The organism is Pseudomonas sp. HN11, assembly GCF_021390155.1.
GTDB lineage: Bacteria > Pseudomonadota > Gammaproteobacteria > Pseudomonadales > Pseudomonadaceae > Aquipseudomonas.
In genome coordinates this window covers 755,001-812,214 of the sequence record NZ_CP089985.1, presented here as the reverse complement: position 1 = coordinate 812,214, position 57,214 = coordinate 755,001, and the positions used below count along the sequence as shown (strand labels likewise).

56 protein-coding genes, 2 tRNA genes, 2 rRNA genes and 1 pseudogene (2 of these 61 only partly in view) are annotated in these 57,214 nt (G+C 58.7%); 35 read left to right on the top strand and 26 right to left on the bottom strand.

Going from position 1 to position 57,214, the window contains the following annotated elements; translation table 11 throughout:
• The 3 genes in view from prmC to hemA are tightly spaced (each overlapping or abutting the next) and all read right to left on the bottom strand, a layout consistent with a single transcriptional unit that may run on beyond the window.
• Window positions 1–738, bottom strand: the 5' portion of a protein-coding gene (gene prmC, locus LVW35_RS03605) for a peptide chain release factor N(5)-glutamine methyltransferase (RefSeq protein ID WP_233893767.1). The gene continues 93 nt to the left of window position 1, outside the view; the window shows 738 of its 831 coding nt (coding positions 1–738); it begins with the start codon at window positions 736–738; the stop codon falls past the left edge of the window.
• The gene (gene prfA, locus LVW35_RS03600; RefSeq protein WP_233893766.1) at window positions 739–1,821 is read right to left on the bottom strand and encodes a peptide chain release factor 1; all 1,083 of its coding nucleotides are present in this window, start codon (window positions 1,819–1,821) and stop codon (window positions 739–741) included.
• Window positions 1,818–3,107, bottom strand: a complete 1,290-nt coding sequence (gene hemA, locus LVW35_RS03595) for a glutamyl-tRNA reductase (protein WP_057725883.1) — start codon at window positions 3,105–3,107, stop codon at window positions 1,818–1,820. Before hemA ends, prfA begins: the two co-directional genes overlap by 4 nt.
• Window positions 3,108–3,289: 182 nt before the next feature.
• Between hemA and LVW35_RS03590 the strand changes: the two genes are divergently transcribed.
• From LVW35_RS03590 to LVW35_RS03505, 18 genes are all read left to right on the top strand, one after another.
• Entirely contained in the window at window positions 3,290–5,014 is a 1,725-nt protein-coding gene (locus LVW35_RS03590) for a tetratricopeptide repeat protein (protein ID WP_233893765.1), read from the top strand.
• A 4-nt stretch (window positions 5,015–5,018) separates the two neighbouring features.
• Complete coding sequence (gene lolB, locus LVW35_RS03585) at window positions 5,019–5,636, top strand: lipoprotein insertase outer membrane protein LolB (protein ID WP_233893764.1); 618 nt, start codon at window positions 5,019–5,021, stop codon at window positions 5,634–5,636.
• A 49-nt stretch (window positions 5,637–5,685) separates the two neighbouring features.
• A complete protein-coding gene (gene ispE, locus LVW35_RS03580) occupies window positions 5,686–6,489 on the top strand; it encodes a 4-(cytidine 5'-diphospho)-2-C-methyl-D-erythritol kinase (protein ID WP_442799661.1) in 804 nt (267 codons plus the stop codon).
• A gap of 36 nt (window positions 6,490–6,525) precedes the next feature.
• Window positions 6,526–6,600 (top strand) — tRNA-Gln (locus LVW35_RS03575).
• Between the two features lie 45 nt (window positions 6,601–6,645).
• Window positions 6,646–7,587 carry a ribose-phosphate pyrophosphokinase gene (locus tag LVW35_RS03570; RefSeq protein WP_003171603.1) on the top strand — a complete coding sequence of 314 codons (942 nt, stop codon included), beginning with the start codon at window positions 6,646–6,648 and terminating at the stop codon, window positions 7,585–7,587.
• 137 nt (window positions 7,588–7,724) lie between these two features.
• Entirely contained in the window at window positions 7,725–8,321 is a 597-nt protein-coding gene (locus LVW35_RS03565) for a 50S ribosomal protein L25/general stress protein Ctc (protein WP_233893761.1), read from the top strand.
• A gap of 167 nt (window positions 8,322–8,488) precedes the next feature.
• Window positions 8,489–9,073, top strand: coding sequence for an aminoacyl-tRNA hydrolase (gene pth, locus LVW35_RS03560; protein ID WP_233893760.1), 585 nt, complete (start codon window positions 8,489–8,491; stop codon window positions 9,071–9,073).
• Window positions 9,074–9,094: 21 nt separating this feature from the next.
• Entirely contained in the window at window positions 9,095–10,195 is a 1,101-nt protein-coding gene (ychF, locus tag LVW35_RS03555) for a redox-regulated ATPase YchF (protein WP_233893759.1), read from the top strand.
• Window positions 10,196–10,506: 311 nt separating this feature from the next.
• Window positions 10,507–11,430: a sigma 54-interacting transcriptional regulator gene (locus tag LVW35_RS03550; RefSeq protein ID WP_233893758.1), complete on the top strand. Its 924-nt coding sequence runs from the start codon at window positions 10,507–10,509 to the stop codon at window positions 11,428–11,430.
• Window positions 11,431–11,978: 548 nt separating this feature from the next.
• Window positions 11,979–12,350 (top strand): type III secretion protein, encoded by a 372-nt coding sequence (locus LVW35_RS03545; RefSeq protein WP_233893757.1) that lies wholly within the window; start codon window positions 11,979–11,981, stop codon window positions 12,348–12,350.
• A 2-nt stretch (window positions 12,351–12,352) separates the two neighbouring features.
• Window positions 12,353–13,153, top strand: coding sequence for a type III secretion system inner membrane ring lipoprotein SctJ (sctJ, locus tag LVW35_RS03540; protein ID WP_233893755.1), 801 nt, complete (start codon window positions 12,353–12,355; stop codon window positions 13,151–13,153).
• Between the two features lie 13 nt (window positions 13,154–13,166).
• Window positions 13,167–13,748, top strand: coding sequence for a type III secretion protein (locus LVW35_RS03535; protein ID WP_233893753.1), 582 nt, complete (start codon window positions 13,167–13,169; stop codon window positions 13,746–13,748).
• Window positions 13,726–14,319, top strand: coding sequence for a type III secretion system stator protein SctL (gene sctL, locus LVW35_RS03530; protein WP_233893751.1), 594 nt, complete (start codon window positions 13,726–13,728; stop codon window positions 14,317–14,319). Before LVW35_RS03535 ends, sctL begins: the two co-directional genes overlap by 23 nt.
• 88 nt (window positions 14,320–14,407) lie before the next feature.
• A complete protein-coding gene (locus LVW35_RS03525) occupies window positions 14,408–14,623 on the top strand; it encodes a type III secretion protein (RefSeq protein ID WP_233893750.1) in 216 nt (71 codons plus the stop codon).
• A complete protein-coding gene (locus LVW35_RS03520; RefSeq protein WP_233893749.1) occupies window positions 14,624–15,016 on the top strand; it encodes a type III secretion protein in 393 nt (130 codons plus the stop codon).
• A gap of 14 nt (window positions 15,017–15,030) precedes the next feature.
• Entirely contained in the window at window positions 15,031–17,172 is a 2,142-nt protein-coding gene (gene sctC, locus LVW35_RS03515) for a type III secretion system outer membrane ring subunit SctC (RefSeq protein WP_233893748.1), read from the top strand.
• Window positions 17,169–17,372: an HrpT family type III secretion system protein gene (gene hrpT, locus LVW35_RS03510; protein ID WP_233893747.1), complete on the top strand. Its 204-nt coding sequence runs from the start codon at window positions 17,169–17,171 to the stop codon at window positions 17,370–17,372. Before sctC ends, hrpT begins: the two co-directional genes overlap by 4 nt.
• Complete coding sequence (locus LVW35_RS03505; protein WP_233893746.1) at window positions 17,369–17,734, top strand: transcriptional regulator; 366 nt, start codon at window positions 17,369–17,371, stop codon at window positions 17,732–17,734. The genes hrpT and LVW35_RS03505 overlap by 4 nt, the downstream gene beginning before the upstream one ends.
• Here LVW35_RS03505 and sctU read toward each other — a convergent pair whose 3' ends face one another.
• The 11 genes from sctU to LVW35_RS03450 are packed head-to-tail and all read right to left on the bottom strand — an operon-like array spanning window position 17,735 to window position 27,875.
• Complete coding sequence (sctU, locus tag LVW35_RS03500; RefSeq protein WP_233893745.1) at window positions 17,735–18,832, bottom strand: type III secretion system export apparatus subunit SctU; 1,098 nt, start codon at window positions 18,830–18,832, stop codon at window positions 17,735–17,737. It lies immediately after the preceding gene.
• Window positions 18,829–19,617, bottom strand: coding sequence for a type III secretion system export apparatus subunit SctT (gene sctT / locus LVW35_RS03495; protein ID WP_233893744.1), 789 nt, complete (start codon window positions 19,615–19,617; stop codon window positions 18,829–18,831). The genes sctU and sctT overlap by 4 nt, the downstream gene beginning before the upstream one ends.
• A gap of 10 nt (window positions 19,618–19,627) precedes the next feature.
• Window positions 19,628–19,891 (bottom strand): type III secretion system export apparatus subunit SctS, encoded by a 264-nt coding sequence (sctS, locus tag LVW35_RS03490; RefSeq protein ID WP_014716816.1) that lies wholly within the window; start codon window positions 19,889–19,891, stop codon window positions 19,628–19,630.
• Between the two features lie 7 nt (window positions 19,892–19,898).
• Window positions 19,899–20,552, bottom strand: a complete 654-nt coding sequence (gene sctR / locus LVW35_RS03485; RefSeq protein ID WP_233893742.1) for a type III secretion system export apparatus subunit SctR — start codon at window positions 20,550–20,552, stop codon at window positions 19,899–19,901.
• Window positions 20,549–21,559: a FliM/FliN family flagellar motor switch protein gene (locus LVW35_RS03480; RefSeq protein ID WP_233893741.1), complete on the bottom strand. Its 1,011-nt coding sequence runs from the start codon at window positions 21,557–21,559 to the stop codon at window positions 20,549–20,551. The genes sctR and LVW35_RS03480 overlap by 4 nt, the downstream gene beginning before the upstream one ends.
• Window positions 21,556–22,014 carry a type III secretion system HrpP C-terminal domain-containing protein gene (locus tag LVW35_RS03475; protein WP_233893740.1) on the bottom strand — a complete coding sequence of 153 codons (459 nt, stop codon included), beginning with the start codon at window positions 22,012–22,014 and terminating at the stop codon, window positions 21,556–21,558. The genes LVW35_RS03480 and LVW35_RS03475 overlap by 4 nt, the downstream gene beginning before the upstream one ends.
• Window positions 22,011–22,439 (bottom strand): type III secretion system stalk subunit SctO, encoded by a 429-nt coding sequence (gene sctO, locus LVW35_RS03470; protein ID WP_233893739.1) that lies wholly within the window; start codon window positions 22,437–22,439, stop codon window positions 22,011–22,013. The genes LVW35_RS03475 and sctO overlap by 4 nt, the downstream gene beginning before the upstream one ends.
• A complete protein-coding gene (locus LVW35_RS03465) occupies window positions 22,426–23,784 on the bottom strand; it encodes a FliI/YscN family ATPase (RefSeq protein WP_326489600.1) in 1,359 nt (452 codons plus the stop codon). Before LVW35_RS03465 ends, sctO begins: the two co-directional genes overlap by 14 nt.
• Window positions 23,781–24,680 carry an FHA domain-containing protein gene (locus LVW35_RS03460; protein WP_233896386.1) on the bottom strand — a complete coding sequence of 300 codons (900 nt, stop codon included), beginning with the start codon at window positions 24,678–24,680 and terminating at the stop codon, window positions 23,781–23,783. The genes LVW35_RS03465 and LVW35_RS03460 overlap by 4 nt, the downstream gene beginning before the upstream one ends.
• Window positions 24,681–24,717: 37 nt before the next feature.
• On the bottom strand, window positions 24,718–26,811 hold the full coding sequence (sctV, locus tag LVW35_RS03455; protein WP_233893738.1) for a type III secretion system export apparatus subunit SctV: 2,094 nt from the start codon (window positions 26,809–26,811) through the stop codon (window positions 24,718–24,720).
• Window positions 26,808–27,875, bottom strand: a complete 1,068-nt coding sequence (locus LVW35_RS03450; RefSeq protein ID WP_233893737.1) for a TyeA family type III secretion system gatekeeper subunit — start codon at window positions 27,873–27,875, stop codon at window positions 26,808–26,810. Before LVW35_RS03450 ends, sctV begins: the two co-directional genes overlap by 4 nt.
• Window positions 27,876–28,138: 263 nt before the next feature.
• Here LVW35_RS03450 and LVW35_RS03445 point away from each other — a divergent pair, with 263 nt between their 5' ends.
• From LVW35_RS03445 to LVW35_RS03425, 5 genes are all read left to right on the top strand, one after another.
• Window positions 28,139–28,690 (top strand): RNA polymerase sigma factor, encoded by a 552-nt coding sequence (locus LVW35_RS03445; RefSeq protein WP_233893736.1) that lies wholly within the window; start codon window positions 28,139–28,141, stop codon window positions 28,688–28,690.
• A gap of 237 nt (window positions 28,691–28,927) precedes the next feature.
• A tRNA-Met gene (locus LVW35_RS03440) sits at window positions 28,928–29,004 on the top strand.
• Window positions 29,005–29,130: 126 nt separating this feature from the next.
• Window positions 29,131–29,910 carry a PhzF family phenazine biosynthesis protein gene (locus LVW35_RS03435; RefSeq protein WP_233893735.1) on the top strand — a complete coding sequence of 260 codons (780 nt, stop codon included), beginning with the start codon at window positions 29,131–29,133 and terminating at the stop codon, window positions 29,908–29,910.
• 36 nt (window positions 29,911–29,946) lie between these two features.
• Window positions 29,947–31,776 (top strand): gamma-glutamyltransferase, encoded by a 1,830-nt coding sequence (gene ggt / locus LVW35_RS03430; protein ID WP_233893734.1) that lies wholly within the window; start codon window positions 29,947–29,949, stop codon window positions 31,774–31,776.
• A 27-nt stretch (window positions 31,777–31,803) separates the two neighbouring features.
• Window positions 31,804–32,520 carry a polyphenol oxidase family protein gene (locus tag LVW35_RS03425; RefSeq protein ID WP_233893733.1) on the top strand — a complete coding sequence of 239 codons (717 nt, stop codon included), beginning with the start codon at window positions 31,804–31,806 and terminating at the stop codon, window positions 32,518–32,520.
• Window positions 32,521–32,558: 38 nt separating this feature from the next.
• On the opposite strand, the gene ddlA is transcribed toward LVW35_RS03425, so the two are convergent.
• Window positions 32,559–33,653 carry a D-alanine--D-alanine ligase gene (ddlA, locus tag LVW35_RS03420; protein WP_233893732.1) on the bottom strand — a complete coding sequence of 365 codons (1,095 nt, stop codon included), beginning with the start codon at window positions 33,651–33,653 and terminating at the stop codon, window positions 32,559–32,561.
• A 44-nt stretch (window positions 33,654–33,697) separates the two neighbouring features.
• Entirely contained in the window at window positions 33,698–34,036 is a 339-nt protein-coding gene (locus LVW35_RS03415) for a LysE family translocator (protein WP_233893731.1), read from the bottom strand.
• A 142-nt stretch (window positions 34,037–34,178) separates the two neighbouring features.
• Between LVW35_RS03415 and LVW35_RS03410 the strand changes: the two genes are divergently transcribed.
• Window positions 34,179–34,988: an AraC family transcriptional regulator gene (locus LVW35_RS03410; RefSeq protein ID WP_233893729.1), complete on the top strand. Its 810-nt coding sequence runs from the start codon at window positions 34,179–34,181 to the stop codon at window positions 34,986–34,988.
• A 29-nt stretch (window positions 34,989–35,017) separates the two neighbouring features.
• On the opposite strand, the pseudogene LVW35_RS03405 reads toward LVW35_RS03410, so the two are convergent.
• A pseudogene (locus LVW35_RS03405) lies at window positions 35,018–35,143 on the bottom strand (methyl-accepting chemotaxis protein); the annotation flags it as partial.
• 191 nt (window positions 35,144–35,334) lie between these two features.
• Between LVW35_RS03405 and LVW35_RS03400 the strand changes: the two are divergent.
• Entirely contained in the window at window positions 35,335–36,705 is a 1,371-nt protein-coding gene (locus tag LVW35_RS03400) for a GntT/GntP/DsdX family permease (RefSeq protein ID WP_233893728.1), read from the top strand.
• Between the two features lie 3 nt (window positions 36,706–36,708).
• On the opposite strand, the gene LVW35_RS03395 is transcribed toward LVW35_RS03400, so the two are convergent.
• Window positions 36,709–37,998: an MFS transporter gene (locus LVW35_RS03395; RefSeq protein WP_233893727.1), complete on the bottom strand. Its 1,290-nt coding sequence runs from the start codon at window positions 37,996–37,998 to the stop codon at window positions 36,709–36,711.
• Between the two features lie 184 nt (window positions 37,999–38,182).
• Between LVW35_RS03395 and LVW35_RS03390 the strand changes: the two genes are divergently transcribed.
• The 5 genes from LVW35_RS03390 to LVW35_RS03370 all read left to right on the top strand — a co-directional run bounded on the left by LVW35_RS03390 (window position 38,183) and on the right by LVW35_RS03370 (window position 43,807).
• Complete coding sequence (locus LVW35_RS03390; protein WP_233893726.1) at window positions 38,183–39,601, top strand: short-chain fatty acid transporter; 1,419 nt, start codon at window positions 38,183–38,185, stop codon at window positions 39,599–39,601.
• A 126-nt stretch (window positions 39,602–39,727) separates the two neighbouring features.
• Window positions 39,728–40,048: a hypothetical protein gene (locus LVW35_RS03385; RefSeq protein ID WP_233893725.1), complete on the top strand. Its 321-nt coding sequence runs from the start codon at window positions 39,728–39,730 to the stop codon at window positions 40,046–40,048.
• A gap of 94 nt (window positions 40,049–40,142) precedes the next feature.
• Window positions 40,143–41,843, top strand: a complete 1,701-nt coding sequence (gene acpA / locus LVW35_RS03380; RefSeq protein WP_233893724.1) for an acid phosphatase — start codon at window positions 40,143–40,145, stop codon at window positions 41,841–41,843.
• A 122-nt stretch (window positions 41,844–41,965) separates the two neighbouring features.
• Window positions 41,966–43,135, top strand: a complete 1,170-nt coding sequence (locus tag LVW35_RS03375) for a hypothetical protein (RefSeq protein ID WP_233893723.1) — start codon at window positions 41,966–41,968, stop codon at window positions 43,133–43,135.
• A 147-nt stretch (window positions 43,136–43,282) separates the two neighbouring features.
• Window positions 43,283–43,807: an SET domain-containing protein-lysine N-methyltransferase gene (locus LVW35_RS03370; RefSeq protein WP_233893722.1), complete on the top strand. Its 525-nt coding sequence runs from the start codon at window positions 43,283–43,285 to the stop codon at window positions 43,805–43,807.
• Here LVW35_RS03370 and can read toward each other — a convergent pair.
• On the bottom strand, window positions 43,804–44,448 hold the full coding sequence (gene can / locus LVW35_RS03365) for a carbonate dehydratase (protein ID WP_003188288.1): 645 nt from the start codon (window positions 44,446–44,448) through the stop codon (window positions 43,804–43,806). The two genes, LVW35_RS03370 and can, sit on opposite strands and share 4 nt — an antisense overlap.
• Window positions 44,449–44,587: 139 nt before the next feature.
• Here can and LVW35_RS03360 point away from each other — a divergent pair, with 139 nt between their 5' ends.
• The gene (locus LVW35_RS03360) at window positions 44,588–44,992 is read left to right on the top strand and encodes a serine kinase/phosphatase (RefSeq protein ID WP_233893721.1); all 405 of its coding nucleotides are present in this window, start codon (window positions 44,588–44,590) and stop codon (window positions 44,990–44,992) included.
• A gap of 94 nt (window positions 44,993–45,086) precedes the next feature.
• On the opposite strand, the gene rimI is transcribed toward LVW35_RS03360, so the two are convergent.
• Together rimI and LVW35_RS03350 are read right to left on the bottom strand one after the other, a co-directional pair.
• Window positions 45,087–45,539 (bottom strand): ribosomal protein S18-alanine N-acetyltransferase, encoded by a 453-nt coding sequence (rimI, locus tag LVW35_RS03355; protein ID WP_233893719.1) that lies wholly within the window; start codon window positions 45,537–45,539, stop codon window positions 45,087–45,089.
• The gene (locus LVW35_RS03350) at window positions 45,532–46,278 is read right to left on the bottom strand and encodes an energy transducer TonB (RefSeq protein WP_233896385.1); all 747 of its coding nucleotides are present in this window, start codon (window positions 46,276–46,278) and stop codon (window positions 45,532–45,534) included. The genes rimI and LVW35_RS03350 overlap by 8 nt, the downstream gene beginning before the upstream one ends.
• 187 nt (window positions 46,279–46,465) lie before the next feature.
• Here LVW35_RS03350 and mksB point away from each other — a divergent pair, with 187 nt between their 5' ends.
• The 4 genes from mksB to LVW35_RS03330 all read left to right on the top strand — a co-directional run bounded on the left by mksB (window position 46,466) and on the right by LVW35_RS03330 (window position 52,614).
• On the top strand, window positions 46,466–47,743 hold the full coding sequence (gene mksB, locus LVW35_RS03345) for an Mks condensin complex protein MksB (RefSeq protein WP_233893718.1): 1,278 nt from the start codon (window positions 46,466–46,468) through the stop codon (window positions 47,741–47,743).
• Window positions 47,733–48,440: an Mks condensin complex protein MksE gene (gene mksE, locus LVW35_RS03340; RefSeq protein WP_016974932.1), complete on the top strand. Its 708-nt coding sequence runs from the start codon at window positions 47,733–47,735 to the stop codon at window positions 48,438–48,440. Before mksB ends, mksE begins: the two co-directional genes overlap by 11 nt.
• Window positions 48,437–51,277: an Mks condensin complex protein MksF gene (gene mksF / locus LVW35_RS03335; RefSeq protein ID WP_233893717.1), complete on the top strand. Its 2,841-nt coding sequence runs from the start codon at window positions 48,437–48,439 to the stop codon at window positions 51,275–51,277. Before mksE ends, mksF begins: the two co-directional genes overlap by 4 nt.
• 114 nt (window positions 51,278–51,391) lie before the next feature.
• Window positions 51,392–52,614 (top strand): IS3 family transposase gene (locus LVW35_RS03330; RefSeq protein ID WP_233892000.1). Its coding sequence is split into 2 segments (ribosomal slippage): window positions 51,392–51,743 and window positions 51,743–52,614, totalling 1,224 coding nucleotides; the frame shifts between segments, so codons are not numbered across the junction.
• A 146-nt stretch (window positions 52,615–52,760) separates the two neighbouring features.
• On the opposite strand, the gene LVW35_RS03325 is transcribed toward LVW35_RS03330, so the two are convergent.
• From LVW35_RS03325 to LVW35_RS03305, 5 genes are all read right to left on the bottom strand, one after another.
• Window positions 52,761–55,064, bottom strand: a complete 2,304-nt coding sequence (locus LVW35_RS03325; protein WP_233893716.1) for a PqiB family protein — start codon at window positions 55,062–55,064, stop codon at window positions 52,761–52,763.
• Entirely contained in the window at window positions 55,057–55,680 is a 624-nt protein-coding gene (locus LVW35_RS03320) for a paraquat-inducible protein A (RefSeq protein WP_233893715.1), read from the bottom strand. The genes LVW35_RS03325 and LVW35_RS03320 overlap by 8 nt, the downstream gene beginning before the upstream one ends.
• Entirely contained in the window at window positions 55,667–56,326 is a 660-nt protein-coding gene (locus tag LVW35_RS03315; RefSeq protein ID WP_233893714.1) for a paraquat-inducible protein A, read from the bottom strand. Before LVW35_RS03315 ends, LVW35_RS03320 begins: the two co-directional genes overlap by 14 nt.
• Window positions 56,327–56,482: 156 nt before the next feature.
• Window positions 56,483–56,598: ribosomal RNA gene (gene rrf / locus LVW35_RS03310) — 5S ribosomal RNA — on the bottom strand.
• Window positions 56,599–56,755: 157 nt separating this feature from the next.
• Window positions 56,756–57,214, bottom strand: a 23S ribosomal RNA gene (locus LVW35_RS03305); it runs 2,433 nt beyond the window's last position.

Genomic DNA, 57,214 nt, shown 5'->3' with positions numbered 1-57,214 from the left:
GCGCACGGCCGGCGCCTGATCGTAACCGTGCTCCAGCAGCAATCGCCCACCGGCATTCAGGTGAGCGGGGGCGTGTTTGATGATCAGGCGCAAGTCGTCCAAACCATCATGGCCAGCCACCAGTGCGCTGGCCGGCTCAAAGCGCACATCGCCCGCCACCAGGTGCGGATCATTAGCGGCGATGTAAGGCGGGTTGCTAATGATCAGGTCATAGGTATGACCTTGCAGCGCGCTGAACCAATGGCTGTTGAGCACTGTGGCGTTAGTGAGGTGCAGCCGTTGACGATTGCGTTCCGCCAGGGCGACGGCCTCCAGCACACGGTCGACAGCGGTAACCTGCCAAACCGGACGTTCGCTGGCCAGGGCCAAGGCGATGGCGCCGCTGCCGGTGCCCAGGTCGAGAACCTTGGCAGGCGTGGCCGGTAACAATTCCAGGGCGGCTTCCACCAGCAATTCGGTGTCCGGGCGCGGGATCAGCGTATGGGGCGCGACCTCCAGGTCCAGCTTCCAGAAGCCTTGCTGGCCCAGGATATAGGCCACCGGCTCACCACCACGACGGCGTTGCAGGTAACCGGCAAAGGTCAGTGCCTCTTGGCTGCTGACGATTTTCTCGGGCCAGGTATGCAGGTAGCTACGGGATTTGCCCAGGGCAGCCGCCAGCAGCAATTCGGCATCCAGCCGCGCAGTGGGCGAGTCCGGCAGGTCGGCGGCGCGCAGCAGGCTGGCGATGATGGTCATTTATTCACCTATCGCCGCGAGTTGATCCGCCTGGTATTCGGCGAGCAACGGCTCGATCACGGCGTCTACGCCGCCGGCGAGAATCTCGTCCAGGGAGTAAAGCGTGAGGTTGACCCGGTGGTCGGTGACACGGCCCTGGGCAAAGTTGTAGGTACGAATGCGCTCGGAACGGTCACCCGAACCCACCAGCAACTTGCGCTCGCTGGCAATCGCGTTGGCGGCGGCGCTGGTCTGCTGGTCGTTGAGCTTGGCCGACAACCAGGACATCGCCCGCGCCCGGTTCTTGTGCTGGGAACGCTCTTCCTGACACTCCACTACGATGCCCGAGGGCAAGTGAGTGATGCGGATGGCGGAGTCGGTCTTGTTGACGTGCTGACCACCCGCGCCCGACGAACGGTAGGTGTCGATGCGCAAGTCCGCCGGGTTGATCTCGATGGCTTCCTGCTCGTCCGGCTCGGGCAGCACCGCGACAGTGCACGCCGAAGTGTGGATACGGCCCTGGGATTCGGTCGCCGGCACGCGTTGTACACGGTGCGCGCCGGACTCGAACTTGAGCTTGCCGTAGACATTGTCGCCTTCGACCCGCGCGATGACTTCTTTATAGCCGCCGTGCTCGCCTTCGTTCTCGGAAAGGATCTCTACGCGCCAGCCGCGACGCTCGGCGTAACGCGAATACATGCGGAACAGGTCGCCGGAGAAGATCGCCGCCTCGTCGCCACCAGTACCAGCACGGATTTCGAGGAAGACGTTGCGCCCGTCATTCGGGTCCTTGGGCAACAGCATGCGTTGCAGATCGCCTTCCAGTGCCGCCAGCTTTTCCTTGGCCTCGCGGACTTCTTCCACGGCCATTTCGCGCATGTCCGGGTCGCTGTCCTTAAGCAGTGCCTGGGCGCCCTCAAGGTCGGCCTGCACTTTCAGCAGGTTCTTGTAGGTCGCTACCACAGGTTCAACCTCGGCGTACTCCTTGGAATACGCGCGGAACTTGGTTTGATCGGAGATGACTTCGCCATCGCCGAGCAATGCGGTCAGTTCTTCAAAACGGTCCTGGAGCACGTCCAGTTTATTGAGCAGTGACGCTTTCATTGCGGTTTTTTATCCGAAGAGCTGTCTGACGCGCCCTCACCGAGGGCAAAGAGTTCCTGGGCCATGGCCAGCGCATCGAGGCGGCCTTCGGCGGTAAGCTTTTTTAATTGTACGCTGGGCGCGTGGAGCAGCTTGTTGGTGAGACCGCGCGCCAATTGCATCAGCACTTCTTCGGCGCTGCTGCCGTTGGCCAGCAAGCGTTGGGCCTTGATCAGCTCCTCGTCGCGCAGCCGTTCGCCCTGCTGACGATACGCCTTGAGCACATCCACCGCCGCCAATTCGCGCAGGCGCACCATGAAATCTTCGGCGCCGGTGCTGACCATCTCTTCAGCGGCCTGGGCGGCGCCCTGGCGGCTCTTGAGGTTTTCAGCGACCACTTCGTGCAGATCGTCGACGCTATAGAGATAAACGTCGTCCAACTCGCCGACTTCGGGTTCGATATCCCGGGGAACGGCAATATCCACCATAAAGATCGGTTTGTGCTTGCGTAGCTTCAACGCACTCTCGACCGCGCCCTTGCCCAAGATCGGCAACTGGCTGGCGGTTGAGCTGATGACGATATCGCTGCGCACCAGCTCGGCCGGGATATCCGACAACAACACGGCATGCGCACCGAACTGCTCGGCGAGGATACTCGCGCGCTCCAGCGTACGGTTGGCGACCACAATGCGCTTCACGCCCAAGTCATGCAGGTGACGGGCGACCAGGGTAATGGTCTCACCGGCGCCGATCAGCAGGGCCTGGCTACGTTGCAAGTCGCTGAAAATCTGTTTGGCCAGGCTGACCGCGGCAAATGCCACGGACACCGGGTTTTCGCCAATGGCGGTATCGGTGCGCACTTGCTTGGCGGAATTGAACGTGGCCTGGAACAGCCGGCCCAGCAGCGGGCCAACGGTGCCGGCCTCACGCGCCACGGCGTAGGCGGACTTCATCTGGCCGAGGATCTGCGGCTCGCCCAACACCAGCGAATCGAGCCCGGCGGCCACACGCATCATGTGACGAACTGCCGCATCCTCTTCATGCACATAAGCGCTCGCGCGCAGGTCGTCGAGGTCCAAATGGTGGTAATCGGCCAGCCAGCGCAGCACGACATCCGCTGAAAGATGTTCCTGCTCTATATAAAGCTCGCTGCGATTGCAGGTCGAAAGGATCGCAGCTTCGCGACTGTCGGTGAGCCGGCAGAGCTGCTGCAAGGCCTCAACCAACTGCTCTGGCGTAAACGCCACGCGCTCGCGCACGTCTACGGAGGCAGTCTTGTGGTTAATACCGAGTGCGAGGAAGGCCATTCAATATCGCTGATGATGTCGGGAAGCCGACAATTGTCCTACTTCGAAAGATTCAGAACAACCACCGTAAGCTATTGTCCTAATGCCTTGTGTCTATAAAGGCCCCCATTGAGACTCGGTTATGTTTGGCCGAAGGCTTGTGTCATGATGATCCGACCGCAGGTTAGTCGTCCTCTTCCTATATGAATAGATCTTCCGCGTTGCTCCTTGCTTTTGTCTTCCTCAGCGGCTGCCAGGCTATGGCACCCGTGTCGCCGGACGGTACGCCGCCGGTAGAAGACAGCACCCCCGCCCCTGAAAAGCCCAAGGTTTATTCATCGTTCACTGAAGAAACGGTGTTCAGCCTGCTGAGCGCGGAGCTTGCCGGCCAGCGCAATCGTTTCGATATTGCGCTGGATAACTACGTGACCCAGGCCATCAACACCCAGGACCCGGGGATTTCCGAGCGCGCATTCCGCATTGCCGAGTACCTTGGCGCCGACCAGGCTGCGCTGGACACGTCGCTGATATGGGCGAAAAACGCGCCGGACGACCTGGAAGCGCAGCGGGCGGCAGCGGTTCAGTTGGCACGTGCCGGGCGCTATGACGACTCCATGGTCTTTATGGAGAAAGTCCTGCAGGGCAAGGGTGACACCCATTTCGATTTCCTCGCGCTGTCGGCGGCCGACACAGACCAGGACACGCGCAATGGTCTGATGAAGAGCTTCGACCGCCTGCTACAAAAACACCCGAAGAACAGCCAGCTGATTTTCGGCAAAGCCTTGCTGCTGCAACAGGATGACGAAGCCGACGCGGCGCTGAAGCTGCTGGAGCAGAATCCGCCGGAAGAAGGCGAAATCGCGCCGATCCTGTTGCGTGCGCGCCTCTTGCAGAACCTCAATCGCGGCAAGGAAGCGATTCCGCTGCTGGAAAAAAGCATCAAGAAGTATCCGGAAGACAAGCGCCTGCGCCTGACCTACGCGCGCATGCTGGTAGAGCAGGACCGCATGGAAGACGCCAAAGTGCAGTTCGCCAGCCTGGTCCAGCAATACCCGGACGATGACGAATTGCGCTATTCCCTGGCATTAGTGTGCCTGGAAGCCAAGGCCTGGGACGAGGCCAAGGGTTATCTGGAAGAGCTGATCCAGCGCGAGAGCCATGTGGATTCGGCGCACCTGAACCTCGGCCGTATCGCCGAGGAACGCAACGATCCACAAGCCGCTCTGCTCGAATACGCCCAGGTCGGCCCCGGCAATGACTACCTGCCGGCTCAGTTGCGCCAGGCCGATATCCTGATGAGCAACGGCCGTACCGACGAGGCGGAAAAACGTCTGGCCGCTGCGCGCGACGCCGAGCCGGACTATGCGATCCAGTTGTACCTGATCCAGGCCGAGACTTTGTCGGCCAACAATCAGGGGGAACGCGCCTGGAAACTGCTGCAACAGGCCCTGTTGCAATTCCCGGACGATTTGAACCTGCTGTACACCCGGGCCATGCAGGCGGAAAAACGCAATGACCTGGCGCAGATGGAGAAAGACCTGCGCCTGATCATCAAGCGCGACCCGGACAATGCCATGGCCCTCAACGCCCTGGGCTACACCTTGTCCGACCGTACCACGCGTTACGCCGAAGCCAAGGTGCTGATCGAACAAGCGCATATGCTCAATCCGGAAGATCCGGCCGTACTCGACAGCCTGGGCTGGGTGAATTACCGCCTGGGCAACCTCGACGAAGCCGAGCGTTTGTTGCGCCAGGCACTGGAGCGCTTCCCCGACCAAGAAGTCGCCGCTCACCTCGGCGAAGTGCTGTGGGCCAATGGCAAACAGCGCGAAGCACGCCAGATCTGGGAAAAATTCCTCAAGGAACAACCCGAAAGCCCCATCCTGCGCGGCACCATCAAGCGCCTGACCGGATCCGAGACCCTTTAAGCTTATGTTCTTGCGCCACATTATCGTTTTCAGCTTCATCGCCCTGCTCGCCGGTTGCGCGGGTTTCGGCGCCCGTGAATCCGTTGAAGGCCAGGGCAACCCGGCGCAATGGAAGCAGCACAAGGATCAGCTCAGCAGCATCGACGGTTGGCAGATCGAAGGCAAAGTCGGGGTTCGCGCGCCGAAGGATTCCGGCAGCGGCACCTTGTTCTGGCTGCAACGCCAGGATTACTACGATATTCGCCTGTCCGGCCCGCTGGGTCGTGGCGCGGCACGCCTGACCGGTCGACCGGGGCAAGTCAGCCTCGAAGTGGCCAATCAGGGACGCTATGAAGCGACCTCGCCGGAGGCGCTGCTGGAAGAGCAGATTGGCTGGAAGCTGCCGGTGTCTCACTTGGTCTGGTGGGTACGCGGCCTGCCCGCGCCTGACAGCAAAAGTCGTCTGAGCCTCAATGGCGACAGCCGCCTGGCTACGCTGGAACAGGATGGCTGGCAGGTGGAGTATTTGAGCTATGTGGAGCAAGGCGGTTATTCGCTGCCTGAACGCATCAAGCTGCACGGTCCCGACCTTGACGTCACACTGGTGATCAAGGACTGGCAACCGCGCAAGCTGGGGCAATAACGTGACGGTACAAACATTGACCCTGCCCTCCCCGGCCAAACTCAATCTGATGCTGCACATTCTGGGTCGGCGTGAAGACGGTTACCACGAACTGCAGACGCTGTTTCAATTTCTCGACTACGGCGACGAACTGACCTTCAGCGTGCGCGACGATGGCGTGATCAAGCTGCATACCGAATTCGAAGGCGTCCCTCACGACAGCAACCTGATCGTGAAGGCGGCAAAAAAACTTCAGGCGCAATCCGGTTGCCGACTCGGCATCGATATCTGGATCGATAAAATCTTGCCCATGGGCGGTGGAATCGGTGGCGGCAGCTCGAATGCGGCGACCACCTTGCTTGGCCTGAACCACTTGTGGCAACTGGGCTGGGACGATGATCGCCTGGCTGCACTGGGCCTGACGCTAGGCGCCGACGTCCCGGTTTTCGTGCGTGGGCACGCGGCTTTCGCCGAGGGCGTGGGGGAGAAACTCAGCCCGGAATACCCGGAGGAGCCGTGGTATGTCGTGCTTGTGCCGCAAGTATCTGTAAGTACAGCAGAAATTTTTTCAGATCCGTTGTTGACACGTAACTCTTCTCCCATTAAAGTGCGCCCCGTTCCCAAGGGAAACAGTCGAAATGACTGCTTACCGGTTGTAGCAAGGCGTTATCCAGAGGTACGTAACGCTTTGAATTTGTTAGGTAAATTTACCGAAGCAAAATTAACCGGAACTGGAAGTTGTGTGTTTGGGGGCTTCCCAAGCAAAGCTGAAGCTGATAAAGTCTCGGCCCTTCTTACAGAGACCCTTACAGGGTTTGTAGCAAAGGGAAGCAACGTTTCGATGTTGCATCGCAAGCTGCAAAGTCTGCTCTAAAGGAATCGAGTGTCAGGCACTCGTTGCAACAGATACAGGGGCGTCGCCAAGCGGTAAGGCAGCAGGTTTTGATCCTGCCATGCGTTGGTTCGAATCCAGCCGCCCCTGCCATTTTCCATACTCATCCAGGTTACCCTCAGCCTCTAGGTACTGCGCGTGTCCAAGATGATGGTCTTTACGGGGAATGCTAACCCCGATCTGGCTCGGCGTGTTGTACGTCAGCTGCATATCCCTCTCGGTGACATCTCTGTCGGTAAATTCTCCGACGGCGAAATTACTGCCGAGATCAATGAAAACGTTCGCGGTAAAGACGTCTTCATTATTCAGCCGACTTGCGCTCCGACCAACGATAACCTGATGGAACTCGTCGTGATGGCTGATGCCTTCCGCCGCTCCTCAGCGACTCGAATCACAGCTGTAATCCCTTACTTTGGTTATGCCCGTCAGGATCGCCGTCCGCGTTCCGCACGCGTGGCCATCAGCGCGAAAGTCGTTGCTGACATGCTGACCGTGGTAGGTATCGACCGTGTTCTCACGGTTGACCTGCACGCCGACCAAATCCAGGGATTCTTCGATATTCCGGTAGATAACATCTACGGCTCCCCGGTCTTGGTGGATGACATTGAAGACCAGCGCTTTGAAAACCTGATGATCGTGTCCCCGGACATTGGTGGCGTCGTGCGTGCACGGGCCGTTGCCAAATCCCTGGGCGTGGACCTCGGGATCATCGACAAACGCCGTGAGAAAGCCAATCACTCTGAAGTGATGCATATCATCGGTGATGTCGAAGGGCGTACCTGTATTCTGGTTGATGACATGGTCGACACCGCCGGCACCCTGTGCCACGCGGCCAAAGCCTTGAAAGAGCACGGTGCGGCTAAAGTCTTCGCCTACTGCACACACCCTGTGCTGTCGGGCCGAGCGATCGAGAACATCGAGAATTCCGTGCTGGACGAACTGGTGGTGACTAACACCATCCCGTTGTCCGCCGCCGCTCAAGCCTGTGCGCGTATCCGTCAACTGGATATCGCACCGGTTGTTGCCGAGGCGGTCCGCCGTATCAGCAATGAAGAATCGATCAGCGCGATGTTCCGCTAAGGGTCAAACCTTCGGCACATCCCACTGACGAAAAGCGCCCCGCCCCGACATTCTGTTGGGGCGGGGCTTTTTTGCCCATGTCGAGGCCGGCGCTGGTCGCAAACGCCGCTCGATGATGGCTATTTTGGAGATACAACATGAACGACTTTACTCTGAACGCCCAAGCGCGCACTGACCTGGGGAAAGGTGCGAGCCGCCGCCTGCGTCACGCCGCCAACATCCCAGCCGTTGTATACGGTGGTAACAAGCCTGCTGAATCCGTGACCATCCTGGCCAAGGAAATCGCCAAGCTGTTCGAAAACGAAGCTGCCTACAGCCACGTTATCGAACTGAACGTCGACGGCACCAAGCAGAACGTCATCGTTAAAGCGATGCAGCGTCACCCGTCCAAGCAGTTCATCATGCACGCCGACTTCGTTCGCGTTGTAGCTGGCCAGAAACTGACCGCCATCGTGCCTGTGCACTTTGTTGGTGAAGAAGCTCCGGTCAAGAAAGGCGGCGAGATCTCGCACGTCCTGAACGAAATCGAAGTGACCTGCCTGCCGAAAGACCTGCCTGAGTTCATCGAAGTCGACCTGTCGGCTCTGGAAGTCGGCGCGATCGTTCACCTGTCCGACCTCAAAGCCCCTAAAGGCGTTGAGTTTGTCGCACTGGCTCACGGTGATGACAAAGCAGTTGCCAACGTTCACGCTCCACGCGTTGCTCCAGAAGCTGAAGAAGGCGCTGCAGAGTAATTCACTCTGTAATGCCGGAGCTTGAGGAAACATCGCGGACCGGAACGTAGCGAGAAAGCGGGCGATAACGCGGCGTTTACTCTTGAGTAAATGATGTAGTGTTGTCCACTTTCGCCGCACTCAGGTCTGGCGATGTTATCCACAACTCCAAAGGAAGGGCCCCTGTCGTGACTGCCATTAAACTGATCGTTGGCCTGGGAAATCCAGGCGCCGAATACGAACAGACCCGGCATAACGCGGGGGCCCTTTTTGTTGAGCGCATCGCCCACGCCCAAGGTGTTGCCCTTGCGGCCGATCGCAAATATTTTGGCCTGACCGGGCGCTTCTCGCACCAGGGTCAGGATGTTCGTCTGCTGATACCCACCACCTACATGAACCGCAGCGGCCAGGCTGTCGCGGCGCTTGCGGGTTTCTTCCGGATCAAACCCGAGGAAATCCTGGTGGCCCATGACGAACTGGACCTGCCACCCGGCGTTGCCAAACTCAAGCTGGGCGGCGGGCACGGTGGGCACAACGGCCTGCGCGACATCATTGCGCAGATGGGCAATCAGAATAATTTCTACCGCCTGCGGCTTGGCATTGGCCACCCAGGCGTTGCCAGTATGGTTTCAAATTTCGTCCTGGGTCGTGCGCCACGCGCCGAACAGGAAAAACTCGATGCCAGCATCGACTTTGCCCTCGGCGTGCTGCCGGATATCTTCGCCGGTGAATGGAACCGCGCGATGAAAAACCTGCACAGCCAGAAGGCCTGACTCTTACCGAGGGGAAACACCATGGGATTCAATTGCGGCATCGTCGGCCTGCCCAACGTCGGCAAATCCACCCTGTTCAACGCCCTGACCAAGTCCGGTATTGCAGCGGAGAACTTCCCCTTCTGCACCATCGAGCCCAACAGCGGCATCGTGCCGATGCCGGATCCGCGTCTGGAAGCTCTGGCAGCCATCGTCAATCCAAAGCGCATCCTGCCGACCACCATGGAATTCGTCGACATCGCCGGTCTGGTAGCCGGCGCCTCGAAAGGTGAAGGCCTGGGCAACAAATTCCTGGCCAACATCCGCGAGACCGATGCCATCGCCCACGTGGTTCGCTGCTTTGAAGACGAGAACGTGATTCACGTCTCCAACAGCGTTGACCCGAAGCGTGACATTGAGATCATCGACCTGGAACTGATCTTCGCCGACCTCGACAGCTGCGAGAAACAACTGCAGAAAGTCGCGCGAAACGCCAAGGGGGGTGACAAGGACGCCGTGGTCCAGAAAGGCCTGCTGGAGCAGTTGATCGCTCACTTCACCGAAGGCAAGCCGGCACGCAGCCTGATGAAGAACATGGGCACCGACGAGAAGGCTGTGATCAAAGGCTTTCACCTGCTGACCACCAAGCCGGTGATGTACATCGCCAACGTCGCTGAAGACGGCTTCGAGAACAACCCACTGCTGGACGTGGTCAAGGCCATCGCCGACGAAGAAGGCGCGATCGTAGTGCCGGTGTGCAACAAGATCGAAGCGGAAATCGCCGAACTGGATGACGGCGAAGAAAAAGACATGTTCCTCGAGGCTCTGGGCCTGGAAGAGCCTGGCCTGAACCGCGTGATCCGTGCCGGCTACGAGATGCTCAACCTGCAGACCTACTTCACCGCCGGTGTCGAAGAAGTCCGCGCCTGGACCGTCAAGGTCGGTGCTACCGCACCACAGGCTGCAGGTGTAATCCACACCGACTTCGAAAAAGGCTTCATCCGCGCCGAAGTGATCGCCTACAACGACTTCATTCAGTTCAAGGGCGAGGCAGGCGCCAAAGAAGCGGGTAAATGGCGTTTGGAAGGTAAGGAATACGTTGTCAAAGATGGCGATGTGATGCACTTCCGCTTTAACGTGTAAGTACCATCCACGGTAATTTTTACGAACAAATAAAAGCCGATGCATTGCATCGGTTTTTTTGTGCCCCACACTTCAATAAAAACTTAAGACTTACATCCAAACACTCACCCCCCATCAGAAATTTCCTATTTACATAACGCCACATTAATTCAACAAAAACACGAGCATGTTCAATTTTAACTTACAGGCTTTTTCCTACATGACCTCGTCATATAAACACCTCTACACTGCGCGACAAATTTTATATCCTGCGTTCTACTGAGCTGCCCCCTTCCAACAGTGAAGTAATAGCAAACATGGAGTATCAATCGATGTCGGCCTACTTCCACACGGACAACAAAACAGACGTTTCACTTATCGTGGGGCAGGACATTGAAACCACGCTTCACACCACTGCCGCTCTTAACGTGGACATCCTGTTACTGGGAGAAACCGGCACCGGCAAAGATACGTTGGCACAACGGATTCATGGTTTATCGGGCCGACAAGGTAATTTTGTTGCCGTAAACTGTGCGGCGATCCCGGAAAGCCTCGCGGAAAGTCAGCTGTTCGGTGTCAACAGCGGCGCCTATACCGGGGCAATGCAATCAAGGGCTGGATTCGTCGAGGCTGCTCACCTGGGTACGCTGTACCTTGATGAGATCGACAGTATGCCCTTGAGCCTGCAAGCCAAGCTGCTGCGCGTGCTGGAGTGTCGTGGAGTGGAGCGCCTTGGCTCGACTCGGTTCATTTCCGTGGACATGCGCGTTATTGCGTCGGCCCAACAGTCTCTGCATATCATGGTCGAACAGGGCGCCTTCAGGCGTGATCTGTACTTTCGTCTGAATGTGGTCCATATCGAACTCCCCGCCCTGCGAGATCGGCGCGAACGTATCATCCCGTTGTTTCTGGAAATGGTTCAGGAAGAAGCGGAGCAGTTCAAATGCAGTGCCCCATCGCCTCCTGACAGCCTGCTGCATCAACTGCTCTGTCACTCTTGGTTGGGTAATGTGCGCGAACTACGTTCGACGGCGAAACGGTTCGTCTTGGGCCTCCCGCCGCTCTCAACTCCCGTATGCAGGCAGCAACCACCGCAGACGGACCTGAAGACCCGCCTTCGACAAATTGAAAAAGCATTGATTGAAGAATCGATGTACCGCCACGACCACTGTGTGGATACCGTGTCAATTGAGCTGGGGGTTGCTAAGCGCACACTGTATTACAGGATGAAACAATTAGACATATCACTGGCATAAGCTCAATCGGTCTTCTAACAGTTAGCAAGATGGCCATAAAGAACCGTATCCACGAGGGCATATTTTAGCAGCCACTCAAGAAAACATTTAGCAATATTTTGAGTTAGAAACATCTGGAACGCATTACCTGTGCAGACCACACAGTGGTAGCCAGAAGCAAATCTCTGGTCACACTTCTGCATTACCATGATTTTAATGATGGCGAACAAAGAACCCCAAAAAACTATAGAAGGATTTGTATATGATTGACGCACCAAGTGGTCTTAACTCTCTGTTTCAATCGCCTTCGCAACCTGGGAGCCTAGCGGGTGCCCAAAGCGAAGCCCTGGGTATCATCGGTGAACAGGTGGGTAATTCAATAGAAACTGCCAAGATGTATAATAAAGTTTCCTATATTAAACAATGCATCCAGGCGAGCAGAGCTAACTAATTACGAGGTGATCGATTACCTTTCAGGCTTTCCAGCCCGAAAGGTAATCATCCAACCAGCCCGACAGGCCATTTTAGTGCTCCAGAGCCGCTGTCCACCCTGAATGAGTAGACACTCCATGCCAATAGTAGACGACCTTTTTTTACAAAAAAGCAGCAATACCGAACACGACCGCACGCCATCGGAACAATCGACAGGCGGTACGGACGCCAGTTTTTTCACGTCACTGTTCGAAGGCCCCCATCCCACAGGCACAGTCTTTGCCAAGCCTGAAGTCTCACTTCTTTTGACAAAGGCATCAAAGCACCTGAGCAACTCAAGAAATGGCTTCGCAAAAATAATCCGCTCAACTAAAAAAGGGATCGATGTTGAGATCATCGGAAACTTCCCACGAGAGTTACATAATGCACAACTTACAACACAACTGATGGTGAAAACTCTTGCCAAGACAATCCAGTGCATTGACAAGCTCTGCAACATGCAGTCTTGAGCATGAATAACTCTCTGCTTGTCGCTTTAGTTTTGAGTATGACTTTTATATTGAGCGGATGTGGTGACCGGGTAGAACTGCATCGCCAACTGTCCGAACAAGAAGCCAATGAGGTCGTAGCCGAATTGGCAGATAAACATATTCGCGCACAAAAGGTACCGGCCAAAGACGGGGTCGTCGTAACGGTTAATACAAGCGACATCGGGCGCGCCGTACGTACCTTGGAAGCCGCCGGCCTTCCCCGACTCGCCCGGACCACTATGGGGGATACCTTTCGCAAGGAAGGGGTAATTTCCACTCCCCTGGAAGAACGTGCCCGCTACATCTATGCCTTATCTCAAGAGCTTGAAACCACGTTGTCCAAGATCGACGGCGTCATTGTCGCACGTGTGCATGTGGTGTTGCCTGAACGCATAGCGCCAGGAGAGCCGGTCCAACCCGCATCTGCTTCCGTATTCATCAAGCATGATCCACGCCTGGATCCCGACAACATCCGCGCACGGGTCCGCAGAATGGTGGCGAGCAGTATCCCGGGGATGACCACCGCAGTGGACAACCCGCAAAAACTCACCGTGGTGTTTGTACCGGCCTCCACTTATCAGGAACAACAACGCCTGGTGTATTTCGGCCCCTTCCTGGTGCCCGGCGACGATCTCGGATTCTGGCGAGCCAGCATAATGATCTTGCTGCTCGGTCTGGCTTCGACGGTGGCAGCCATGATCTTCCTGCAAGCGCGGCGCAAGCGTCCCCATCAGGAGCCCGCACCTACAGGAAACGCAACGGGGTCAACGCATGGCACCTAGACCTGATCATCTGATGCGTGAGCAACTGGCCTGGGCTCAATGGTGGGCTTTTCCCTGGAAGCAGGCCCACGAAGACTGGAGAGGCGACAAGTATCGTGCGATTGAAAGGCTTTTTTATAGCGGTCGGTCAGCACCAGACGACCTTACGGGTTTTGTCGCCTGCTTGCCGGCTGCACCTCATGCCACTGTGCTTCGGTTGGCCCTGGCCTCCACGGACCAACTCAACCTGGTGTTGGCATTGGCTAACCACACGTTCAATCCCCAAGCAGCATCACCCTTGAGTGAAGATCATCATAAGTGGTGTATGCGCCTCTCCATGGCGCTGCACCCTTCCATGCTGCCCCCACACTCCGATCCGCTGCGACTACTTCATAGCTGGGTTGAGCCTGCTACCTGGCAGCGCCTTCGATTGCGTTTCCCCCGCACACGTGTGAGCGAGGCTGAAACAGCAGACGCCCCACTCGAAAACGCGAGCAGCCGATTGAACACTCTCTGGCAGGCCGTCGTTTGGCGCGTCGCAAGCATGGCGAGCGACAACATGCCCCGGCCTCGCAAGGATGAGGAAAGCAGCGATGTTATGCCGACATACTATTGAGTTACGCAAGGATGCATCCGGCACGCGAACCAACCTTATCCCGCGCGAAGAGCTAGCCAATTGGGAACAGGCCAACCATCTCTTGAGCCATGCCAAAGCCCAGGCCGACGAATTGATACGTATGGCCGAAAAAAAATGCGAGTCCATGCTTGAACAAGCCTCATTGGAAATCTGGCAACGCGCCGACGCTCAACTCAAGCAATGGGAACGCGACCGTCAATCGATGTGCGACGACCTTGAACACTACGCGACCTCCATCACCAACCAGGCTATTCGCAGTCTGCTCGACGAGACAACTGCCCCGCAACGGCTCGCAGCGCTGTTGAAACAATTGCTGGATAGCCAAGTTCAGGAAGTCAGTGCGACATTGCTCTGTCATCCCCATGATCTTGAGGAGATAAGGCAGGGCCTTGCCCGTCACAAGAGCAGATTCTGGAAGTTAAACGCCGACGACACGATTAATCCTCAAACACTCGTATTGAAAACAGATGAGGGGGACTTCCGTATCAGCTGGAATGCCATGCTCGACACTTTTTTCAACCAGGGCAAAGAGTACTCGATCGAGATCTAATCCTACGAGCACAGAGACTTTATTTATATTCACCACTTAGAACTGACTGTTTAAATTCGCCCTTCAACATAACTATCAGAGAGAAATCATGGATTTTTTCAAAGAGATGACTGATTCGACTGCCAGAAATAAAAGATCTGCATACAAAGAGTACGAGTCCGGTTTCTTGGAAAGCCTGGCGGCCCAAGACGGCGAGTGGTTTATCAACATGTTAATGCGCAGAGACGTCACCCATGCGCTTTTCAATGAGCACGGTAAAACGATCAAGCAGATGCTCACAACAACCTTTGACAGTTTTCAGTAAATGAAATCGCTCGTGGGTGACTGGTTGAGCGGCAGGGAGGAAAAAATCGTCATATTTGAAGGCGACGACGAAGTCGCCTTGCGACGTCAGGGCGACGCCGTTTTATTGGGTGTTCAACTGACCTCAGCGGTGCCAGATAACTCAGCCTTGCAAGGCTGGCTGCGCCTGGGCGCGGCCAGCTTGAATCATTTTCAGGGGGCATTGGCTCAAAAAGCTGACACAGGTGCGCTATGGCTGATTCAAAGTCTGCGCACCGACCGTGGCGAAACCTACGTACTGAGTTGCCTCGAGACCCTGCTGAACCAACGCGACACATGGCGCGCCATCGTTGCGCGTCTTGCTCGTCCAGCCCAAAACCTCAAACCCACCCCGCTACGTTCACGCTCGTACTAATCAGAGAACTGTCTATGCCTAACAAGACCCATAAGGGCAGCCGCTTGTGCCTTGACTCGCCTGATGCTTCATTCAAAAGAGCCCATTGGCGGAATGTGTTCCTGTTTTCCTGGCTGCTGGTTTCAACCCAAAGCGCATTGGCGGCAATTCCCGCCGAATGGAAGAACACCGCCTACGCTTATGAAGCCGAGCATAAGCCAGTTCGAGACGTGCTCGACGACTTCGCCCAAACCTTCGGTACCCAACTGCAAATCGAGGGCCTGCTGGAGGGCACCGTCAACGGCAAGATACGCGCCAATACCCCACAATCCTTGCTCGACCGGCTGGGCGTAGAACATCGCTTCCAATGGTATCTGTACAACAACACGCTCTACATCAGCAGCCTGGACCAGCAGGAGTCCGCGCGCCTGGAGGTTTCCTCTGAGTCCATTGCCGACCTCAAGCAGGCGCTCACTGATATTGGCCTGCTCGATAGTCGCTTCGGTTGGGGTGAGTTGGCCGAGGATGGCGTCGTGCTGGTCTCCGGACCTCGGCGCTATATCGAACAGATCAAGCAGTTCAGCAGCCAACGCCGCACCGTGGATGAGAAGCAGAGCGTACTGAGTTTCCCGCTGAAGTTCGCCAATGCGGCGGATCGCCACGTGGATTATCGTGGACAGAAGCTCACCATTCCGGGCGTTTCCAGCATCGTGCGAGGGTTACTGGAGCCACGTTCCGATCCGATCTCCTCGACGCTGGGCCAGCGCCCGTCCTCACAGCCGGCCCCTCTCTTGCCGAACGTTCCTCGCTTGAGCAACCCCTTGCTGGGGCAGATGCTCGGTTCAAACAGCAACATCATGCCGTTGGACAGCGGCGCCACACTCACTCCGCGTGCGCCGACGCCCACCAGCCGGATTCGCGTCGAAGCCGACATTCGCAATAACGCGGTGCTGATCTATGACCTGCCAGAGCGCCAGGCCATGTACCGGGAGTTGATCGCTCAACTCGATGTGGCACGCAAACTGGTGGAAATCGATACGATCATTCTTGATATCGAGCGCACGCAATTGCGTGAGTTCGGAGTGAACTGGGGGTTTCAGAACAGCCGCTTCCGTGGCGGCGCAAATTTGGCGCCGGGCACATCGCAGCAGTTGTCGATTGAAAATCGCGACCGTTTCTATGCCGACGTACGCGCACTGGAAGCCAAGGGGCTGGCGACCATGGTTTCCAACCCGTCCGTGCTCACCCTGGAAAACCAGCCGGCGGTGATCGACTTCAATCGCACTCAATACCTGACCCCCGGGCGTGAGAACGCAACCATCTTGCCGGTCACCGTGGGCACCAGCGTTCAGGTCGTGCCGCGCGTCATCACTAGTCGGGGAAGCCATCAGATCCATTTGGTCGTGGATATAGAGGACGGCAGGTTCGACGAATCCAACCCCAACCGTAGCCTCAAAGAGCTTGATGTTCGCCGCGGTAACGTCAGCACCCAGGCCGTCATGGCTGAGAAGCGTTCGATGGTGGTGGGTGGGTTCCACGTCACGGAAAGTACCGACAAGCAAAACAAGGTGCCGCTGCTGGGCGATATCCCGCTGCTGGGCAAGGCGTTGTTCTCTTCCAGCGAAAGGCAGAACAATCGGCGTGAACGCTTGTTTATCATCACGCCGCGCGTCATCGGCGACCAGGCCGATCCGTCTCGCTATTTGCCCCAGGCAGATCAGGCCCAATTGCAGGCGGCGCTGACTCCGCTGGCCAGGCGTAACGCCCCTCACCAGCCTGTGATCAAGCGTAGCGACGTGATCAGTACCCTGGCGCACCTGGTGACTGGGCAAGTGCCCAAGGCCTTCAAGTTGGCGCCAATACCTGTGGGGTTGAACACGCTGTGCAGCACCCGCGACCTGCTCGCACTGAGTACCGAGCGCAGCCAATGGTATGCAGGCCCTGAGTACAACGTTGCAGTCGTGGTGCTACGCAACCAGTTCAACCGCAATGTGCGCATCGATGAGAAAGAATGCAGCAACTCGCAAACGCTTGCCGTCACCGTGTGGCCACACGCCTGGTTGAAACCGGGAGAGGAAGCCGAGGTATTTATTGCCATGCGTCCGGTGGTGAAGGATGAACATCTCAGCGTACCGCGCCCCACCTTGATTACGCCATTACGTAAGGTCCGCCCATGAAACATCAATTGTTGTACTCAACTCTGATCGGTGCGGCGCTGCTTGTCAGCGCTTGCACCCCCACGTGCAAAGGCGACTCCTGCTCACGCCCGCAATCTACCGCACAAAAGATGGTGATCTGGTGGCCATCTCACATGCGCGTCGAGCCCGGCCCTTCCGGAGAGCGAGCCGATTACCAGACGATATCGCTGGAACGATGAGCATCAAGGAAATACCCGACGAACCATGCCAGGTATTTCTGGAGAACCTGGTGAGCGGCGCTGCCACTCACCACGTTCTCACTTGCGGCATCGAGGTGCGCGCGCTCCACGCGGGTAATCACCCTGGACTGGCCCTGCATATCACTCGCGAAACGTTGCAAGCCGGGCAACTACAACGCGTATTGCAGCGCCGCTTTGAGCAGGCACAGGTGTTTGATGGCTGCTTTATCTATCTCGATACCCAGGGTGCCTTGGTGATCTGGCACGCACTGCCCCCCTCTCACGGCAATCCGGGCAGGATCCTCAGCAGGATGCTCTCACTGGCCAATCTCAGCGCGCTGGACCCAGGTTCCAGCCGCTGATCAGCGCTGATCAAGCTCAGGCAGTTCCAGCGTTTCGCGCTTGGCTTCGTCATCCATCTCACGCAAGGTGCGGTAGATCAGCGCTACGGCCTGCAAGGTCTCGCGAGGAATGCTTGCACCCAGCTGTTTGGTATAGATCGTGCGGGCCAGCCACACACATTGAATCACCGGGACCTCGGCGACCTTTGCTCGCGCGATCAGGTTTCGCGCTTCGTCGTCCGTGCCCTTGCTGATCAGCAGGGGTAAAGGCGTCTTGCCTGGGCGGTAGTACAGCGCGACTGCAAAGTGCGTCGGGTTGACCACCAACATGTCGGCTTCTTCCAGCTTGGGCAGCTTGACCTTCGGCTCCTCTTGCGCCAATTCCTGCGCCAACTGGCGGCGCTGGCCTTTCACATGGGGGTCGCCCTCCATGTCCTTGTACTCTTTGACGACCTCAACCTGTGTCATGCGCATACGCTTGGCGAAGAAGTGCTTTTGCAAGGTCAGATCGATCAGTGCCAACACCAGCAACAGCCCCAGGCAGGCATGCAGCAAGTGACGGAACAACGCGATCAGCGCCAGCAGATAACTCTGCAGGTCGCTGCTGGCAAGGTTTATCAACGCCCCCAGAGCGGGCCAGACCACCACGTACACAATCAGGCCCAGTAGGAACGCCTTGGCGATGCTCATCAGCAGGTTCATTAACGACTGGGCAGAGAACATCTGCTTGATCTGGCTGATAGGGTTGAGGCGATTGAAATCCATCTTCAGCGTGTCCGGTGCGAACAGCAGGCCGAACTGCATCCAACTGGCAATCAGCTTCGCGGCAATCGCAAGCCCGGCCATCAACAGAGAGAACGAGAAAAACATCACCAGGCCCTCCGCCAGCACTTCTTCCAGCACCCGCGCAAACGGCTGGCCCAAGCGTGACATCGGCAACACCAGCAATTGCTGAAAGCGCTGCAAGCTGGTTTCGGCAGTGAACAAGGCGACCTCACTGATAGCCGTCAGCGCCAGCAGCTTGCTCACATCCTGGCTTTGCGCGACCTGACCTTTCTTACGTTGGTCACGCAGTTTCTTGGCGGACGCCGGGTGCTTTTTTTCTCCCGAATCACTCACGGCATCGAGACCTTGAGCAAAAGTCCCAGGTAGTGCTTGAGGTCACCCAACTGGCTCATACGCCCGATAATAAGATCCTGCAACAGTGCAAAGTACAGCAACAAAATACCGATTCCCGCCAGGCACTTGACCGGCGGCGCCACGGTACTCACTTGCAATTGCTGGCTGTAGACCCCCAGCAACGCGATACCGAACTCCAACAGCAATAGCACGGCAATAAAGGGCGCGGCATAAAGCATCATGTGCATGAATGTGTCACTGAGCAGCCCGACAAATACGCTCATGCCATTAGCTGCTGGAAGCGGAAACCACACGGTGGGTGGCCAGATCAGGTAACTGTCCCAGATCACCTGGGTGAGCGCGCCCAACCCCAGGATGGCCATCAGCAAGTAAATCGCCAGTTGCTTGAACATGTGCCCGATCGGCGTCGCGTCCGGCCCCAGTGACGGGTTAAGTTGGCCACCGGCCAAGGCTCCACGCTGGTTGTCCAGCAGCGCCCCCACCGACTCGAACATCCAGAACGGCATGGCCAACAACACCCCCAGCAGCAACCCCAATGCTAACTCCTTGAGCATCAGCGCACCGAGCATCAATGCTGAATAGTCCTGCCCCGCCAAAGCAGCATGAATACCCGGAGCGGGCAACAACGCCATGACCATCACGATGGTGTGCCGGGGCAGGCCGCGCACCTGTTGAAAACAAAACGCCGCCACCAGGATGCCACAGGGATAGATACGCGCCATGCCGATCATCAGGCTGGGGAGATACTCAAGATAAAGCAGCACAGGCAACGCCTTAGTTCAGGGCCGAACGGCCGATCATTTCAAACGTCAGGTTGATCAGCTGGATCAACTCCACGCCAATCCAGCGGCCCGTCAGGATCAATGTGACACCCACCGCTACTAGTTTGATACCAAAGGGTAATGTCTGGTCCTGGATCTGCATCAGCGCTTGTACCAAAGAGGTCAGCACCCCCACCACCACCGCCACGATCAGCGGCGGTGCCGACAGCACAACTACCAGCAACATGCCCTGCTTGAACAGCACGATAGGTTCCATACGCCACTCAGAGATAGGAAAGGAACAGGCTGTCGAGCAACCGCGACCAGCCAGACACCAGCACGAACAGCAGCAGCTTGAGCGGTAGGGAAATGGTCATCGGCGAGACCATCTGCATACCCAGCGCCAGCAACAGGTTGGAAACAATAAGGTCGATCACAATGAAAGGGATGTAGATCAAGAAACCGATCTCGAACCCCGCCTGCAATTGCGAAAGCACAAACGCCGGGATCAGCAGGATAAGATCTTCACGCTGTACCTCCTGAGCCATTTTCGCAGGCCACAGACGTGCGGTGTTGTCCAGCAGATGGGTCAGCACATCCGGGTCCACATTACGCAGCATGAATGCACGCAAGGGGTTGATGGCCTCATTGCCGGTATTCAGAAACGTTTGCACGTTGCTCATGTCCAGAGGCGAAGCCTTGATATTCTCGGCGATTTCATACCCCACCGGCGCCATGATGAACAAGGAGGCCGCCAGAGCGATTCCGTTGATGGCCATGCTCGGAGGTACCTGCTGTACGCCGATGGCATTGCGGGTAATCATCAGCACAATCACGATTTTCAAGTAGGCTGTGCAGACCACCAACAGCATGGGCATCAACGACAGCGCGCCCAGAAATATCGCCAGGACTATCGGGTCCAGCCCTTGAAGTATCATCGACCGAACACCACTCGGGACAACTGCAACCCCAGGCGCCCGTCAACTTCCACCAACTGCCCCTGGCCGATGGGCCGATCGCCATAAAACAGACCCGCCATGCCTGGGGTAAAACCGGTAATGCCCAGTACCGAGCCGGGCACGAGGTTACGCAACTCCCCCAGGGTCAGGTTCAGTGTTCCGCAGCGTACGCTCAGCGTCATGCTCAATTCATCGAACGGCTCGTGACCGAATACGTCCATTACGGGTTCATCGTCTTCATGCCCCGAGTGATGAGGTACAGCTAAATCTTCGTCCACAGACATGTCCTCGATAGAAGTAAGAGTGAAACGTAACCACCCAGTGTCATCGTCAATGTCGCCATGCAGGCGCTCTCTGCCGACCGACACATAGCCGCTGCCCCGGGCCTGGAAAAAGGTCTGTTCAAGCACCAGCACATCACCAGCTCGCAGACTGCCGGCCTGTACAATCGGTAACCGCAACCGCCCAAGGGTCACGGCAATTGCCAGTTGAAACGACAACGGCAGCGGCGCAGCCGTGGCCCGCCAAGCCCCCGCCTCGTACAACGCCAAAAAGCTTTCGGTGCTCAACCACACATATCCCTCAACCCACGATGCCCCCAGGGTCACGGTGAGGCGACAGCCAAAGCCCTTTGGTCGCCCGGTGTGTAGCAATCGCACATAGCCCAACAGCGCTCGCACTTCGGAGCTCAGGTAATACTGGAACAACGTCCAGAACCAGGAGTCCGGTTCGTTGTCGGCTCCAAGGGTCACCGGACATTCGCCCAGCAGGCTAAGCAACGGCCCCGCCTTGGCGAGCGCCAGCACGCCGCACTGCGTGTCGAAACACACCACGTCACCGCCAACTGGCGGACGTCCAGGCTCAAGCCGCAACTCACCGGCCTGACCCGCAACATGGAACGGCAGGTACAGGCCGCGGCCCAGCTGGCGGCGTGCGGCAACCTCGTCGTTCTTGATCGAAGGTAATGTCAATAGCGGTACGATCATGGGTTGCCGACGCTTGGCAGAAGCAGGCTGACCGGCAGCCCCAGCGCTTGCGTAAAACGGTCCTCACACTGTTGCCGTACGCCACTGAGCCAGCGGGCCGTGGCGTCATGTTCCGCTTCCAGTTCAATGGCCCAACCGCTCTGCTCTCGGCGCACGCTGGCGTTGATCCGTCCCAGGCGTGGCAAGTACAACACTGCCTGCAACGGCCACTGAGAGCCGGCCAGCACACGAGGGGTGATCTGTTCGGCCAGCGCCTCGATCATGGCGATACCGGTCGCTGTTTTTTTCCCCGGCAAGGAGGCCCCCGTCCCGACGCCGTCGCCATCATTGGCAAACAACTGCGCAAACAGTCGTCCTTGCTCCCAGGGCACTACGCCTGCAGCTCCTGGTTCACGCTCCTCCCGTGGCTCACGCAGGCGTGGACGCTCAGTGGGTTTATTTACAACTTTGGTCATATCGGCTCCTGTGCCAGCAACAGTGACAACTCCTGCAGCTTTTCCACCTGTCGCAGGCATTCGGTGGCGTGCCTCTGGGCACTACCAACGTGGTTTTCCTTTTCTTGCCGTTGGTTGCGCAGCGCCTCAAGCTGGCCCTCTTCGCGCTGGGTGCTGGCGGATAAACTGCGCTCCTGTGCACTCCAGGATTTCAAGCCTTTCAAGGTCAATACCTGGCCCTGATGCTGACTGAGCAACTGAGCACATTGCCGGGCTTCCTCCTGCCGAGTGTGTTCAAGCGCAGCCTGGGCCTGCTGGATATGCGCAAGCAGGGCCTGCTGCGCACGCTTGGCCTCACGCAGGGCACGCTCGGCCCGATCAGCCCTGTGCCTGCGCAGGCGTCGCAGCATCTGCACTTCACCGAGCAGCACATCAGAATGGGACATGGGTGGTCAGCTCCTTGAGTTGCTCCAGCGTGACGGCCATCGGGGTAGGCTCACGCAAATCCTGGCGCAGGAACCCATCCACCGCTTGGCGACTGTTCACGGCCAGGTCCGTCAACTCATCGCTGCCAGGCTGGTACTCGCCCAGTTTGAGCATCAACTCGATCTGCTGGTACGCCGATAACAACCGTCGCAACGCCGTGCCCGCTTGAATATCCTCAGGCGCCGCGACGTTGCTCAATATTCGTGAAAGGCTCGCCAACACATCCACCGCCGGATAGTGCCCACGCTCAGCCAATTTGCGCGACAGCACGATATGGCCGTCGAGCAATGAACGTACTTCATCGGCCACGGGGTCGTTCATGGAGTCCTGCTCAATCAGCACTGTGTAGATCGCTGTGATCACCCCGTCACGGGTCAACCCGGCGCGCTCCACCAAGCGCGGCAGCAAGCTGTACACCGAAGGCGGCAGGCCTCCGCGCCCCAGGGGTTCGCCGGCAGCCAGGCCGATTTCACGCTGGGCCCTGGCGAAACGGGTCAGGGAATCAATCAGCAGCAACACCCGTTGGCCCTTGCGCCGAAAACCTTCAGCCAGTGCTGTGGCGGTAAAGGCGGCGCGGGCACGTTCCATGCTGGAGCGATCAGATGTGGCACACACCAGTACCGCTTTAGAGCGCAGTTGCTCATCAAGCTCATGGTCGAGAAACTCACGCAGCTCGCGCCCCCGCTCACCGATCAAACCGAACACGATGACATCGCACTCGACATTACGGGCGATCTCGGCCAACAAGGTGGTTTTGCCACAACCGGCCCCGGCGAACAGACCGACGCGCTGGCCTTCACCGAGCGTCATCAATCCGTCGATGGACCGTACCCCGGTGGCCAGCGCACGGTTGATACGCGGCCGCTCGGTGGGCAAGGGCGCTTCACATAACACCGGGCTGGTATCCGGCAGTTCGGATTCGACAAATGCGCTGGCACCCTGGCCCGTAATCGGCCTCCCGAAACCATCCAGAACCTGACCCAAGAGCGCGTCGCTGACCTGCACCCTATGCGACACGCCCAGGCGCTCAACCGGCGCACCCACGCGCACGCCTTCCAGGTTCCCAAGGGCACTGAGCACCGCGTCCTGCTGATCAAAACCGATGATTTCAGCGAGCATGCAGTCACCCGGACCTTTTTCCACCTGGCACAAGTCACCGATACGCGCCTGAGGCAGCCGGCACTGCAGCAGCATGCCGTTGACGCGCTGGATTCGCCCGCGCATGGCCACCGGCGCAAAGCTGCCAAGCGCCTGGGCCTGGCGTTGCTGCCAGGCGTCCAGACGCGCTTGCACGGATGAACTCACCAGCGCACCTCATAACGCCGTGTGCCATCAAAAACCACTTTGCTGTTGTCGATCAGCACCAGGCGCAACCCGTCCACCTGATCCCCCAAAAAGAGTCGGCTACCCTCTTCCAGAACCACATGACCGTTAGGTCCGCCGACAATCTGCACGATCCTGAACGGCAAGGCGTCATCTCGCACACGTACACGACTGATCACCGGCACCATACTTTCGAATTGCTCACCAAAGCGGCTGAGCATCCGCGACACCAGCTCCACGTCGTCCTGGGAAACATCGCCGTTGAGCACGACTTGACCGTTGATGACTTGCAAGTCGATCCGTTGGCTCAGCTCACGCTCGCCGAGCATTTTCAACAACTGCTGACGCACATCAAACGGTGAGGCCAATTCGTGTTTGCCAATCACCGGTGGCATCAGGGAAGCCTGCGCGTCATGTTCCCCTGTCGAAACCATGCCCACCACTGCGATGACTACCGCCACCACCAGCATCAGGCTGATCAACCGCTTCTGCTGCGAGTGTGAGATGGACGATAACCGCAGTGTCTGCACAGGTCGTTCCGGTGATGGGAATGCTGCAGATACCGGGGCCTCAGGCTCAGGCCATGGATGATCTGCCAAGGTGACGCACAATCTCACGCTGCCCACCAGAAAGGTCGTGTTCAACGCCAGGCTCGGGATCTGCGCCAGGGCCTGGCCATCAGCCCCGTACACCAGCTGCGCCTGGGCCTGCACCGACCAATTAGCGTCGGAAAATTGCAGCAGGGCATGATGCTCGGCGACCCCAGGATCGCTCAGCACCAGGTCAGCGTCCGCCTGGGCACCGATGCTCCATCGTTCGCCGAACAACGGCAACGCAGCGCCCTGGCGCAGCCCATCAAGCACGCGTAACTCATACATCATCGAGCCCTCCTTCGTACTGTCCATAGCTGCGAAATCATGCCGCTGCGCCACGCATCAATGCTTCCTGACCGAGGTCAATGCGCCCCAATACCTTGACCTTGGACGTGCTTCCCAACTCAGCGAAAGACAGCACTGGTACATGGTTGAATTCTTCGAGCAATAAAGTCCGCAAGGGGCTGCGCAAGTCCTGCGCCACCAACATCACGCTTTTGCTCTTGGCCCTCAAGGTAAAGGCCTGATTGAGCAGGCTGATAAACGCCGCGCTGTGTTCCTGGTCCAACGCGAAGAACACCCCGGTCTGGGTCTGGCGCAGGGCTTCGCGCAGGATGTTTTCGCTTTGCGCAGACAACAGCCAGGCATGCAGGCCGTCGGCCTCGCTGTACTGGTGATAGATCTGCGCCTTGAGAGCAATGCGTGCATAGTCGGCCAGGGCTTCCGGCTCACGCTCATGCTGTCCGTACTCGATCAGCGATTCGACAATCAGGCGCACCGCCCGCAGGGGGACACCTTCACTGGCCAGGCGTTGCAACACCGCAGAAAAACGCGACAGCGGCATGATGCGCTGCAGTTCCTGCACCAGTTCCGGCTGATTATGCTCAAGCCAACTCAGGATCGACTTGCTCTCCTGAATGCCCAGGAACTGTGGCCCGCTGAGCATCATCGCCTTCCTCATACGCTCCAGGATAAGGCTCGTGGCGGTGAAGCGCTCCAGTTGCGGATCATCAAGCAGCGGATCGTCAGGGGCCAACCAGAGCCAATCCTGTTCATCGCGCTCAACCAACCCGGCGATGGCGTGCTCAGGTTCAACCTCAAACGCCATGCGCTCAACGGCCACATAGTTGACCACTGACGCCCTCACCATGGGGACTTCATGCACACAAAAGCGCATCTCATCGGGGGCCAGGGAGTCATCGAGCTCGACTTCGAACGGCGGCAATGTCAGGCCAATATTGGCGACCAGCGAATTTCGCGCCTGGCGAATCCCGTGAATCAGATTCGTCACTTCAGGCGTACCACGCAGAACAGGGGAAAACTGCAACAGGTAAGGGCGCGACGGGTCAAAGCCGCGCAAGTCCTCTTTACCGTTCTCTTCAGGGCGAACGACTTCGGCGGCCTCCCTGGAAGGCTCTGCCTGGTGTTGACGCTGCCGCACCAGGTAGTAACCCACGCTGCCGGTGATCAGCGCGATCAGGATAAATACCAGGGTAGGCATACCAGGGACAGCGGCAAACGCAAGCATTCCCACCGAGGCAATCACCCAGCTCTTGGGCTCGCTGGTCATTTGCCGGGCAATTTCGACGCCCATGTTACTGACGCCTTTGCGTCCATCCGGCGCAACACGGGTGATGATCATGCCCGCAGTCAAAGAGATCAGCAGCGCCGGAATCTGTGCAATCAGGCCATCGCCGATCGTCAGTACCGAATACAACGCCATCGAATCGCCCGCGCTCAAGCCGTGCTGGAACATTCCTGTGGAGAAGCCGCCCAACAGGTTGACCACGACGATGATCAAGCCGGCGATGGCGTCGCCCTTGACGAACTTCATGGCCCCATCCATGGCCCCGAACAGTTGGCTCTCACGCGACAACTGCTCACGTTTGTCCCTCGCTTGCATGCCGTCAATCAGCCCCGCACGCAGATCACTATCGATAGACATCTGTTTGCCCGGCATCGCATCCAGGCTGAACCGCGCCGCCACCTCGGCGACCCGCTCCGAGCCCTTGGTGATCACCAGGAAGTTGACCAGGGTCAGGATCAGAAAGATCACCATCCCTACCGCCAGGTTTCCCCCCACCACAAAATTGCCGAAAGCCTCGACGATGTCACCGGCGTCCTGTTCCAGCAGGATCAAGCGCGTGGTCGCAATCGACAGCGCCAAACGAAACATGGTGGTCAGCAACAGGATCGATGGGAACGACGAAAACGCCAGAGGGCCTGGTAGATAAAGCGCCAGTACGATCAACAGGCAAGATATGCAGATATTGAGAGCAATGAGGATATCTACCAGCCAGGTCGGCAGTGGCACGATAAAGATAAAGACAATGGCCATGACCACTACGGCGCCCAGCACTTCGGCGCGCTGTGCCACTTTGAGCAGCAAGCCGTTGATGGTCGACAGCAGGATCACGTCATAGCCCCGGCCAACTCAGGAAAACGTTGGGTACCACCGTCGATCCGGTTCAGCTCGTCCATCACCACTACAAAGCTGAACAAGGTTTCCTCACGGGCTCTATTGTCAGCCCATAAGGCCAACGGTAACTGCCGGATAAGAGGGTAAAGCGCGTTGAGAGCTGCCAGTTGCCTGGAGGGCGAACCACTCCCCATCTCATTCCCCAACCGCAGGATTTCCTCGGCGTCGATACCGCTGTCGGCGTATCCGAGCAGGCGCTGCAGCAAGGAAACGGCGTCCTGATCGATGCCCAGTCGCAGGTTGAACGCCATGCAATCGGCCAACACCGTACCTAACTGCCCACAACTTCGCAGGCCCAGCAGCAAAGAGCGCAACAGTGGGGTGGGCATCGATGACACCCGGGCCGCGATATCGTCTGCCAAGGCTTTACGCATCACATTGAGCCCTTCATAGAAGCGCTCGCCGCCGTATACGCCCAGCAGGGCCTGCATCATGGTCGCCAGCGATTGGCGCGTGACCACGCTGGCATAGTAGAGCGCACGGAGCGCCTGGCGTTCCTGCGGGTCCGCGCCAGCTGCTTGCAATGCTACGGCAATGTTCAGGCCAGCCTGGATTTCTCTTTTGAAACGCGCCTCGAATTTGGCAATGGCTGCGCGGGCCAAGGCAGCCTCGGATTTACGCAGTTCAGCGTCCGCCTGGCTTGCCATGTGCTTGAGGACCACGAACGCACGCGCCGGGTCGCCGCCTGTGAGGTCAAGCAATTTATCGACGCTGGCGTTTCGCAGTAACTGCATCCTGATGCGGCGAGAAACCGAGGCCATGCTCGCCTGGGCCGGATGACCCAACTGTTCATAAAGCTGCACCAGTTGTTCCGCAGCAGGCACGTGCAAGCCCATCTGCCGCTGGGCCAGCGGGAGTTTATTGAGCTCTACTTCCTGATTGAACAGTTGGGCCAGTTTTTCATCAACACCCTTCGCAGGCGCAGGCTCGGCAGTATTGCTGATAACAGGTTGATCCAGGCGTTGGACCGTTGGCACATCGTTGTGCGATTCGACTTTCATGGACAGGCCAGTTCAGGAAGAGTGTGTCTCTGTGTGGCAAAGACTACCCAAACGGTTCCATTGAAATTCGAGACGACGCCACTTTTGAAAATACTTGCACGGGCTTCTAATCCTCATGTGCAAAAGCCTGCGTAGAAAAGCATCAATTCAAGATATTTATATATATAAATTAAGCAGTTACATGATTTTTTCCATTTGGCACAAGCAGTGCAATCGGGTTCCTGTCGATACGTTTCGACTGCGTCTACCTTAAGGAAAAAATCATGAATATTCCTATTGAAGCCTTAGTTCACCTTGGTGGCAATTCGCCTCAATTCATGCTTCACCTGACAGACGATCAACAGAAAAAACTTCGTCGCTTTATTCATAAACGCGTGCTTAACCCGGAAGATGCGGATGATCTTTTGCAACTGACCTACCTGGAAGCCTGGCGTAATCGCGAACGTTTCAGCGGCACCGCAACGCTCAGCACCTGGATGTGCGGCATTGCGCAGAACCTGATCCGCAATCACTTTCGGCGCCTGTATGCCAAACCCGCACATTGCGAATTCGATGAGTCGCTGTGGCATGGGCAGGAAGAAACCCACAGTCTGGATTGGGAGTTTGAGATCAACCGGCGCCTGGAAAATACCCTGAGCGCTATCGATCACTTGCCGACCGAAATGCGCAAGACGCTGTACGCCTCACTGGAAACCGACGGTAGCTATCAGGACACCGCCGACGTACTGGACATCCCTATCGGCACCGTGCGCTCGCGCCTTTCACGGGCACGCGAACAGCTTAAGCGCGTGACCCACCCTCCTCAGCATCGGTAAGCTGAATTAGCCGGGCAAGCGTTGGGCGACAGGGATATCTGCCCAACACTGTCAGACTTGGCCTGAAAGACGCCAATACTCTGCATCTGCCCACCGCTACAGAGCGCATCCGCGAGCGCCCCTTCCTGCCGCCTGTCACCCAAAGCAGCGTTTTCGGTTAAACGGTTGAAAGCGTAGAAAAAACTCAACAAAAAGACTTGACGCATTGCCGTTCCGAGCGAATAATGCGCGCCACTTGGCTACATAGCTCAGTTGGTTAGAGCATAGCATTCATAATGCTGGGGTCCGGGGTTCAAGTCCCTGTGTAGCCACCAAGTATTAAAAACGGCTTACCGAGAGGTAGGCCGTTTTTTTATGCGCTTAAAAACTCCCCAACTGTATTTTGACGCCCCTCACCCCCACTGTTAGTGTCCAGCCTCCCTAAAATGCGGAGTGCCCCGATGAAACTGGACATCTACCAAGTCGACGCTTTCAGCCAACACCCCTTCGGCGGCAACCCAGCGGCGGTGTGCCCGCTCATCGAATGGTTGCCCGACGAGCAACTGCAGAGTATCGCGGCTGAAAACAACCTCTCGGAAACCGCGTTTTTTGTACCCCGTGGCGAGTTCTACGAGCTGCGCTGGCTCACCCCCGAAGTTGAGGTGGACCTGTGCGGCCATGCCACGTTGGCGGCGGCCTGGGTATTGATTCATATGCTGGCCGATGCGCCACAAGTGCTGCGCGTTGCCACGCGTAGCGGCGAGTTGCGGGTGACGCGCAATGGCGATGAGTTGGCGATGGATTTCCCGGCCAAACAGCCCCAACGCTGCGAGCCATCGGCTGGAATGTTGAGCGCACTGGGCATTGAAACTGCTGAGGTGTTTGGCACCGATGACTACATCGTGCTGGTGGAAAATGAAGCGCAGGTGGCGGCACTGACACCGGATTTCGCACGGCTCAAGGGCCTGCCCAAACGTGGGATTGCAGTCACTGCCAAAAGCACACAGTTTGATTTTGTCTCACGCTGGTTCGGCCCGAATGTGGGGGTCAATGAAGACCCGGTCACCGGCTCGGCGCACACCTCGCTGGCACCGTTCTGGGCCGAGCGCCTGGGCAAGTTGCAACTGACCGCCGAGCAAGGCGGCCAGCGCAAGGGCCAGTTGCGCTGTGAACTCAAGGGCGACCGCGTGATTATCTCCGGCAAGGCGGTGCTGTACATGCAAGGCACGATTTATCTGTAAAACGCAATTCCCGAAGGACAACAGATCATTCTCAAAATGAACGGAGTTCAGCGCGTGTTTTTGACTTCCCGCCGTCAGTTGACGGCCATCACAGCAGCCCTGGCCCTTGCGGCCTGCCACACGTCTGTCACCGAACAACCACCGGCACCGGAGCTGGGTTCGGGCTATCGCACTGACCTGAGTACCCGCCACGCCGAGCGCCATATGGCCGCCGCCGCCAATCCGCTGGCTGCCGAAGCCGGACGCGAGATGTTGCGCCAAGGCGGCTCGGCCATCGACGCGGCGATTGCGATGCAAGCGGTGCTGACTCTGGTGGAGCCACAGTCTTCCGGCATTGGTGGCGGTGCGTTCATCATGCTGTGGGATGGCAAAAACGTGCAGGCCTACGATGGCCGCGAGACTGCACCGGCGGGGGCGACCGAGCGCTTGTTCCTGAAGGCCGACGGCACGCCTATGGCGTTCACCGATGCGCAGATGGGTGGGCGCTCCGTGGGCACGCCCGGCGTATTGCGCGCCTTGGAGATGGCGCACAAGAAGAGCGGCCATCTGCAATGGGCCAAGCTGTTCGAGCCGGCGATCCGCCTGTCGGAGCAGGGCTTTGCCATTTCACCGCGCTTGCACAGCTTGATCGCGGCGGATCGCTTTATCGCGCAATCGCCCGAGATGGCGGCGTACTTCCTGAATGCCGATGGCTCGCCCAAAGCCACCGGCACGCTGTTGAAAAACCCGGCGCTGGCTGCGGTGTTCAAACGCATCGCCAAGGAAGGGCCGGATGCGTTGTACCACGGGTCGATTGCCGATGAGATCGCACGCAAGGTGCAGGGCAATCACAATGCCGGCAGCTTGTCCGCAGCCGACCTCAAGGGCTACAGCGCCAAGGAACGCGCTCCCCTGTGCACCGACTACAAACAATGGAAAATCTGCGGGATGCCGCCGCCCTCCTCTGGCGGGATTGCCGTGGCGCAGATCCTTGGCACCTTGCAGGCGCTCCAGACCCGCGACCCGCGCCTGGCGATCACGCCGATGACCCCGAACAAGAGTACTTCGCCGGCCGGGCTTGAACCGACGCCCGAGGCCGTACACCTGATCGCCGAAGCCGGGCGCCTGGCCTTTGCCGATCGCGCCCTGTATGTGGCCGATGCAGACTTCACCCCCGTGCCGGTTGCCGGCCTTGTCGCACCCAACTACCTGGCCCAGCGCGCCACGCTGATCGGCGAGCGCAGCATGGGGATCGCCAAGCCTGGCCAGCCGACGGGCGTTCAAGTGGCGTATGCACCGGATCGCTCGCCGCTGCGCATCTCCACCTCGCAAGTGGTGGCGGTGGACGACCAGGGTGGCGCGGTGTCGATGACCACCACAGTGGAAGCAGCGTTCGGCTCCCACGTGATGGTCCAGGGCTTTTTGCTCAACAACCAGATGACCGACTTCTCGTTCATCCCCGAAGAAAACGGTCAGCCTGTGGCCAACCGCGTACAACCCGGCAAGCGCCCGCGTTCGGCCATGGCTCCGACCCTGGTGTTCGACCGCAACAGTGGTGAATTGCTGGCCACCGTGGGCTCCCCGGGCGGCTCGCAGATCATCGAATACGTGAGCAAATCCCTGGTGGCCATGCTCGACTGGAAGCTCGACCCGCAAGCGGCCATCAGCCTGCCGAATTTCGGCAGCCGCAATGGCGCCACTGAGTTGGAAACCGGCCTGTTCAGCCCTGCACTCAAACAAGCGCTCAAGGACAAGGGCCATGCCCTGAGCGAGATCGATATGACCAGCGGTGTGCAGGCCATCGTCCGCACACGGGATGCCCAGGGCAAGGTGACACTGAGCGGCGGTGCTGACCCACGGCGTGAAGGTGAGGCGCTGGGTGATTAAGGTGTTTTGATCAAAGGAGAATGCACGGTGCACAAAGCCCATAACCTCAATGCCCTCCCCGGCGTCGATCACGGTTTTTGCTCGATTGATGATCCGCTGCGACCCGAGGACGTATTCATTTGCAAACAAGTGCACAGCGCGGCGATGATCGAGTGGCAGCCGGGTCAGTTGGCCAATACGATTGAGGCCGATGGGGTGTTCACCCGGAGCGGGCAACCGATTGCGGTCATCACGGCAGATTGCTTGCCCATTCTGATCGCAGGCGGTGAGTGGGTAGCGGCCATTCATGGCGGCTGGAAGGGTTTGCAGCGAGGCATCATCGGCAATGCCGTGCAGCGCTTCATAGATGAAGGCATTACCTTGGACCAAATGCGGGTGGCGATCGGGCCGTCGATCAAACCGTGCTGCTATGAGGTGAGCGCAGCGTTTATTGCCGAGATCCAGGCCGATCAAGGCCACCTGTGGCAGCACGGCCTGACGCCCTGGAACGTTGAGCAACCGGCGCCTCTACAGCCCCCGCACATTCCAGCGCCCCACGCCAGGCAAACGGGAAGTGCCTGGTTTGATTTGAGCAGGTATGGGCTGCTGTTGTTGCACGCGGCGGGGGTCAAGCGCGAGCATATCGAGGTGAGTGACGTGTGCACCTACTGCACCTCGCCGATGTTTGCCAGCTATCGCAGGAGGACGCATCACCCGGCGGAGAACAGGACGTTGATCTATTCGTGGATTGCTCGTACGACCTGATGAACAGGCCGTACTTTTGTAGAGAGGGCCACCAGCAATCACCGACTGACCTTCAACCCCTTGCGCCCCGCATGTCGCTCCAGCGCCAACTCAATCAACCGGCTCACCAGCTCGCTGTAGCTCATGCCGGCCGCCTGCCACAGCTTGGGGTACATGCTGATGCGGGTAAAACCGGGCAGTGAGTTGATCTCGTTGATCAGGACTTCGCCGTCCGGCGTCAGGAACACATCCACCCGCGCCAGCCCTGCGCAGCCCAACACCTCAAACGCTTCGATGGCCAGGCGGCGAATGCGCTCGCTGGCTTCCTGGCTGATGTCCGCCGGCACCACCACTTGGGCGGCCTGGGCGTCGATGTATTTGCTATCGTAGGAATAGAAACCGCTGCTCACCACGATCTCGCCACAACCGCTGGCGATGGGGTTTTCGTTGCCCAGCACGGCACATTCTATTTCACGGCCCTTTACCGCGGACTCCACCAACACCTTTTCATCAAAGCCCAGGGCCAGCTCGACAGCTGCGTGATACTCGGCCTCATCACCGACTTTGCTCACCCCCACCGAGGAGCCTTGGTTGGCGGGTTTGACGAACATCGGCAGGCCGAGCTTGCTCACTGTCGTGTCGAAAGATATACGCGCGGCGTTGGCACGGGTCAGGGTAATGAACGGGGTCACAGCAATACCGGCGTCACGCAGCAGGCGCTTGCTGATGTCTTTGTCCATGCACACCGCCGAGCCAAGCACGTCGGAGCCAACGAAGGGCAAGTCGGCCATACGCAGCAAACCTTGCAGGCAACCGTCTTCGCCGAGGGTGCCGTGGACGATGGGGAAAATCACATCGACGTGCTCCAGCAGCCCAGAGCCCGAAGTTTCCACCAATTGCTGGCTGGCCTTGCCGGGCACCACGGCCAATTCGCGGTTGGACTGGTTGAGGGCGATCAGCGCCGGGTTTTCCTGGTTTGTGAGGAAGTTCGAAGTGTCGTTGAGGTGCCAGTGACCGGCCTTGTCGATACCGATCAGCACGGGCTCAAAGCGCGAACGGTCGAGGGCGTCGACGATGTTGCGCGCCGATTGCAGCGAGACCTCATGCTCAGCCGAACGGCCTCCAAAAATAATCCCTACCCGCACCTTGCTCATGACCCGGCCTCACTGTTGAAAGTAAGGCTTCTTACCACGAGCGATCAGCGATTCGCCACCAGATGTGCGCCAAACAGCACGTAGCAGCCACCGGCAAAGCGGTCGAGCCACTTGCGCGAGCGGCAGCCGCCGATGATCTTGAACGCCTGGTACAACATCGGTGCCGCCGTAAACAACGACTTGATGCCCAGGCCACCGGCCAGTCCCCACATAATGGTACCCGTAGCTACACCGGCCGACGCCACAACGCCATGGCGGCGCGAGCAACTGGCGGCTAATTGCGCCGTATTGAAAAAATTGGGGCCTGGTGTCACCACCGCCACCGTCCATAGCAGGGCCAGCGAAACCAGATGCGCCACGTAGATGGGGTTGAAAATGTCCATGGGAGGCCGCTCCATCAGCGCAAGGCACAAACAGCGATCATAGGCCTCGACCCCGCCCTGCACAATCGTACAAGACCTCGGCAGACAACCCGCGCCAGACTGGGTTAACGTACTTCCCTCTCTTTTTCTGTGACACACCACCATGGGCAAACCCACCGTTACCCTCGACTGGCTGCACCGCGCCCCGCATGCCAGCGGCCTGGATCGCATCGAGGCGTACTTTGCCGGCTTCGCCTTCGACCCGCATCGCCATGACACCTACGCCATCGGGCGCACCTTGACTGGCGTACAAAGTTTTCACTACCGCGGCGACATGGTCCACAGCCTGCCAGGCACCACCATGGTCCTTCACCCCGATGAGACCCACGACGGCCACGCCGGCAGCGACGAGGGTTTCAAGTACCGGATGATTTATGTCGAACCGTCGCTGATCCAGCAGATTCTCGGCGGCAAGCCGTTGCCTTTTATCCCTACCGGTTTATCCACGGATCCCAGGCTGTTCCGTGCCAGCGAAGTGCTGCTGCAGAACCTGGAAAACCCCATCGACCCGTTGCAGGAACAGGACGCCCTGTTTGACTTGGCCCACGCGCTGAATAACGTTTCGGGCGGGATCATCAGCCGCAAGACCTTCGATTACGTCGCCGCCGAGCGCGCGCGTGAATTCATCCACAGCGCCCTGGGCCGCAGCATCACCCTGGATGAAATGGCCGACCATGCCGGCCGCGATCGCTGGGCCTTGTCGCGGGATTTTCGCTTGCTGTTCGGCACCAGCCCCTACCGCTACCTGACCATGCGCCGGTTGGATCTGGTGCGCAGCCTGCTGGCCCAGGGCCAATCGCTGGTGGACGCGGCAATGACCGCCGGCTTCACCGACCAGAGCCATATGACGCGGCAGTTTCGCAGCACCTACGGCATGCCACCGTCACGCTGGGTGAAGATGCTCGGGCGCTGATCAGGCTTAAAGCTGGCGCCCATCACTCGGCTGGTGCGCGAGGCCAGTTGCCGCACTTTATCGGCCACCACCGCAAAACCACGCCCCTGCTCGTCTGCACGCGCCGCTTCAATGGGCGCGTTGAGCGCCAGCAGGTTGGTCTGCTCGGCAATGCCGCTGTTTTCTGAAGAGAGCTTTAGCCCCGTTTTGGATTCACTAACGACTCTGCGGTGGGCACCACGGCGCTTTACAACTGATCGCACCAAAACAGCACATAAGCACTTGGCCATCGTCGTATCGGGTATGCTTTTCGAACAGGAAACAAAAAGAAACAATTTTCTCAACCTGTTCGATAAGGAGTCCCGTTTTGGAGTTATCGACTGCCGCGTGGATGGTTCACGACACCCGCCTTATGTTCTGTGTATTGCTGGCCATCGCCAGCATCATCGTGCTGATCAGTGCGACCAAATTGCCGCCGTTCCTGTCGATCCTGATCGGCACCTTCATTGCCGGAGTCGGCGCGGGCCTGCCGCCTGAAGAAGTGGCAAAAGCATTCAGTAAAGGCGCGGGGGCGATCCTCGGTGAAGCCGGGATCATCATCGCCCTGGGCGCGATGCTCGGCGCGCTGATGGCCGAATCCGGTGCAGCAGACCGCATCGCCACCACCTTGCTCGGGCTGGGCAAGGGCAAGTCATTGCCTTGGGTAATGGCGCTGATCGCCATGGTGATCGGCCTGCCGCTGTTCTTCGAAGTGGGCCTGGTGATGATGGTGCCGATCATCTTTGTGATGGCCAAGCGTTCGAATCAGCCGTTGCTGAAAATCGCCATTCCGGCATTGGCGGGTATGACCACCCTGCATGCCCTGATGCCACCTCATCCAGGACCGTTGATTGCGGTGAGCGCGTTGCATGCCGATTTGGGCCTGACCATGTTGCTGGGTTTCTGCCTGGCGGTGCCGGCTGTGATTCTTGCTGGTCCGATCTACGGCAACTGGCTGTCCAAGCGCCTGCGCGTGGATGAACCGGCCGACATCGGCGCGTTATTCAGCGCACCGCCCAAGGCGCCGCGCCAGCCGAGCTTCGGCGTTTCGTTGCTGATCATTCTGTTGCCGGTGATTTTGATGTTGGGCAGCACACTGGCCAAGGTCACATTGCCGGCAGAAAGCACCGTCGGCCTGACCCTGAAATTCCTCGGCGAACCATTGGTCGCCCTCGGCCTGGCGGTGATCGCCGCCGTGATCTGCCTGGGCTGGGCAGCCGGCATGCCACGCGCCGAAGTCGGCAATACCCTGCGCAAGGCCCTCGCCCCCATCGCCGTATTGCTGCTGACCATCGGCGCCGGTGGTGGCCTCAAGCAAACCCTGTTGGATGCAGGCGTGAGCCAGACCATCAGCAAGGTCGCCGAAGGCGCACACATGCCGTACCTGCTACTGGCCTGGTTGATCGCCGTAGCATTGCGCCAGGCAACCGGCTCGGCCACCGTCGCCACGACCACCACCGCCGGCATCCTTGCACCCATGATGGCCGGCCTCGCGGCGACACAGAGTTCATTGGTCGCACTGGCGATTGGCGCCGGCTCGGTGTTCTTCTGCCACGTCAACGATGCCGGGTTCTGGATGGTGCGCGAGTACTTCGGCTTGCAGTTGAAGCAGACGATCTGGGTGTGGTCGGTGTTGCAGACGATTGTTTCAGTAGTTGGGTTGATCGGTACGCTGCTGCTCTGGCACTTCTTGACTTAACGTCTAGGCAGCCAAGGTGTGGCGCTCGCCAAACAGCGCCACACTCCCCACCCCCACCGCGCCCATCACCACGCAATACCCCACGCAAATCCACGGACTGGTGGGCATCAATGCAATCAGCAACAACGGCGTGGTGCTCGCCCACAATGCGTAGGCAATGTTGTAGGTAAACGAAATCCCCGACACCCGAACCTGCGCCGGAAACAAACCGACCATCACCGACGGCACCGCACCCACGACGCCGCAACTCAAGCCCGCTACGGCGTATGCCGCCCCCAGCCAGATACCGCCGCTGATCAGGCTGGCGTACAGTACCGCAATCCCCAACGGCAGCAACAGGCTATAGACCAGCACCGCGCGCCAGGCGCCGATGCGGTCGACCAGCAAACCGGCCAGCACACAGCCTATATTCAGAAACACGATACCCAAAGCGCTCAAGGCGAACGTGTGACTGGGGCTCATGCCGAAGGTTTTCTGCATCATGGTCGGGGTGATGACCACCAGCACGACCACGGCGGAAGTGAGCACGCAGGTGAGGATCATCGCCGGCAGCAACACAGCGCGATGGTCACGCAACACAGTGCGCAAAGGCAGTTCGGCAGCGGCCTGGCGGCGCGCCTGCATTTCCAGGAACACCGGGGTTTCGCTGAGCCAGCGGCGTAGCCACACGCCGATCACGCCGAATACGCCACCAAGCAGGAAGGGCAAGCGCCAGGCGTAGTCGAGGATCTCGGTCGGGGTGAAGATTTGAGCCAGCAATGTGGCAGTGAGTGCACCAAGCAGGTAGCCGAAGGTCAGGCCGGCTTGCAGAAAGCCCAGGGCGTAACCGCGATGATTGGCCGGCGCGTGTTCGGCGACGAAGGTCCAGGCACTGGGCACTTCACCGCCCACCGCCGCGCCTTGCAGCACACGCAGCGCCAACAGGATCAGTGGGGCGAAATACCCGATTTGCGCATAGGTGGGCATGATCCCGATCAGCAGGCAAGGCAAGGCCATCATCAGGATGCTCAGGCTGAACACGCGCTTACGTCCCAGGTGGTCCGCAAAGTGTGCCATCAGGATGCCGCCCAACGGGCGCGCCAGATAGCCAGTCACGAAAATGCCGAAGCTTTGTAGCAGGCGCAGCCACTCGGGCATTTCCGGCGGGAAGAACAGTTGACTCAAGGTCAGCGCGAAAAACACGAAGATAATGAAGTCGTAGATTTCCAGGGCACCGCCCAGGGCGGCCAGGCCCAGGGTTTTGTAGTCGGAGCGGGAAAAACGCTGCGCCTGTGAGGAAAAGGTGGCAGTCATGTGATGGCTCGGCAGACAAACAAAATGGCGTGCAGGTTATGAGCTGAGCCCAATGATGGCAATCGCGACAGATATATTTGTTTTCCTCATGGATCGATGAAGATATCTGCATTCCCATATCAATGTCCGTAGCGGAACATGCCGGGAAATTGCCTGCCCCTAATAACTATAAGAGGAAAGACTCGTGGCCGACGCTATCGAAGAAAGCCGCTATGCCCGCTTTGCCCTGCGCTGTTCCAACTTCGCCGAACGCTGGTTCCCCGACTCTTGGGTGTTTGCCGCCCTCGCCGTGATCATCGTCGCCGTGGCAACCCTAGGCATGGGCGCCGCGCCGACCGAAGCCGCCAAAGCGTTTGGCGACGGGTTCTGGAGCTTGATCCCCTTCACCATGCAGATGGCCTTTGTGGTCATCGGCGGTTATGTGGTGGCCAGCTCGCCGCCGGCGGTGAAACTGATCGACCGTCTGGCACACATCCCGAAGAACGGTCGCTCGGCTGTGGCTTGGGTGGCGTTGATCTCGATGGTCGCCTCCTTGCTGAACTGGGGCCTGTCCCTGGTATTCGGCGGTTTGCTGGTACGGGCGCTGGCGCGTCGTACGGATCTGCGCATGGATTACCGCGCGGCGGGTGCTGCGGCGTATCTGGGGCTTGGCGCCGTATGGGCGCTGGGGTTGTCGTCGTCCGCCGCGCAGTTGCAGGCCAACCCGGCCAGCCTGCCGCCGTCGATTTTGTCGATCACGGGGGTGATTCCGTTTACCGACACCATTTTCCTGTGGCAATCCGGCGTGATGTTGCTGGCGTTGATCGTAGTCTCGCTGATCATCGCCTACGCCACTGCGCCCGGCCCGAACAGTGCCCGCGATGCCAAGGCCTGCGGGGTCGACCCGGCATTCAATCTGCCCAAGATACAAGCGCCGACTCGCCCAGGTGAGTGGCTGGAGCACAGCCCGTTGCTGACCATCCTGCTGGCGTTGCTGGCGGCGGGTTGGCTGTTCCATGAGTTCTCGACCAAGCCGGCAATCAGCGCGATCTCTGGGCTGAACACCTACAACTTCCTGTTCATCATGACCGGCGCGCTGCTGCACTGGCGTCCGCGCAGCTTCCTCGATGCAGTGGCCCGTGCGGTGCCGACTACCACCGGCGTGCTGATCCAGTTCCCGCTGTACGGCTCGATTGCCGCGCTGATGACCGTGGTCAAGGGCAGCGACGGCCAGACCCTGGCACACCACATCTCGACCTTCTTCACCTCCATCGCCTCCCACGACACCTACGCATTGCTGATGGGTGTGTACTCGGCGGTGCTCGGCTTCTTTATTCCGTCGGGCGGGGGCAAGTGGATCATCGAAGCGCCGTACGTGATGCAAGTGGCCAATGACCTGCAATACCACCTGGGCTGGGCGGTACAGATCTACAACGCCGCCGAAGCGCTGCCGAACCTGATCAACCCGTTCTATATGCTGCCGTTGCTGGGGGTGTTGGGGTTGAAGGCACGGGATTTGATCGGGTTTTCGTTCGTGCAGTTGCTGGTGCACACACCGCTGGTGTTGTTCTTGCTGTGGGCGTTGGGGACGACGTTGAAGTATTTGCCGCCCGTCATGCCTTGAACGCACCTTCCGATTGATCGCGTGGGGTTGTCTTACTCCAGACAACGGCAACCCCTGACTCCTCCCATCAACGCCTTTCATTAACCTGTCTCGGATTCCTCCTCACCTGACATCAAGGAAAATCCGATGACGCCCCTCTCCAAATCACTGGAAGAACTGATCACTGATATCTACAAGGACGACAACGTGTCGGTCACTGAATACAGGACCTTGCGCGACGACGCCGACCGCCGTATGGCGGCGGTTATCAAGGAGTTCGGCCTGCATAACAACGTGACCGCCTTCCAGAAAGCCATCGACGTGGCGATGCAGCTGTTACAGACCAGTGTCGTTGACGCAAAGAAGGGCAAGTTGACCGACACGGGCGAGGCCATCGTCAAGGATGCAGTGATGGCCCAAGTGGAGTACTTGCGCGCGGGGAGCCAACTGGCTCTGCGCCTGCTGTGATCCGCTGATCCAAATCACTGTCTTCGTTCCGTCACATTGCATTGCTACCGTCCTGCGAAATATCTTGCAACATCTCGCCAGGACTCCCCCCGCAATGAGCGACGATCACGAAGGCCGCCCTACCCCCGATTCCGTAACCTACTCGCCGGTCGATACCAGCCGCCGTCGCTTCCTGGGAGGCGCGGCGGTGCTGGGGGTCGGTGCGACCCTGAGTGCCTGCGGCAACACCAGCGAAGCACCCGGCAAACCGGCGGAGCGGCCACTCACGCCGCAAGAACTCGACAACGCGTTGCACGACCAAGTGAAAACCGTGGTGGTGATCTATGCCGAGAACCGTAGTTTCAACAACCTGTTTGCGGATTTCCCTGGCGTGGAGAAACCGCTGTCGGCACTGTCCGCCGCCGACACCCAGCAACGTGACCGTGACGGCAGCCTGCTAAGCACCCTGCCTCCGACTTGGGGGGGCGTGCTGCAAGTCGGCCCGCAAACGGTGGACGGGGTGACCTACCCGAGCGAAGTGCAATTCCAGGAAAAGCTGCCCAACGCCCCCTTCGCCCTCAAGGGTCCGAACGCCGAAGACCTGCCCCTGAGCCTGGTCACCCGCGACTTGTGGCACGTGTTCTATCAGAACCAGATGCAGATCAACGGTGGCAAGAACGACAACTTCGTCGCCTGGGCCGACTCGGGGGGCCTGGTGATGGGCCATTACGCCCAGTCCCGTTATGCCCTGCGCCTGTGGGACGTCGCCAAAGAGTTCGTGCTGTGCGATAACTTCTTCCAGGGCGCATTCGGTGGCTCGTTCCTCAACCACCAGTACCTGATCAGCGCCACCGCGCCGTTTTACCCGAATGCCGCGCAATCGGTGGCCAAGGCGCAGATCGCCACGCTGCAAAGCGACGACCCCACCGATCCGCGCCTCAAGCCGTTGGACAAGTCCCCAGCCAGTGCCATGACCGGCCCGCCCCAGTTCGGCCCCAGCGCTTTGACCCCGGACGGTTACGCCGTGAACACCCTGGCGCCGCCTTACTGGCCGACCTGGATCCGCGACCCGGAAAACCCGGATTACTCCAAACCCGACCTACCCAATGTGCTGGTGCCGCAAACCCACGAACACATCGGCGACAAGCTGTCGAAAAAGAATGTCGACTGGGCGTGGTACGCCGGCGCGTGGCAAGCCACCTTGGACCAGTTCAAGGATTCAGGCGGTATCCCGAAGATCCCCAACTTCCAGTATCACCACCAGCCGTTCAACTACTTCAAGCAGCAGGGCCCGCAGAACCGGACGGAACGTGACAAGCGCCTGCGCGATGGCGGTCTGGGGGATGAGTCCAGCACCAACAAGTTCTTCGCCGATGCCCAGGCGGGCAAGCTCCCTGCCGTGACGTTCTACAAGCCCCAGGGCAACCTGAATATGCACGCAGGCTACGCCGACGTGGCCTCGGGCGACCGCCACATCGCACGGGCCCTGAAAGTGCTGCAAGAGAGCCCGCAGTGGAAAAACATGGTGGTGGTGGTCACCGTTGATGAAAACGGCGGCTGGTGGGACCACGTGGCGCCGCCCAAGGGCGACCGCTGGGGCCCTGGCACGCGTGTCCCGGCGATCGTGGTGTCGCCGTTCGCGCGCAAAGGCACGGTGGACCATACGGTGTACGACACTGCGTCGATCCTGCGCTTGATCACCCGCGTATTCCAGTTGGAGACCTTGGACGGCCTCAAGCAGCGAGATGACGCGATGATCGCCCGCGGCCAGAAGCCGATGGGCGATTTGAGTAACGCATTACAGTTCAACCTGTAGGTTTTCTTATCCAATAGCGACATGTCGGGCGATTTAGCACGCGGTTTTCCTGGTCAGCCGCTACTGTGTGGAGGTGGGCTTTCACCCCGCGCAGACGGGCTTTCGCTGACAAGGAAACAACAATGTTTAAACCGACCAGGCTGTCCTTCACCCTGGCCGCACTGATGGCCAGTGCGGTCGTACAGGCCGACATCGAGGTACCGCTGGGGAGCACGCAGCGTGTGACCCAACTGTTTGCCTTCCCCAACAATTGCACTGTGATCTGCTTTCGGCCATGGACGCTGGAGCAGACCGCCGAGCATTACCTGAACCAAAGCCTGCAGCGGGATGGCTACAGCCGCGCAAAAGTCAGCGTCAAGACCCATGACGGGCAGGTCTCCGCGACCTTCAGCGGTGTACCTGACAGTTATGGCCAGCCCCTGACGACGTTGCTCAATACCGCCGACCTGGCCTATCAAGGCGCCAGCAAACTCAACAGCGACGGCAAATGGGCCTATAACTGGTACCTGTTCCTGCCGCTGGGCATGGCCCTGGAAAACCGCAAAAGCATCGAGCTGCTGCACTTCCCGCCGGATTACTCGCTGACTCAAGCCCAGGATTACCTGGAGTCAGCCACCACCGACCGCTGGGCCACACTGCTCACCGATAATGGCATCCCGGCCACCGAGACGCCGGCTTACCAGACCATCATCGATATTGCGCCCATCGCCGCGCCTTCCAACGCGGGCAAAGACCTGGAAACCGTCTACAGCTACTTCACCGATTACCAGACGCGCATGGTCCAGGAACTGAGCCTGTCCGCCAAAGGTGCTTTACCGATAGTGGCCTTCGGCGCGCCGGTGCGCAGCTGGATCAAGCAGCAATACGGGCAGACCGTGGGTGTACTGGGCCTGGTGCAGATCAGCCCGAGCGCGGGCCAGACCGTGTCGGTGCTGGGCGCCAACCACCCGAGTTACATCTGGTATGCCGCAAGTCCCGACACCTATGACGGCAACGAGCAGAAAGCCGACGAGGCCGGCTTGAAAGTGATGGGTCAGGACCTGAGCGCCGCCTGCTGGCAGGCCGGAATGGGGCAGAAACCGGCGAGCGACACAAACGTGTTACTCAAGGCGTGCATGAACACCTGGCAGGTCACGCGCAAGGAGCAGACCTGTGAGTTGTTCTATACCTCGGTACGGAATCTGTCCCCGGAGGAAGCAAACGCGAAATGCGCCACACCCGCCATCAAGGCCCAGTTGAAACAGCTGAAAACCGCTCCCCCTGCGCCAACAATCCTGGCCCCGGCGCTGTAGATCGCACAAAAAAAGACCGATTTCTACTGTCAACATTCACAGTAGAAATCGGCCCCATGTTCAGCGAGTCTTGAGCCTCGACCACCCGCTGCAAGACTGGTAGTCAGACACCACTCGCAGGTCGATGCAGCCTAGCCAAGGAGAGTTATGAAAACTCAAGCCAAGGATAAGGCTAAGACCCCTGTGAATGACTGTTTTTACCCTTTCGCGAGCCAATCCTTTGCACGCGGTTACCCCTCGAACCGTGAGTTTCAAGTGGTTCGCAACCGAGAAGGTGATTCCATAGGCATCAAGGCTCGCGTCAACTTTGAAAGCCGAACGTGTATTGCCAAGTTATCCGGCTATGCGCTGAGTGAACCGGGTCAACATGCGTTTCAAATTTCTTCGCGCATTTACCTGTATGACCGATGGTTCATGGGCCTGATCCGTCACTCGTGCGCTCCAAACACTTGCGCCGACACTGACTATTTAGAGCTTTGGACGGTGGTAGCAATCACCGCCGGTACCTGGATCACGCTCGACCTCGCCTTGACCTTCGACTGCTTGCACTGCCAATTTCCCTGCCATTGCGGCGCGGCCAATTGCAGGGGGTGGATCAAAGGCAGAAAGGAACAGATCAACACAGAGGGGCTGCGCTTCCTGGAACAGAAGTGCAGCCCCGGCGGCGCTTAGGCTTCGCCCAACGGCCGCAGACGATACTGCGGTGGCAACTGCTCAAAGCCACTGATGGTGGTGTTCAAGCTCTTCCAGCGACCATCCTTGATGCCATAGATGCAGCCATGGATAGACAGGCTTTGCCCACGGTGCCAGGCGTTTTGCACAATGCTGGTGTGACCGACGTTGGCCACTTGCTGGATCACATTCAACTCGCACATGCGGTCAACGCGCTCTTCTTCGGTCGGCAATTGGGCCAGCACGTCACGGTTTTCGTAATAAAGATCACGAATGGTGCGCAGCCAGCCGTCGATCAGGCCGAACTGCCGATCCTGCATCGAAGCACGGACGCCGCCGCAGCCATAGTGGCCGGTGACAAGGATGTGTTTGACCTTGAGCACGTCCACTGCGTACTGGATCACCGACAGGCAGTTGAGGTCGGTGTGCAACACTACGTTGGCCACGTTACGGTGCACGAACAGATCACCCGGCAGCATGCCGACGATCTCGTTGGCCGGCACGCGGGCGTCGGAACAGCCGATCCACAGGTATTCCGGGGTTTGCTGGCGGGCGAGCTTGGCGAAGAATTCGGGATCTTCCTGTTTGATCGCGTCCGCCCAGCGTTCGTTGTTATCAAGCAGGTCTTGTAGTTCGTTCATCAGGGAAAGCCTCAGGAATGATGCGCAGTTTTGTGACTGACAACCCTTCGTCCAGGTCACGCGACGCGCAAATTAGCTTGAATCTTTGGGGAGCCGAGCCTGTCCACACACTATAAGCCCCACAGTATGAGGATTGGCCATGACTGAATCACGACGTCCCTACGGCGCTACACAGCCTGAACCCATTGATGATAACGAAGATCGCATGGGTTCGATGCGCGAGCTGGATTTTGACGAGAAAGAGCCTACGGCGGAGATTGGTGACGAGATTGCGCGTCGTGAACGTGAACACCTGATGCCCGACGAACGGGTGCGCGAAGCCGGACTGACCGGGGCTTCGACGGCAGATCATGAGTCGACGGATGATGATATGAGCCCGGAAACGCTGATACATGAAGATGGCGCGCGGGATGCTCGGGAGGAAGGTGAAGACCAACCGGCGGATTACGACTTGAGTATCGTGGACGAGGATGAGATTGGCGGCGGAAATGGGTTGGATGAGGCCGAATTGGCCGACTTTGATCCCGTTGACGGCAACCGCTGAAAAAGCGCGATTCAAAATGTGGGAGCAACTGTCTTGATGGTTTTCTTCAAACCATTTTTCCAGAGCAGGCCCGCTCCCCCATTTGGAGTTGCAGTTAATCCACTAAGGTGCAGGCCATGACGACCGCATCTTCGCGCCCACCCACGGCGGGGTAATAATCCCGCCGACGGCCGATTTCGTTGAAACCATAACGTTCATACAGGCGGAACGCGCCGGTATTGCTGTCGCGTACCTCCAGGAAGCACTCACGCGCACTGGCGGCATAAGCGCGGGACATCAGGTGCTCAAGCAGTGCCAGGCCAAGGCCGCGGCCCTGGCTTTCCGGCTTGACGGTAATGTTCAGCAGATGCGCCTCGTCGAGGATGATCTGCACCACGCCGTGCCCCACCTGCTGCTCACCTTCGAACATCAGCCAGATCTGGTATTTGCCCAGCCCGTCGAGAAAGATTCCACGGGTCCAGGGGTGGCTGAATGCCGCGTATTCGATTTTCAGCACCGCGTCGAGGTCGGCCTCGGTCATCGGGCGGAAGGATAAAGCCTCACTCATCGGTTGTTTTCCAACGCGCCATCAGCCGGCGCATGGCTTGCCAGACATCAGCCTTACGCTGTGGCTCTTCCATTAATAATTCCAGGCCCGGCAGGGCCCATACCGAGCCCAGGCCTTCGACCTGCAGTTCTCGGTACCAGGCTTCGGCATTGGCTTCGCCGGCAAAACGCACAGCGGGCAGGCCGATCAGCCACAGGCACACGCAGGGTTCGTCTTCCAGGCGCGCCGAAACAAAACCCTGCACAAAATCCCGTGCAGCCTCCGGGCCCTGGTCCATGTTGCCGCGCACCAAGAGCGGCCAGCGCACCGGGTCGCCGACGATTTGCGGGCTGTCGGGGAGGCCGGCGGCGCGTAGCATGTCCTTGAGCAGCATGTAAGCAGGGTCGCGGGTCTGGAAAGGTTCGCCGGTGGGCAATTCCACCAGCAGCAGGCAGCGCCCAGCCCGCAGTAATTGCAGGGCGAAGCGCGGTGGTGGAACCACCGGGGCCTTGACCACCGGGGCGGCCTCTTCCACCACCTTGGCCGCTTTGACCACCGGCGACGGACGCGGTACGTCGACCTTCGCCCGTTCAACAACCGGGCGTGCTTCACGCACAGGCTTGACCACCGCCACCGGCGCGGCCGCCTCCTCGCCCGACGACTCAAACGCCTCATAGGGCTCAAGCGTCTGCAACAGCTCGGGCCGCGACGGCGCGGCAAACGGCAGTTCGGTGCGGGGCAGCCAGTTGACCACCTGCATGGCGGTCAAGTAAGCGCGACGTCGGGACTCGATAAGCACAGCTCGGCCACTTGTGGATAACTAAAGAGCGGGGATTCTACCGCTGTTCGGCAACAATCGCCCACTGCGCACTGACCGGCTGTGGATAAATCCCGCGTCCGATGCAGTACAATCGCGACTTTTAATCGCAAACCAGCCGGCCATTCCGATGATCGAACCCAAGCGCGTCTTGCGCGCCCTCGCCGAACACTGGGCCCTGCTTGAGCCACTGTGCGAACACTTCGACCAAGGCACTTTGAGCCTGGGCGAGTTGCGCGCGCAGCTGGCGGCCCAACAACTGGACAGCACACCCCAGGACATCACCAGCCTGCTGGACGTATGGATTCGCCTGGATATCCTGGTGCCTGTCGCCAAAAGCCCGAACCGTTTCGAGCTCAACGCACAGATCCACGACTTCCTGGCCTATCTTCGCAAGGAGCACCGGCTTGGCCTGTGCCTGGAAATCGAAGCCTACCTGCGCCACCTCGAGCGCCTGGCCGGTTATATCCAGGACGCGTTCGACATTCGTGATGGCCACGACCTGGCCCGCCAGCTGCGCCTGCTCGACATGCGCGTACGGGACGTGCTGAAAAAACTCGCCAATGACGAACAGGCCCTCGCCGCCGTGGCCGACCGGGCCAAGACCAGCGACCGGCAGATCCCGTTGCGTCAGCGGTACGCCGAGGTCCTGGCGACCTGGGACGAATACGTCGAACCGATGATCCAGCTGGTGAACGCCGACGGCGCCTTCGAACAAGGCGTGCGCAAGGTGGAGAATGTGCTGCTGCGCATGCTCACCGAGCAGCAGCGTCTCGGCCACTTGGTGGACGACGACATGCTGCTGCGCACCCACGCACGCATCCTCGAAATGCAGACCAGCGCCCAGCTGACCTTGCGTCATGCGCGGGAACTGCTGCTGCCGCTGCGTGAAGAAGCGCGCCGGCACAACGCTGTGACCCGTGGCGCGGCGCTGGCGTTGTCGGCGATTCGCCGCAAGGGCCTGGACGCGGTGCCGCAAGCGGCGATGCCGATGTTCACTCGGCCGCAAAGCACTTTCCTCGGCAGTGCCAGCCAGGTCGAAGCCTATGTGTACGCTCTGGCGAATTTCGAACCGAAACCGGCGCGTTTCCCCAAGGCGCACAAGTCCCACAAGGGCGACGCCCAGCGCGCACCGCGCACGGTCAAGGAGATGCTCGAACGCTGCGAAGACGCACTGCCGATGCCGGACTTGATGACCTGGCTGCTGGAGCAGGAGCCGGACGGCGCTACTGACGAATTGCTGTACTGGTTCTCGCGTCTGTCCCGTGAAAAACGCTTCAAGCGTGAACGCCTGGAACGCCGCGATTACCACACAACCGAGCACCAGGTCAGCCTGCGCTCATTCGCCCTGCTCCCGGCCAGCACCGACTCCGCCGAGAATTCTGCGAGCACTCCTTATGCATCTTGATCTATCCGAACTGTCCCAGCTGGCGCCGATCTTTCGCGAGCTGTTCAAGGGTTACCACGTCAGCCGCCGTGACCCGGAGCTGTACGCGCAGCTATCGAACTTCCAGGACCAGTACCGCACGCTGTTCAAGGCCCTGGGTTTTGAGCTGGTCTGCGATACCCGCGGCTTCTACTACTTCGTACCGGATACCGCCGTGGCCGCCGCGCAGGTGAACAAGACCGCGCAACGTCTGGCGTTGTTCACCTTCATCATCGTCGAGCACCTGGCCGACCAGGGCCGCGACCCGATTGCGGTGTTGGACGGTGGCAGCCTTGGCCGCGATGAACTGCCGTCGCTACTGGAGAAATACCGCGACCTGTTTATCCAGGCCGAGGTGCAGACCCAGGAAGAACTCGAAGAAAAAATCATGCGCCGTATGACTCAACTCGGCTTTGCCAGCGAGGACAACGGTATCTATCGCTTCCTGCCGCCGATGCACCGTTTTCTGGATGTGTGTCTGTCGGTGCAGCAAGACCGTGACTTGGCTGCCAGCGTACACAGCGTGTTGCCACTGCCGGCGCCGGTGATCATCGACGAAGACAGCGATGAGAAACTGCTGAAAACCGATGACCCACTGGACTTGAGTGACTTTGCGGACGAAAGCGAAGAAGACGCCCTGGCCCGTGCCATTGCCGAAGAACAGGAGACCGACGCATGAGTAAGGAACGCTACGGCATCCGCCGCTTCGCCCTATTGAACACCGCCGGTTACAGCCTGGGCCTGTTCCCGCTGGAAGAGCCGCTGTCGGTGTATGGCGCGAACAACCTGGGTAAATCCGCCTCGATCAACGCCTTGCAGTTCCCGATCCTGGCGCGCATGTCGGACATGAGTTTCGGCAAGTACACCCTGGAGCAATCGCGGCGCTTCTACTTTGCCACCGACACCAGCTACATCCTCGTGGAGGTCTCGCTGCCCCACGGCCCGCACGTAATCGGCGTGGTCGGGCGCGGCCCGGGCGGTGGTTTCGGTCACCAGTTCTTTGCCTATGCCGGTAAGCTGGATCTGGCTCACTACCAGAAAAACGACACCTGCCTGCGTCAGAAAGAGCTGTTCACCAACCTTGAACGCGAAGGCTTGAAAGCCTACGAACTCAAGCCGGATGAACTGCGTCGTTTGCTGGTAGGTGGCCACACGTCGATCCCGCTGGACCTCACGCTGATCCCGCTGCGCTCCACCAGCGAGCAAAGCCTGAAGACTTTCCGTGCGCTGTTTATCAACCTGCTGCACATGCGCGAAATCACCGCGGCCAAGCTCAAGCAGTTGTTCCTCGATGCGTTTGAACACAGCCTGCGTTCCGGCAGCGTGGATTACATCGCGGCGTGCGAAGAAGCCTTCCGCGATGTAAGACGTATGGAACAGGATTACAACTCGCTGGTGGCCGCTGGGCCGTTAGTGGAGGCCTTGTCCAATGGCGTTCGTCAGCGCGACGTGTTGCGCGGCAAGTTGCATCGCCTATCGCCATTGCTCGATTCGTTACTGGGCACCTGGTCGGACTACGCCAGTGCGCGCAAGGAAGAGCTGACCATCCAGGCCGAGCACTACCGCAACGAACAGGACGCGCTGCAGAACGATCAGCGCGGCGGCACCCAGGAGCTGATGCGTCTGGAACGGGAAATCAGCGGGATCCAGCGTTGGCTGGGCGAGCTGTCGGTGCTCAAGCATCGCTTTGCCCTGGTCGATGACGTGAAAGTGCTGGAGCAACAGCTGCTGGCGGCCAAGGATGCTCACGATGAACTCGCCGGCGCGTTGGCGCAGTCGCGACAGTTCAGCGCCGAGGACTTGGACGAGCGTCTGCGCGACCTGGAAAAACGCTTGAAATCGGTCAAACAGCAGCTCGATCACGCCGACAACAACAGCTATGCCAAGCTGCGGGAAGAATTCTCACAGCAAGATGTCGAGCGCCTGATGCGCCTGTTCAACAGTTCGTTGTTCAGCCTGCCGTTGGGCGAGCATGGCATCACGCTGGACGAGGACGGCCAGTGGGTCAAATCCCTGGAGCAGATCCTCGATGGTTTCAAGGGCGAGCGCTTTGAAGTGCCGGGACTGTCAATCGACATTTCCCACATCGAACCGCCGGCGCTGCAAGCCTTGGCGGACCGCGCCGCATTGCGTGACCAGAAAGAACGCCTGGAAAAAGAACTCAAGCAGCTGAAAACCCAGCAGGCTGTAGCGTCTGACCGTGCCGCGAGCAAGACTCGGACCGAAGCGCTGTACCAGCAGGTGCTGGATGCGCAAAAGGCCCTGGAAGACTTCCGCCGCGCACAGACCCTGAGCGCAGAAGAAGACGAAAAACTGGAAAACCTGGCGCAGATGGAAGCGGCGCAGGATGAGTTGAAACGCTCCAGTGATGCGTTCACCGAGCGCGTCCAGCAACTGTCGGCCAAGCTGCAACTGGTGGGCCGTCAGATCGGCGATATGGAAGCCAAGCAACGTACGCTGGATGACGCATTGCGCCGCCGTCAACTGTTGCCGGCGGACTTGCCGTTCGGCACACCGTTCATGGACCCGGTCGACGATTCCATGGACAACCTGCTGCCACTGCTCAATGACTACCAGGACAGCTGGCAAGGTTTGCTGCGCGCCGATGGTCAGATCGAGGCGCTGTATGCGCAGGTGCGTCTTAAGGGCGTGGCCAAGTTCGACAGCGAGGATGATGTTGAGCGTCGCCTGCAGTTGCTGATCAACGCCTATGCACACCGTACCGATGAAGCCCTGACGTTGGGCAAGGCACGGCGTGCGGCGGTCACCGACATTGCGCGCACCTTGCGCAACATTCGCAGCGACTACGACAGCCTTGAGCACCAGTTGGCATTGTTTAACCGCGAGATCAACAAGCGCCAGGTCTCCAACCTGCAAAGCTTCCGCATCGTGCTGGCTCCGAACAAGGAAGCCCTCAAGCATATCGACCAGATCATCCACAGTGCCGGCCAGTATGAAGAAGGCGAGACCCTGTCGGTGTTCGACCTGAGCCAGAGCGCCGAACAAGACAACAAGAACGAAGAGGCCAAGGAATACCTGGCGCGCCTGGTGGCCGCCAACCATAACCAGTTGGGCCTCAAGGACTTGTTCGAGCTGGCGTTCGAGATCACCAAGGTGCATGGTCAACCGGTGATTCACACCGATATCGATGGCGCGGCGTCCAACGGCACCACCATGACCATCAAGGCGTTGACCAACATGTATTTGTTGCTGCACTTGATGGACCGCGACCAGGCCGGGCGTGTGCGCTTGCCGTACTACCTCGATGAGGCAGCGGACATCGATGAGAAAAACCAGGCGGCATTGCTGGAGACCAGTTTGCAACTGGGCTTTGTGCCGATTCTGGCGAGCGTGAAGCCGCAGGTGTCGGCGCAGGTGGCGATCGACTTGGAAGGTGGCAGCGGGCCGAACGGGATCTACATCGACGAAGCGGACTGGAAGTACATCCGCCGACACGATGTGGTGAAGGCGACGATGAATGTGCAGGCGGATGAGCCGGAGCTGGATGAGGTCTAGTTTGTTCAGCTGAAATGCAAAAGGCCCCTGGATGAGAATCCAGGGGCCTTTTTGTTGTCTGTGTCCCGTCCTGAATAAGGTTTACACCTTCTGACCTATCTTCAGGAGGAGCCAATGGATGCGGGCAAAAGGCGAAGCCAGCGTGACTACACGCTAGCCTTTAAATTATCGGTCGTAGACCAGGTCGAAAAGGGCGAGTTGAGTTATAAAGAGGCTCAACGGCGCTACGGCATTCAGGGCCGGTCCACGGTACTGGTCTGGCTGCGCAAGCACGGCCGGCAGGACTGGAGTCAGGGCGCCTCAATTCGAGAACCGAGGAGCAGGTCCATGACTGAGCCACCCCTCCCGCTAACACCCGAGCAGCGGATCAAAGAGCTCGAAGAGCAGTTGGCGCTAAGCAACCAGAAAGCGCAGTTCTTCGAAGCCGTCGTGAATGTTCTGAAGAATGACTACGGTGTTTCTGTCGTAAAAAAGCGACCCGGCAAGTCCTCTCGCAAGGGCAAATCCAAGACCTGAGCATCACCAGGGCTTGCCTGTTCATGGGCATTTCGCGCCAAGCATATTACCAACGAAATCGGGCTTTCGACGCGAGGGCTCGCCAAGATCAAGAGGTGATGGACTTTGTTCTTGAAAAGCGCCGACGCCAGCCACGGATCGGCACGCGCAAGCTGCATTACCTGATGAGCGTCGAATTTGGCGCATCAGTGCAGGTCGGCAGAGACCGCCTGTTCAGCATCCTGCGCAACGCTCGAGAACTGGTTGTGCGCAAACGGGCTTACCACAAAACGACGGACAGCCATCACCGCTTTCGCCGCCATCCTAACCTGCTCAAAGCGGGCCAGAAGCAGATCGTACCCAACAGGCCAGAGCAGGTGTGGGTTGCAGACATAACCTACCTGCCGACACAGGAAAGCGTGGCTTATGTGAGCCTGGTGACAGACGCTTACTCGCGCAAGATCGTAGGCCATCATGTGCATGCGAGTTTGCATACCGAGTCGGTGATCAAAGCGATGGAAAAGGCAGTTGGTGAACGCCAAACCACGCTTCCACTAATCCATCATTCAGACCGCGGAGCCCAATACTGCTCTGAGCTTTATCAGCGCTTGCACGCCAGTCATGGCATCAGATGCTCGATGACCGACGGCTATGACTGCTACCAGAATGCTCTGGCGGAACGGATAAACGGCATTTTGAAGACCGAGTTTCTGCTGTATCGCCCTAAAAATCTGGCGGATGCAGTGAAGATGGTGGGTGAGTCGGTGCTGATCTACAACGGGGAAAGGCCACACATGTCCCTGAAATACAAAACGCCCGATGCGGTGCATCGAGCGTTTTGAGACTGAAACAGGTGTAAACCTATTTCAGGACTAGACACTGTACTGGCCTCTTCACAGGCAAGCCCGCTCCCACATTTGACCGAGTACATCCTTTGGAAAGCGGTCGAGTGTGGGAGTGGGCTTGCTCGCGAAGGCCGCGCCTCGGTCTATTTGCCGAGTGGGATTTTAGGCGCCCAGGTCAGCCATTCATCTTCGAATTTGTCGAACAACGGAAAGGTTTGCTGTGGGCGGGCGGCGTTGCCCATGCGTTCACCGTCTGGTGTGGCGAAGGCGATACCGCCGGCGACCAGGGTTTCCAGGGACTCAGTGCGTACGGTGGCGCCTTTGAACAGGCCGAAGTCGAGGCCAAAGCCGCTGGTGTTCCAGAAGCGGCTGCCGCTGCGCACCAGTGGTGCATATTTAGGCTCGATCAAAATATGGATCAATACGCGGTCTGCGGTCTGGCCCAATTCGTAGCCGGTCACTTTGCCCACGGTGACTTCGCGGTAGGTGACTGGTACGCCTTCCTTCAGTGAACCACGACGTGCGGCGCTAAGTGTCAGGCTCAGGCCAGCTTCCTGGTGGATGGCCTCAGGAGGTTGGTCCAGCGCAACGAAGCTCTTTTGCGGGCCGGCATTTTTCGCCGCAGGTTGCACTTCGATGTATTGCCCGGTGACCAGGGTTTCCAGATTGGAGGTCTTCATCAGACCCAGCTCAGGCTTGACCACCCAGAACTGGCTGCCAACGCGCGCAATGCGGTCCGCTACCTGAGTAATACGTGCGCTGAGCAGCACCGATTGCATGTCGGCACTGAGGTCGACACTTTCGATCTTTCCGACGTCCAGGCCCTTGAAACGCACTGGCGTGCCAGGGCGCATGCCGTCGGCGCGGTCAACCTTGATGGTCACCAAGGTGCCGTGTTGGTTGGCAGCCTCGCGGTCGGCAAACAGACGAAAACGCGGGATGCGCTTTTTCAGCGGTACGTTCGGCTCGGGGGTTTCGAAGGCGATGCCGCCGGCCATCAGGCTGGCCAGGGATTCACTCTTGACCTGGATGCCACCGGTGAGACCACCGGTGAGGGTGACGCCGCTGGCATTCCAGAAACGCGTGGAGCCGTTGACCAGGTTTTCGTATTCCTTCTCGATGTGGACGCCGATCACCAACTGTTTGTTCTTGCGCGAGAACTGGTAGCTCTGCACCGAGCCGACTTTTACCTGCTTGTAGAGGATCGGGCTACCGACATCCAGGGAGCCGAGGTTGTCGGTGAACAGCACCATGTGCAGGCCGGGCGAGCGCAGGTCCAATGGTGGTGCCTTGGCGCGAGCCACGAATTCGCGCTGTGGGGCGCTGCCTTTGTCACCGGGGCGGATGGCGATGTAGTTGCCTTTGACCAAGGCTTCAAGCCCCGTGATGCCGGCCAGCGAAATCGAGGGCTTGACCACCCAGAACTGGGTGTCTTGCACCAGATAATCCTCGGCCAGTGGGTCAAGGGTCAGTTCTGCGTTGGCGCTGGATAGGTCTGGGTCGATCTTCAAGGTTTTCAGGCTGCCGACTTGAATGCCTTTGTACATCACTGGCGTGCGGCCAGCTTGCAGGCCTTCGAAGTCGGTGAGCTTGACCTTGACCCGGATACCGGCTGCGGCCGCGTCAAAATCTTCGTACAAACGGAAGGGCAGGCTCGGATCGGTCGGTGGGCTGTCCTTGCGATTTTCCGGTGTCGCGAAGGCGATGCCGCCGGCGACGATGCTGGAAAGGGATTCGCTGCGCACTTTTACACCGGAGAGATTGGCGTCGATGCTGATGCCGCTGGCGTTCCAGAACCGTGTGTGTTTACGCACCAGGCTAGCGTAGGTAGGTTCGATGTAGACCTTGATCTCAACGGTGCTCTGGTCTTCAGAAAGCAGGTAGCTTTTGACCTGACCGACCTGGATCTGTTTGTAGAACACCGGACTGCCACGGTTGAGCGAGCCAAGACGGTCGGCTTTGACCGTCAAGTGCAGGCCCGGTTTGGCGTCGGACAAAGGCGGCTCTTCGGAAAGCGCCTTGAACTTGCGCGTGGGTTCCCCGTCACCCGGGCTTGCAGCGATGTAGTTGCCTGACACCAGGGTTTCCAGGCCGGTGATACCGGCAAGGCTGACGCTCGGTTTGACCAGCCAGAAACGCGTGTTGGTCTTGAGGTACTGGTCGACGTCCTTGTCCATCTCGATGGTGGCGATCACCCCGCGATTGTTACCCTCGTCGTCCAAGGCCAGCGCTTTGACCTTGCCCACCGGCATGCCTTTGTAGACCACTTCGGTCTTGTTGACCTGGATGCCTTCACCGCTTTCAAAGCGCACTTGGATATCGATGCCCTGTTGGGAATAGGCACGCCACCCCAACCAACCACCAATGATCAGGGCAATCAGGGGCAACACCCAAATGGCCGACCAGTTGGAGGCTGGGCGGGTTTTAGCTTTAGGCAAATCACTCATGGTCGTCGTCCGACTCCGTGTTATCCCAAATCAGTCGGGGATCGAAAGTTACTGCGGCAAGCATCGTCAAGATCACCACACTGGCGAACGCTGCCGCGCCGAGATTGGCCTCGACGCTGGCAAGTCGCCCAAAGTTTACAACCGCCACCAGAATGGCGATCACGAAGATATCCAGCATGGACCAGCGGCCAATGAATTCGATAAAGCGGTACATCACAATGCGTTGTTGCGCGGACAGCGGTTGGCGACGCTGCACCGAGAACAGTAGCAGACCTATGCCGACCAGCTTGAACGTCGGCACCAGGATACTGGCGATAAACACCACGGCGGCGATAGGGAACATGCCATGTTGAACGAGTTGGATCACACCGGCCATGATGGTACTGGGATCCCCCTGCCCCAGGGAATTGATCGTCATAATGGGGAGCAGATTAGCGGGGATGTACAAAATTGCCGCCGTGATCAACAGTGCCCAGGTACGAGTGAGGCTATTAGGCCGCCGGGCATGGATCAGCGCACCGCAGCGCGTGCAGAGTTGCTCGTCGCTATCCGGGTCTTGCTTGTTCAACTCATGGCATTCGGTACAAATCAGAATACCTGCATCAATCGCCCGCATGATCGTCCTCTCCTGACAACGCTTGCCAGATCTGGTGGGGCGACATCACCACCTCGAGCAGCACCTGAACCATTAATAAGCTGACAAAACAGACAAGCCCAAGGCCTACCGTGATGGCGGCCATGTCGGCGAGTTTAACGATCGCCACCAGTACGCCCATCAGATAGACCTCCAACATCCCCCAGTCTTTCATGTGATGATAGATGCGGTACAACAGCAGTCCATAACTGCGGCCGATGTTCCAACGGATGCTGAGCAACACTGCCAGTTGGCAAAGCAGTTTGAGCAAGGGGATGCCCATGCTGCATAGGAATACAACGGCGGCAACGCCTTGCATGCCGGTATCGAACAAGCCGACGACGCCACTCCATACGGTGTCTTCAGAGGACTGCCCCAGTAGATTGAGCTGCATGATCGGCAAAAAGTTCGCGGGTATGTACAACAGCAACGCCGCCAGCACCAAGGCCAGGCTTCGCTCAACGACGTTGTGGCGGTGAGCGTACAGCTCGTAACCGCAACGCGGGCATTGGGCTTTTTCGCCAAGGGCGAGTACTGGTTTGCGCATCAGCAAGTCGCACTCATGGCATGCCACCAGGTCGTCCAGTGGTAAATCCGATACCTCATGGGCATCAACCGGCTCGGGCATAAATAGGGCTCGGACTCTAAAAAAGGTTAGGTGCCTATTCTAGTAGTCTGGTTCAGAAATAACTGTGCAAATTTGTCGGGGCGTTTGCGGTAGTTGAGTTTTCGCCGCCCAAAACAAAACCCCATCTGCTTTCGCAAATGGGGTTTCGGAATTTAATCTTGACGATGACCTACTCTCACATGGGGAAACCCCACACTACCATCGGCGATGCATCGTTTCACTGCTGAGTTCGGGATGGGATCAGGTGGTTCCAATGCTCTATGGTCGTCAAGAAATTCGGGTACTGAGTCGCGACCTGTTGGCCTCGCTTCAGCAAATTGGGTATGTGACAGCATTCGGTGTTTTGTGAGGTTCGAACTTTCGGTTCATTTCGTCTTCACACACCGCAATCTGATGCTCGTTAGAGTAGTCAAATTGCTTGGGTGTTATATGGTCAAGCCTCACGGGCAATTAGTATTGGTTAGCTCAACGCCTCACAGCGCTTACACACCCAACCTATCAACGTCGTAGTCTTCGACGGCCCTTCAGGGAACTCAAGGTTCCAGTGAGATCTCATCTTGAGGCTAGTTTCCCGCTTAGATGCTTTCAGCGGTTATCTATTCCGAACATAGCTACCCGGCAATGCCACTGGCGTGACAACCGGAACACCAGAGGTTCGTCCACTCCGGTCCTCTCGTACTAGGAGCAGCCCCTCTCAAATCTCAAACGTCCACGGCAGATAGGGACCGAACTGTCTCACGACGTTCTAAACCCAGCTCGCGTACCACTTTAAATGGCGAACAGCCATACCCTTGGGACCGGCTTCAGCCCCAGGATGTGATGAGCCGACATCGAGGTGCCAAACACCGCCGTCGATATGAACTCTTGGGCGGTATCAGCCTGTTATCC

Coding starts and splice junctions, on each gene's coding strand:
- prfA (WP_233893766.1), bottom strand. CDS start 1,821: ATGAAAGCGTCACTGCTCAATAAACTGGACGTGCTCCAGGACCGTTTT.
- hemA (WP_057725883.1), bottom strand. CDS start 3,107: ATGGCCTTCCTCGCACTCGGTATTAACCACAAGACTGCCTCCGTAGAC.
- LVW35_RS03590 (WP_233893765.1), top strand. CDS start 3,290: ATGAATAGATCTTCCGCGTTGCTCCTTGCTTTTGTCTTCCTCAGCGGC.
- lolB (WP_233893764.1), top strand. CDS start 5,019: ATGTTCTTGCGCCACATTATCGTTTTCAGCTTCATCGCCCTGCTCGCC.
- ispE (WP_442799661.1), top strand. CDS start 5,686: ATGCTGCACATTCTGGGTCGGCGTGAAGACGGTTACCACGAACTGCAG.
- LVW35_RS03565 (WP_233893761.1), top strand. CDS start 7,725: ATGAACGACTTTACTCTGAACGCCCAAGCGCGCACTGACCTGGGGAAA.
- ychF (WP_233893759.1), top strand. CDS start 9,095: ATGGGATTCAATTGCGGCATCGTCGGCCTGCCCAACGTCGGCAAATCC.
- LVW35_RS03550 (WP_233893758.1), top strand. CDS start 10,507: ATGTCGGCCTACTTCCACACGGACAACAAAACAGACGTTTCACTTATC.
- LVW35_RS03545 (WP_233893757.1), top strand. CDS start 11,979: ATGCCAATAGTAGACGACCTTTTTTTACAAAAAAGCAGCAATACCGAA.
- sctJ (WP_233893755.1), top strand. CDS start 12,353: ATGAATAACTCTCTGCTTGTCGCTTTAGTTTTGAGTATGACTTTTATA.
- LVW35_RS03535 (WP_233893753.1), top strand. CDS start 13,167: ATGCGTGAGCAACTGGCCTGGGCTCAATGGTGGGCTTTTCCCTGGAAG.
- sctL (WP_233893751.1), top strand. CDS start 13,726: ATGTTATGCCGACATACTATTGAGTTACGCAAGGATGCATCCGGCACG.
- LVW35_RS03525 (WP_233893750.1), top strand. CDS start 14,408: ATGGATTTTTTCAAAGAGATGACTGATTCGACTGCCAGAAATAAAAGA.
- LVW35_RS03520 (WP_233893749.1), top strand. CDS start 14,624: ATGAAATCGCTCGTGGGTGACTGGTTGAGCGGCAGGGAGGAAAAAATC.
- sctC (WP_233893748.1), top strand. CDS start 15,031: ATGCCTAACAAGACCCATAAGGGCAGCCGCTTGTGCCTTGACTCGCCT.
- hrpT (WP_233893747.1), top strand. CDS start 17,169: ATGAAACATCAATTGTTGTACTCAACTCTGATCGGTGCGGCGCTGCTT.
- LVW35_RS03505 (WP_233893746.1), top strand. CDS start 17,369: ATGAGCATCAAGGAAATACCCGACGAACCATGCCAGGTATTTCTGGAG.
- sctS (WP_014716816.1), bottom strand. CDS start 19,891: ATGGAACCTATCGTGCTGTTCAAGCAGGGCATGTTGCTGGTAGTTGTG.
- sctR (WP_233893742.1), bottom strand. CDS start 20,552: ATGATACTTCAAGGGCTGGACCCGATAGTCCTGGCGATATTTCTGGGC.
- LVW35_RS03480 (WP_233893741.1), bottom strand. CDS start 21,559: ATGATCGTACCGCTATTGACATTACCTTCGATCAAGAACGACGAGGTT.
- LVW35_RS03475 (WP_233893740.1), bottom strand. CDS start 22,014: ATGACCAAAGTTGTAAATAAACCCACTGAGCGTCCACGCCTGCGTGAG.
- sctO (WP_233893739.1), bottom strand. CDS start 22,439: ATGTCCCATTCTGATGTGCTGCTCGGTGAAGTGCAGATGCTGCGACGC.
- LVW35_RS03460 (WP_233896386.1), bottom strand. CDS start 24,680: ATGTATGAGTTACGCGTGCTTGATGGGCTGCGCCAGGGCGCTGCGTTG.
- LVW35_RS03450 (WP_233893737.1), bottom strand. CDS start 27,875: ATGAAAGTCGAATCGCACAACGATGTGCCAACGGTCCAACGCCTGGAT.
- LVW35_RS03445 (WP_233893736.1), top strand. CDS start 28,139: ATGAATATTCCTATTGAAGCCTTAGTTCACCTTGGTGGCAATTCGCCT.
- LVW35_RS03435 (WP_233893735.1), top strand. CDS start 29,131: ATGAAACTGGACATCTACCAAGTCGACGCTTTCAGCCAACACCCCTTC.
- ggt (WP_233893734.1), top strand. CDS start 29,947: ATGAACGGAGTTCAGCGCGTGTTTTTGACTTCCCGCCGTCAGTTGACG.
- ddlA (WP_233893732.1), bottom strand. CDS start 33,653: ATGAGCAAGGTGCGGGTAGGGATTATTTTTGGAGGCCGTTCGGCTGAG.
- LVW35_RS03415 (WP_233893731.1), bottom strand. CDS start 34,036: ATGGACATTTTCAACCCCATCTACGTGGCGCATCTGGTTTCGCTGGCC.
- LVW35_RS03410 (WP_233893729.1), top strand. CDS start 34,179: ATGGGCAAACCCACCGTTACCCTCGACTGGCTGCACCGCGCCCCGCAT.
- LVW35_RS03395 (WP_233893727.1), bottom strand. CDS start 37,998: ATGACTGCCACCTTTTCCTCACAGGCGCAGCGTTTTTCCCGCTCCGAC.
- LVW35_RS03385 (WP_233893725.1), top strand. CDS start 39,728: ATGACGCCCCTCTCCAAATCACTGGAAGAACTGATCACTGATATCTAC.
- acpA (WP_233893724.1), top strand. CDS start 40,143: ATGAGCGACGATCACGAAGGCCGCCCTACCCCCGATTCCGTAACCTAC.
- LVW35_RS03375 (WP_233893723.1), top strand. CDS start 41,966: ATGTTTAAACCGACCAGGCTGTCCTTCACCCTGGCCGCACTGATGGCC.
- LVW35_RS03370 (WP_233893722.1), top strand. CDS start 43,283: ATGAAAACTCAAGCCAAGGATAAGGCTAAGACCCCTGTGAATGACTGT.
- can (WP_003188288.1), bottom strand. CDS start 44,448: ATGAACGAACTACAAGACCTGCTTGATAACAACGAACGCTGGGCGGAC.
- LVW35_RS03360 (WP_233893721.1), top strand. CDS start 44,588: ATGACTGAATCACGACGTCCCTACGGCGCTACACAGCCTGAACCCATT.
- rimI (WP_233893719.1), bottom strand. CDS start 45,539: ATGAGTGAGGCTTTATCCTTCCGCCCGATGACCGAGGCCGACCTCGAC.
- LVW35_RS03350 (WP_233896385.1), bottom strand. CDS start 46,278: ATGCAGGTGGTCAACTGGCTGCCCCGCACCGAACTGCCGTTTGCCGCG.
- mksB (WP_233893718.1), top strand. CDS start 46,466: ATGATCGAACCCAAGCGCGTCTTGCGCGCCCTCGCCGAACACTGGGCC.
- mksE (WP_016974932.1), top strand. CDS start 47,733: ATGCATCTTGATCTATCCGAACTGTCCCAGCTGGCGCCGATCTTTCGC.
- mksF (WP_233893717.1), top strand. CDS start 48,437: ATGAGTAAGGAACGCTACGGCATCCGCCGCTTCGCCCTATTGAACACC.
- LVW35_RS03325 (WP_233893716.1), bottom strand. CDS start 55,064: ATGAGTGATTTGCCTAAAGCTAAAACCCGCCCAGCCTCCAACTGGTCG.
- LVW35_RS03320 (WP_233893715.1), bottom strand. CDS start 55,680: ATGCGGGCGATTGATGCAGGTATTCTGATTTGTACCGAATGCCATGAG.
- LVW35_RS03315 (WP_233893714.1), bottom strand. CDS start 56,326: ATGCCCGAGCCGGTTGATGCCCATGAGGTATCGGATTTACCACTGGAC.